Raw genomic sequence first — 57,108 nt, 5'->3', positions numbered from 1 at the left:
GTGCACGAACAGTTCGAGGGTGTTGACGGCCTCGTCGAGGGCGGGCAGCAGGCCGTAGACGCCGCCGGGCTCGCGTACGAGGCCGACCAGCTCGGGGAAGGGGTGGCGGGCCTTGAGCCCGTTCTGGACGGAGGCCGTGTAGCCGGCCAGTGCCTTGATCGCGATGCCGCCCATGGCGTCGGGCCGGCGCTCGCGCAGCGCGAGGTGGGCGGCCAGGTCGTAGGTGGTCCAGCCCGTGCAGAGGGTCGGCGCGTCGGGGCCGAGCCTGTCGAGCAGGTCGCAGAGCGCGGAACGTTCGCCACGAGCGTGAGTCACGTGCTCAACCTTACCGCTGGGAATAACAGCATGATCGGGAGTGATACTGACATACGTAGAAAAGTCCAATTGGAGAGGAAACCCACCGAGTGGCGAATAAGGTCACCTCGGCCGTGATGCGCCAAGGGCTCGGCGTCCTTGGAGTGGCCATTCGCACGGAGAAGGCGGTGTTCACGCTGGCGGTCCTCGCCAGCGCGGTCTACGGCGGCATGACCGTCGCCTCCGCCTGGGCGCTGGGATGGGCGACGCAGAACGTGGTGCTGCCCACGTTCGCCCAGGGCGGTGTCACCACGGCCGCCCTGTGGACCGGCGCCCTGCTGATCCTCGGCACCGCGCTGCTCAAGGCGCTCGGCGTGGCCGGGCGGCGCATCCTCGCCGGCGTCATGCAGTACCGCATGCAGGCCCGCTCCCGCCGCGACGTCACCAAGCAGTACCTGCGCCTGCCCCTGTCCTGGCACCACCAGCACCCGACCGGCCAGCTCCTGTCGAACGCCAGCGCCGACGCCGAGGCCGCCTGGGCCCCGCTCGCGCCGCTGCCGATGGCCGTGGGCGTGATCGTCATGCTGGTCACCGCGGCCGTCGCCATGCTGTTCACCGACCTGGTGCTCGCCCTCGTGGGCTTCCTCATCTTCCCGGCCATCGCCGTGCTCAACCTTGTCTACCAGCGCCGGCTCAGCCCCCTGGCCACCCGCGCGCAGCAGCTGCGCGCCGAGGTCAGCGAGATCGCGCACGAGAGCTTCGACGGCGCGCTCGTCGTCAAGACCCTCGGCCGCGAGGACCTGGAGACCGAGCGGTTCCAGCGGCGCGCCCACGAGCTGCGCGACGCCAACATCGCCGTCGGCCGGGTGCGCGGCCTGTTCGACCCGATGCTGGAGGCGCTGCCCACGCTCGGCGTGCTCGCCGTGCTGGCCGTCGGCGCGGCCCGCCTGTCCGGCGGCGCGATCGACGCCGGCGGGCTCGTGCAGGTGGCCTACCTGTTCACGCTGCTCGCCTTCCCCATCAGGGCGCTGGGCTGGGTGCTGGCCGAGCTACCGCGCAGCGTCGTCGGCTGGCAGCGGGTGCAGGCCGTGCTGGACGCGACCGGCTCCATGGAGTACGGCTCCACCCCCACGACCTCCACGGGGCCGGCGAAGCTGGCGGTCGAGGGCGTCTCCTACGCCTACGGCGAGGCCGAGGTGCTGCACGACGTCACCTTCGAGGTGCCCGCCGGCCGCACCGTCGCCCTCGTCGGGCCCACCGGCTCCGGCAAGTCCACGCTCGTCCAGCTCCTCGCCCGCCTGGTCGACCCGAACTCGGGGCGGGTGCTGCTCGACGACGTGGACCTGCGCGAGCTGCCCTACGGCGGCGTCGCGGCCTCGGTGGCGCTGGTGCCGCAGCAGACGTTCCTGTTCGACGACACCGTGCGCGGCAACGTCGCGCTCGGCGCCGACACCACCGACGAGGACGTGCGGGCCGCCCTGCGCCTGGCCCAGGCGGACGGCTTCGTCGGCCGCCTGCCCGACGGCCTCGACACGCGCGTCGGCGAGCGCGGCGCCTCCCTGTCGGGCGGCCAGCGCCAGCGCATCGCGCTGGCCCGCGCGCTCGTGCGCCGCCCCCGCCTGCTCGTGCTCGACGACGCCACCTCCAGCGTGGACCCCCAGGTCGAGGCCAAGATCCTGTACGGCCTGCGCGACGCCGCCGAAGCCTCCACCGTCGTGGTCGTCGCCTACCGTATGGCCACGATCGCCCTGGCCGACGAGGTCGTCTACCTGGACAAGGGCCGCGTCGTCGACCACGGGCCGCACGAGGAGCTGATCGAGCGCTGCGCCGGCTACCGCAACCTGGTGACCGCGTACGAGCGCGAGGAGGCGGAACGCGCGGCCATCGAGCTGGAGGAGGCCGTGGACGAGGCGGTCGAGGAAGCCGCGGAAGAGGCTGTGGAAGAGGTGCAGGCATGACGGCGCAGACCAGCGCGCAGAGCACAGCGCAGAGCATTCGGCGCGACTCGGAGCGCTCGGCGCTGGCCACGGTCCGGCAGGGCCTGGCGCTGACGCCCGAGTTCCGCAAGGGCCTGGCGGGCACGCTGGCGCTGGCGATCGTGGCCACCATCGGCAAGATCATCGTGCCGATCGCGGTCCAGCAGACGATCGACACCGGGCTCAAGAGCGGGACGCCCGACATCCCGTACATCACGCGTGCCGTCCTGGTCTGCGCGGCGGCGGTCGTCCTGACCGCCCTGGCCGGCTACGTCATGAACGTCCGCCTCTACAAGGCCACCGAGTCCTCGCTGGCCACCCTGCGCGTGCGCGGCTTCCGCCACGTCCACGACCTGTCGGTGCTCACCCAGAACACCGAGCGGCGCGGCGCCCTGGTCTCCCGCGTCACCAACGACATCGACCAGATCAGCAACTTCATGCAATGGGGCGGGCTGATGATCATCGTGGCGCTCGGCCAGCTCCTCGTGGCCACCGTCCTGATGTTCGTCTACTCCTGGCAGCTCACCCTGCTGGTCTGGGCCTGCTTCATCCCGCTGATGATCGCCCTGCCGCGCTTCCAGCGGCTGCTGTCGCGGGCGTACACGGTGGTGCGCGAGCGCACCGGCGACATGCTGGCCGCCGTCAGCGAGTCCGTCGTCGGCGCCACCGTCATCAGGGCGTACGCCTCCGAGCGGCGCACCGCCGAGCGCATCGACCAGGCCGTCAACGCCAACAGGAAGGCCCAGACGAGGGCGCAGACCATCGTCGGCTTCGTCTTCCCGCTGACCGAGATCGTGGCCGCCCTCGCCATCGCCGGCATCGTGCTGCTCGGCGTGCGGCTCGGCCTGTCGGGCGACATCACGCAGGGGCGGCTGGTGGCGTTCCTGTTCCTCGTCACGCTGTTCGTCTCGCCGCTGCAGACCGCCACCGAGGTGCTCAACGAGGCCCAGAACGCGGTGGCCGGCTGGCGGCGCATCCTCGGCGTCCTCGACACGCCGCCCGACGTCGCCGACCCCGGCGAGAAGGGCGTGGAGCTGCCCCGCGGCCCCATCGAGGTCGCCTTCGAGAACGTGCACTTCTCCTACCCGGGAGGCGCGCCCGTGCTGCGGGAGGTCACCGTGGACATCCCGCCGCGCTCCCGCGTCGCCGTCGTGGGGGAGACCGGCTCGGGCAAGACCACGTTCGCCAAGCTCCTGACCAGGCTCATGGACCCCGGCTCAGGGCGCGTCACCGTGGACGGCCACGACCTGCGCGACGTGCGCTTCTCCTCGCTGCGCGAGCGCATCGTCATGGTGCCGCAGGACGGCTTCCTGTTCGACGGCACCCTCGCCGACAACATCCGCTACGGCAAGCCGTCGGCCACCCGCGAGGAGATCGAGCTGGCCATGACCGAGCTGGGCCTGGCCGACTGGCTGGAGGGCCTGCCCGCCGGCCTCGACACGCCGGTCGGCCAGCGCGGCGAGTCCCTGTCGGCCGGCGAGCGGCAGCTCGTCGCCCTTGCCCGCGCCTACCTCGCCGACCCCGACCTGCTCCTGCTGGACGAGGCCACCTCGGCGGTGGACCCCGCCACTGAGGTGCGGCTGGCCCGCGCCCTCGAAGGCGTCACCCGGGGCCGCACGGCCGTCTCGATCGCGCACCGCCTGTCCACCGCCGAGAACGCCGACGAGGTGCTCGTCTTCGACGCGGGCCGGCTGGTGCAGCGCGGGCCGCACGCGGAGCTCGTCCAGGAGCCAGGCGTGTACGCCGACCTGCACGCCTCCTGGGTCTCCGCGGCGCGCTCCTGATGTAGCTCCGGCTCACTCCCGGACGGCGGCGAACGTCACGGTCGTGCCCGCGGGCCCGGACACGATCGTGATGTGCTCGCACACCATGCTGGTCAGCCACAACCCCCGCCCGCGGAAGTCGAACCCCGCGGGCGGCCGCATGTCGCCCATCCACCCGGCGGGCAGCCCCGGCCCTTCGTCGCTGACCTCGCACCACAGCAGCTCGCCGTGCGACCACAGCCGCAGCCGCCCGTGCCCGCCGCCGTGCAGGACCGCGTTCGTGGTGATCTCGTTGACCGCCAGCACGAAGTCCTCCAGCCGCCTCCCGGTGAGCCCTTCGTACCTGGCGTGCTCGGCGACCGCCCTGCGCAGGAACGTGATCCGGCCCCGGGCGAAGGCCGCGCAGAGCACCTGCCTACGCATCGCCCACCCGTCGCACGGCGATGAACTCGTCCGCCCCGATCAGCCGCAGCACCCGCGCCATGGAGTCGCGGCACACCACGGAGGTGGCGCCGCGCGGCCTGGCCATCGCCGTGACGGTCAAAAGCTGCGCCGAGCCCGCGTCGATGAAGTCCAGCTCCGACGCGTCGATGACGACCTCGCCGGGCTCCTTCTCCAGCCGCGCCAGCAGCGAGGCGAACGCGGGCCGGTTGGTGAGGTCGATGTCGCCCCACACCCGCAGCCCGGCGGGCTCGCTCGTCCCCGCGAAACGCAGCAGCGCCTGCTCCGGCGAGATCGGGTGCACGGAGGAGGCCCGGTCGAGGGCGTCGCGCGCGAAGAGCCCGCGGTCGTACTGGCACACGGCGGCCAGCCACCGCTCGCCGAACAGCTCGTTGGTCGCCGCCTCGAACGCCACCTGCTCCCCGGTGGCGCCCGCTCCCCAGGAGGCGTCGATCAGCGCGTACACGCCGTGCTGCCCGTGCTTGCGCGCCCGGGCGTGGGCGTCGGCCAGGCTCGCGTACACGCGCTCCAGGTCGAGCCGGCCGCCGGTGAAGTGCGTGCCGGCGCAGTCGAGGATCTCGACCTGCCCGGCGGACTCGGCGTCGGCCAGCCCGGGCACGAGCGGCGCCAGCCACCCGCGCGTCCGCTCCGGGCTGTCGGCATGTGTGATGATCACCACCTTGGTACGGCGGCGCAGGCCGTTCGCCGTGAACAGCCCGGTGGTCGTCCTCCGCTCCCGCTCGCCGTCGAACGGCAGGCACACATGATCACCGAGATCGGGATCGAGGACGGAGCTCGCGACGTGCACCACGATGGCCCTCCCCAAGCACGCGTCGGGACGAAATTACCTCGATCCCGGCCATCACGTAACGCATTCTCGGCAAAACCCACGGTGACGCGACGCAGACCGGTGTACCTTTTCGGCGGGGCCGCCCGCGGGAGGGGTTATGAAGAGCATGGGCGTGGATGTGCTGGAGATGTCGCGACGCCGACACGGGGAGCTCGTGGTGGTCAGCCTCGCGGGCGAGGTGGACCTGGACAACGTCTCCCAGGTCCGCCAGTGCCTCAATGAGGCGGCGGCCACGCCGGAGCCCCGGCTGGTGGTCGACCTGAGCGCGCTGACGTTCATCGACACCACGGGCCTGGGCGTGCTGGTGCGGATGCTGGCCTCGCTGCGCGACAGGAACGGGACGATGGCCCTGGTGGCGCCCGACGGGCAGGTGCTGCGGCGCCTGCGGCGGACGAACCTGGCACCGCTGTTCCCCATCTACGACACGCTGTCGCAAGCCCTGGCCTGACTGCTCGCCTGACCGGACGTGCCGGAGGGCATGGCGGCGGGTGGGGCTGGTTGAATGGGTGCATGCCGCTCGACCCCAAGATCGCCGCCAGGCTGAAGCGCAACCCCGACGGGCTGGTCCCCGCGATCGCCCAGCAGTACGACACCGGCGAGGTGCTCATGCTGGCCTGGATGAACGACGAGGCGCTGCACCGCACCCTCACCACCGGCCGGGCCACCTACTGGTCGCGCAGCCGACAGGAGTTCTGGGTGAAGGGCGACACCTCCGGCCACGTCCAGCACGTCAAGGCGGTGGCGCTCGACTGCGACGGCGACACGATCCTCGTGAAGGTGGACCAGGAGGGCGGCGCGTGCCACACGGGCGACCGCACCTGCTTCGACGCCGACCCGCTCGAGATCGCGCTCGGCTGAGGGCGTCGTGGAGAGCGAGAGACCTGACTCCGGCCGCCGGGAGCTGTGGGCCTGGGTGGTGGCGACCGCGCTCGGCTGCCTGCTCGTGCTGGTCGCCGCCGGGCAGACGTGGGCGCGCGTGCTCCAGAACGACGGGGTGGCGGCGCCCACGGGAGGAGACCTCAGCCCCGCGCTGACCCCCGTGGCGCTGGCCGGGCTGGCCGGGATCGTCGCGGTGCTCGCCACCAAGGGCCTGGGGCGCCGGCTCGTCGGCGCGCTGCTGGCCCTGTGCGGCGCCGGCGCCGCCGCGGCCACGTGGACGGCGCTCAGCGGCGACGACGTGACCGATTGGCTGCGCGAGCAGAACGTGCTGCACGGCGCCACCGACCTCCCCTGGGAGAGCGCGCCCCTGTGGCCGGCCGTGGCCGCCGCCGGCGCGGTGCTGATGGTCGCGGGCGGGATCCTGGCCGTCGTGCGCGGCGGTCGCTGGGCCGGCATGTCGGCCCGGTACAGCAGGCAAGCGGGCGCGCCCGCGAAGGAGACCGCGCAGGTCAAGGACGACAAAGCGCTCTGGGACGCGCTCGACAGGGGCGACGATCCCACCGATTCCCGCTGAATCCCGGCTCTGTCGAATCCTCCACTGTTCTGAACCATTGTCTGCTTGGCAAACGTTTCCTCAATAAGCTGCCGTTGCAACTCGCCACGAACATTGAGGAGCCAGCTCATGACCTACGGGGATCAGGGCGCGAACGGCGGCTACGGGCAGCAGCCGCCGAGCGGGGGAGGCTACGGGCAACAGCCTCCCCATTACGGGGGCGGTTACGGGCAGCAGCCATCGAGCGGGGGAGGCTACGGCCAGCAGCCCCCCAGCCACGGCGGCTACGGCCAGCAGCAGCCGGGCTATGGCGGCTACGGGGAGCAGCAGCAGCCCGGCTACGGCGGCTACGGGGAGCAGCCCAACAGCCAGCAGAACCTCGGCTACGGCCAGCTTCCGCCGAGCGGCGGCTACGGCTACCAGCAGCAGCCGCCTCCCGGCTACTACGGCCCGCCGCAGCAGCCGCGCTCCACGAACGGCATGGCGGTCGCCTCGCTCGTGCTGGGCATCATCGGGCTGATCTTCTGCGGCCTCACCAGCATCCCGGGCGTGATCCTCGGGCACATCGCGCTCAACCGGATCAAGAAGACCGGCGAGGAGGGCTCGGGCATGGCGGTGGGCGGCCTGGTCACCTCGTACATCACGGTCGTGATCTGGGTGCTGTGCTGGCTCTTCTTCGGCGGGTTCTTCCTGTGGATGCTGGGCCTGAGCGCCGCGGCCACGTCCTCGTCCGATTTCTGACCCTCGGGTAACGTGCCGAAACCGTAGCCGGACCGTGACGAGCCGCTTGCGGTCCGATTACGAATTGTCCGCAAAATGGACGTTCGTCCACGTAGACGGTGCATTGTCGCTAGGCTGCCGCGCGCAACTCGAACTCAAAGTGACGAATAAGGGGTCATGAGCATGAGTTACGGCAACCAGGGCGACGGCGGTTACGGCGGCCAGCCGCCCGGCGGCGGTTACGGTCAGCAGCCGCCGAGCGGCGGCGGTTACGGTGGCGGTTACGGGCAGCAGCCCCCGAGCGGCGGTGGCTACGGCCAGCAGCCGCCCAGCGGCGGTGGTTACGGCGGTGGTTACGGGCAGCAGCCCCCGAGCGGCGGTGGCTACGGCCAGCAGCCGCCCAGCGGCGGCGGTTACGGTGACGGCTACGGCCAGCCGCCCGGCGGCGGTTACGGCCAGCCCCCCGGTGGCGGCTACGGCGGCCAGGGCGGCCCGGGCGGCAACCCGCCGGACAACCAGCTCGTCCCGGCCATCCTGACCGCCATTTTCTGCTGCCTCCCCCTCGGCATCGTGGCGATCATGAAGTCGTCGCAGGTCAACCAGCGGTGGCAGGTCGGCGACTTCGCGGGCGCGCACCAGGCCGCCGAGGAGGCCAAGACGTGGTGGAAGCGCACCCTGATCGCCGGCATCATCCTGTCGGTGCTGAGCGTCATCGGCGTGATCGTGTACTTCCTGCTGATCGCCGCCGCCGTGAGCGCGTCGTACTCCTGATGAGGGCCGGGCGGGGAAGGTGAATACTGAGCACATGACATTCGCGGCGACCGAGCAGTCCGGGAAGCGACGCCTGAAGGCCCTGCTGCCGCCGCTCGGTGTCGCCGCGCTCACCGGTGCGGTGTTCACGGTCGTCGGGATGGTCGATCCCAACGAGCCGGGTCACTACCCGACCTGCCCGTTCCTGTGGCTCACCGGCCTGTACTGCCCGGGTTGCGGCACGCTGCGCACCATCCACGCGCTGGCCCACCTCGACCCGGTGGCCGCCCTCGGCCTCAATCCCCTCGCAGTCGCCATGATCCCGTTCCTGGTGTTCTGGTGGGGCCGATGGGTGGTGCGCGCGGTGCAGGGCCGGCCCAGACGCACGACGCTGGCGCATCCGGCGTGGCTCTGGGCGTTCCTCGCGATCGTGATGGTCTACTGGGTCGTCCGTAATCTCCCATTCGGGGCGTTCCTAGCCCCATAGGCGGCGCCCACATGGGGACCGGTGGTGAGGTGACCCCGTAGGGGCCGATACCATCGCAGGACAAGGCAGAGAGCGGACGCGACGCGAACTCTCCGCCACCCCCAGACGCCGACCGGAGGGACCTCAAGCGCGTGAGTGAGCGGACGGAAGGGCCGAGTGTCCTCGACGACATCCTCGACGGGGTGCGCGCCGACCTCGCCGCACGTCAGCAGGCCGTGTCCATCGACGAGCTCAAGCAGCGAGCCGAGCGGGCCCAGGCGCCCCGCGACGCGATGGCCGCGCTGGGAGGCGACCGCATCTCGGTGATCGCCGAGGTCAAGCGCTCCAGCCCGTCGAAGGGCGCGCTCGCCGCGATCGCCGACCCCGCGGCGCTGGCGGCCGACTACGAGGCGGGCGGCGCCCACGTGATCAGCGTGCTGACCGAGCGGCGCAAGTTCGGCGGCAGCCTCGACGACCTGGCCGCGGTGCGCGCCAGGGTCGACATCCCGATCCTGCGCAAAGACTTCATCCTCACTTCCTACCAGCTCTGGGAGGCCCGCGCCTACGGCGCCGACCTGGCCCTGCTCATGGTCGTCTGCCTGGAGCAGGAGGCCCTGGTGTCGCTCATCGAGCGGGCCGAGTCCATCGGGCTCACCCCGCTGGTCGAGGTGCACACCGAAGAGGAGCTGGAACGGGCGGTCGCCGCCGGCGCCCGGGTCATCGGGGTCAACGCGCGCAATCTGAAGACACTCGAGGTCGACCGCGACGTCTTCGCGAAGATCGCGCCGAAGATCCCCGATAATGTCATCAAGATTGCCGAGTCGGGCGTGCGCGGCCCGCATGACCTGCTCGCCTACGCCCGGGGTGGCGCCGACGCCGTCCTGGTGGGCGAGAGCCTGGTCACCGGCAAAGACCCGCGCAAGGCAGTGGAGGCGTTGGTGACCGCCGGCGCTCATCCGTCGACGCGCCCCGACCACTCAGCAGAGGGATAGCAGTGGCAAACGAAGGCAGCATCCTGACCGCCGCCGACCTGGCCGGCAACGGCGCCGGCGACGACCCCGACGTGCACGGCAAGTTCGGCATCTTCGGCGGCCGGTACGTCCCGGAGGCGCTCATCCCGGCCCTCGACGAGGTGGCGGCCACCTACGAGAAGGCCAAGAACGACGCGGAGTTCCTGCGCGAGTTCGATCACCTGCTGCGCACCTACGCGGGCCGGCCCACCACGCTGACCGACGTGCCGCGCTTCAGCGAGCAGGCCGGCGGCGCCCGCGTGATCCTCAAGCGCGAAGACCTCACCCACACCGGCGCCCACAAGATCAACAACGTGCTGGGCCAGGCGCTGCTCACCAAGCGGCTCGGCAAGAAGCGCGTCATCGCCGAGACCGGCGCCGGCCAGCACGGCGTGGCCACCGCCACCGCCGCGGCCCTGCTCGGCCTCGAGTGCGTCATCTACATGGGCGCCGTCGACTGCGAGCGCCAGGCACTCAACGTCGCCAGGATGAAGCTGCTCGGCGCCACCGTCGTGCCCGTCTCCAACGGCTCCCGCACGCTGAAGGACGCCATCAACGAGGCGTTCCGCGACTGGGTGACCAACGTCGACACCACCCACTACCTGTTCGGCACCGTGGCCGGCCCGCACCCGTTCCCCGAGATCGTGCGCGACTTCGCGCGCATCATCGGCGTCGAGGCGCGCCGCCAGATGCTGGAGCTGACCGGGAAGCTGCCCGACGCGGTGTGCGCCGCCGTCGGCGGCGGCAGCAACGCGATCGGCATCTTCCACGCCTTCATCGGCGACCGCGACGTCCAGCTGCACGGCTACGAGGCCGCCGGGCACGGCCTGGAGAGCGGCGAGCACGCGCTCACCCTCACCGCCGGCTCCGTGGGCGTGCTGCACGGCTCGCGCACCTACGTCCTCCAGGACGACGAGGGCCAGACCATCGAGTCGCACTCGATCTCCGCCGGGCTCGACTACCCCGGCGTCGGCCCCGAGCACGCCTGGCTGAAGGACTCCGGCCGCGCCACCTACCACGGCGTCACCGACGACCAGGCGATGGCCGCGTTCTCGCTGCTGGCCAGGACCGAAGGCATCATCCCCGCCATCGAGTCCTCCCACGCCCTGGCGGGCGCGCTGGAGCTGGGCCGCGAGCTCGGCCCCGAGGCGACCATCCTGGTCAACCTCTCCGGCCGCGGCGACAAGGACATGGGCACCGCGATGAAGTACTTCAACCTGTAAGACTCCCTTCGCCCGCGCCGGGCGCGAGTCCTCCCCGGCGCGGGGGATTCAGGGGCGGGCCCGCCGCAGGGCATCATGGGAGGACTCGACCTTCGAAACGGACAGACATGACGACTCTTCAGACGGTTTTCGCCAAGGCGAAGGCGGACAACCGGGCCGCGCTCGTCGGCTACCTGCCCGCGGGCTTCCCCTCCAAGGGCGGCGACGTCGCCGCCGCCGCGGCCCTGGTGGAGGCCGGCTGCGACGTCATCGAGATCGGCCTGCCCTACTCCGACCCGCTCATGGACGGCCCGACCATCCAAGACGCGGTGCACCGTTCGCTGACCAACGGCACGCGCATCGCCGACGTGCTGCGCACCGTCGAGGGGGTGGCCGCCACCGGCGCCGCCACGCTCGTCATGACCTACTGGAACCCGATCGACAAGTACGGCGCCGACCGCTTCGCGCGTGACCTGGCCAACGCCGGCGGCGTGGGCACGATCACGCCCGACCTGACGCCGGAGGAGTCCGAGCCGTGGCGGGCCGCGTCCGCGGCGGCCGGCATCGACACGGTGTTCCTGGTCGCGCCCAGCTCGACCGAGCCGCGCATCAAGGCCGTCGTCGACTGCTGCACCGGCTTCGTCTACGCCGCCTCCCTCATGGGCGTCACCGGCGCCAGGGAGACCGTGAACGTCGCCGCCGAGGGCCTGGTCCAGCGCACCAAGGCGCACACCGACCTGCCCGTCTGCGTGGGCCTCGGGGTCGGCACGGGCGCGCAGGCGGCCGAGGTGGCGGCCTACGCCGACGGCGTGATCGTGGGGTCGGCGTTCATCCGCCGCATCCTCGACGCGCCCGACGAGGCGGCCGGGCGCGAGTCCATCGGGGTGCTGGCCCGTGACATGGCCAGGGGCGTGCGGCGCTGAGCCCTGTCGTGACCTGAAAGCGCGGTTCCCTGAACGGGGGCCGCGCTTTACCGTCTAAGTCAGACGGTCCCGAAAGGACGGGTCATGCGTCCCTTGTTACTCGCGGCAGCCCTCACCCTCGCGGCCCCGGCCATGGCCGCCCTGGCAGCACCGCCCGAGCCCGTGCCGGCGCCCGCCTCGCCCGCGCCCGCGCCCGCCTCGCCCGCTTCCGCTTCGCCCACGCCCTCGCAGGCGCCCACCTACGAGCTGCCGTCGCCGGAGCCGCCGGTGACCGGCGCGCCGCCGCCGAGCCCCACCGCGCAGAACGTGCCGCCCACCCCCGCCGAGGTGGCCGAGCCGATCGTGATCGCGTCGGCGGCCCTGCGCGTCGAGCTGGACCCCGCCTTCCCGCGCGTCCTGCGCTACACCGACCGGGCGAGCGGCGCCACGCTCGGCGGCGGCGCGGCCGTGCCCGCCGTCGTGATCAACGGGCAGACCAGGCCCGCCGAGGTACGGCTGACCGGCAACGACGGCGCGACCGCCCGTTACCGCCTCGACCTCGGTGACGGGGTCGCGCTGCGGGCCAGCGTCGGGGTCAGGGGCAGGGTGACGACGTTCGCGATCGACGAGGTGACCGACACCGAGGCGTTCAGGGTCGGCACCATCGACCTGCCCGGCCACGACCTGGTGTCGGTGTCGAGCGCGCAGCCGGGCGCGGCCACCGCGTTCACCCGGCTGGACCCCGACTCCACCCGCACCGCCGACGTCTTCGCCCAGGTCACCGCGGCCACGCCGGCGGAGACGGCGCCGGTCGGGGCGACGTACGCGATCGTGCACACCGACCGGCTGGCCGCCGCCGTCGAGACGAACGCGACCTACGACCGCCCGTCCGGCCCCACCGACCGCGACGCGGCCCGCCTGTGGCACCAGGCCAGGAAGGACGCCGGCGGCACGGTCCGGGTGGGCGTCTGGAGCGGCCAGTGGACGCACCGCGCGAGCGGCTCCCCGTTCACCGAGGAACGCCCGTGGGCGAAGGTCGTGGTCACCCCCGACGCGAACGGCGACGGCACGCTCGACTGGCAGGACGGCGCGATCGCGTTCCGCGGCATCGCGGTCAAAGCGCTCGGCTCGGAGCGGACCAAGGACCGGGTGGTCACGCACATCCCGTTCAACTTCTCCAGCCAGGCCACGCACCCGTTCCTGCGCACGCTGGACGACGTCAAGCGGGTCTCGCTGGCCACCGACGGGCTCGGGCAGCTCGCGCTGCTCAAGGGCTACCAGTCGGAGGGGCACGATTCCGCGCACCCCGACTACGGCGGCAACCACAACCGCCGCGCGGGTGGCCTCAAGGACCTGAACACGCTGCTCAGGGCGGGCAGGGCGTGGAACGCCACATTCGGCGCGCACGTCAACGCCACCGAGGCCTACCCCGAGGCGAGGAGCTTCGACGAGCGGCTGGCCAACAAGGACGCCAAGGGCTGGAACTGGCTCGACCAGGCGTACCTGATCGACCAGCGCGGCGACCTGACCAGGGGCACGCTGGCCGCACGGCTGGCCCGGCTGCGCGCGGAGACGGACCCGAACCTCGCGCTGCTGTACGTGGACGTGTTCCGGCCGTTCGGCTGGGTCGCCGACCGCACGCAGGCCGAGCTGCGCGCGCAGGGCTGGCAGGTGGCCACCGAGTGGTCGGACAAGCTGGAACGCTCGTCGCTGTGGTCGCACTGGGCCAACGACCTCGGCTACGGCGGTGCCACCAACAAGGGCCTGAACTCGCAGATCATCCGGTTCGCGCGCAACCACGAGAAGGACGTCTGGAACGCCCACCCCATCCTGGGCAACGCCCGCATCGTCGAGTTCGAGGGCTGGACGGCGGAGAACGACTTCACGGCCTTCCTGCGCAACGTCTGGGAGAACAACCTGCCGGCCAAGTTCCTCCAGCAGCAGCGGATCATGGACTGGAACGCCGACGAGATCGTGTTCACCGGCGGCGTGCGCGGCACCTACCGCGACGGCAGGCGCGAGCTGTTCGCCGGCGGGCGCAAGGTGCTCGACGGCGGCACGTACCTGCTGCCGTGGCACGGCAAGTACTACCACTACAACCCGGCGGGCGGTGAGAGCACCTGGGAGGCCGACCGGCCGATGAGCGTGTACGAGCTCACCGACCAGGGCCGCGTCCCCGCCGGCACCGTCACCCCGTCCGGCGGGCGGATCACGCTGAAGGCGAAGGCGGGCGTGCCGTACGTGCTCTATCCCGGCAGAGCGCCGAGGCAGGCCGATCCCGGGTGGGGGCAGGGGAGCGGCGTGCGCGACCCCGGGTTCAACGACGACCGCCTCCGCGGCTGGAGCGTCAGCGGGCCTGTGCGCGTGGAGCGCGACGCGCTGGGCCGCCGGGTCGCCCTGCTGGGCGCGGGCGCGCAGGCGCGCCTTGAGCAGCCGCTGAACGGGCTGCGGCCGGGACGGACGTACACGGCGTCGGCGTTCGTCGAGGTGGAGCCGGGCAGGACCCGCGCGACCACGCTGGCGGCGGGCGGCGCGGCCGTGACCGTGCTGCGCTCCACGGCCAAGAACTACATCGCCTCCGACGAGAAGCACGACACCTATTTCCAGCGGGTGAAGGTGACGTTCAGGGCGTCGTCCCCGTCCGCCGTGCTGCGCATCACCGCCGCGCCCGCCGAAGGGGACGTGCGGGTGGACGACGTCCGCGTGTTCGAGCGCGAGCCCGCCGGTGACGTGGAGACGTTCGAGTCGGTGGAGCCCGGATGGGGGCCGTTCGTGAAGGGGGACGCGGGCGGGTCGTTCGACGCGCGCACCCACCTGTCCGAGCGGCACGAGCCGTACACGCAGGCCGGCTGGAACGGCAAGACGGTCGACGACGTGCTGCACGGCGACTGGTCGCTGAAGGCGCACGAGGAGCGGCAGGGCCTGATCTACCGTACGGTGCCGCAGACCGTGCCGTTCGAGCCCGGGCACGCCTACGAGGTCTCCTTCGCCTACCAGAACGCGCTGGACGGCACCTACCAGTGGGTCACCGGCTACGACAAGGGCGGCGCCGCCGTGGAGACGCGCCGCACGCCGATCCCCGCTCAGCGGACGACCGCCCGGTTCACGGAGCGGGTGGTGGCCGGGTGCGGCGACGTGTGGGTGGGGCTGCGCTCGCTGCGGCCCGAGCTGGCCGGGGCGGACTTCGTCCTCGACGACTTCGCCGTCACCGACCTCGGGCCCGCGCCGGACGCGCAGGCGTGCGGCACGCTGGAGGTGACGCCCCCGGCGGTGCTGGAGCAGGGGGTCGCGGGCGAGGTCACGACCACGTTCACCAACCTTGAGGACGTCGCGCTCCAGGACGTGGCGGTGCGGCTGACCGTGCCCGAGGGGTGGACGGCCGAGGGCGACGGCACGGGGACGGTGCGGCCCGGCGGGAGGCTCGCCACGACGTGGCGGGTCACGGCGCCCGCCGGCGCGGCGTACGGCACGTACGAGCTGGCCGCCACCGCCACGTACACGGTGGGCGGGGCCCCCAGGACGCTGACCGCCACCGCCTCCGTGCGCACGCTGCCGTCGCCGTCCACCGGCGACGCCTACGCGAGCGACCTGGAGTGGGTGAGCGCGGACAACGGCTGGGGGCCGGTGGAGCGCGACCGGTCCAACGGTGACACCGGCGCGGGCGACGGCGGGCCGATCGTGATCGGCGGGCGGACGTTCGCAAAGGGGCTCGGCACGCACGCGCCCGCCAAAGTGCGTTTCTACCTCGGAGGGCGGTGTACGTCGTTCACGGCCTTCGTCGGCGTTGACGACGTGCAGGCCACGCGCGGGTCGGTGCAGTTCAGCGTGACGGCCGATGGGGTGGAGAAGGCGCGCAGCCCCGTGCTGCGGGCCGCCGACGCGGCGTACGAGCTGAGCGCCGGCCTCACCGGCGCCCGGTACGCGGACCTGGTGGTGGGCGACGGGGGCGACGGCATCGGCAACGACCACGCCGACTGGGGGGAGGCCCGGTTCAGCTGCTCCTGAGCTCCGCGTACAGCGGGGACCAGCGGTTGTAGACCCCGCTGGGCACCAGGTAGACGTTCATGGCGACCTGCATGAGCAGGAGGAAGACGACGTACTGGGCGGTGTTGACGCCCGGCACCGCGTCCATCGGCAGGGCGTAGGCGATGACGATCCGCACCACGGCGTCCGCGAGCAGGCCGGCGCCCCAGATGACGCTCGCCACCCGCCAGATGCGCCGGAAGGCGGGCAGCCGCGCCCACAGCACGTCCCACGACTCGCGGTTGGGGCCGATCCGGCCCTCCAGGATGAACCGGGTGAACACGAACGCCAGCGGCCGCTCGCCGCGCGCGCTGATGAGGAACCACAGGCCGGCCACCCCCGTGAACCAGCCGTCCTTGGCCAGCAGCAGCCGCGGGTCGTGGACGAGGACGGACACGGCGGCGCTGGCCAGCATCATGACCGTCATGTAGAGGCCCAGGCGGTCCGGCCTGCGGCGGCGGACGAGGTCGGAGACCACGCTCACGCCGGGGACGAACGAGCTGATCACGAACGCCAGGTGCGGCTCGACGCCGCTCGCGCGCAGGACGTAGTAGAGCACCACGGTCAGGCCGACGTCCACGGCCAGTGTCAGCAGCCCTCGCAGCCGCGTGCTCATGCGCGGGTCGCCCGGGCGAACAGGGCCGCCAGCTCGTCGGCGTACTCGGCCAGGTCGGCCTCCGGATCGGCCTCCAGCAGGAACGGCAGCCCGTCCAGCGAGCGCTGGATCGTCATCGCCATCACGCGCGTGCTGAACGGCCCGAACTCGCCGCTCTCCTGCCCCCACGCCAGCAGGCGCTCCAGGTGGGACAGCGACGACAGGTCGGTGGCCGCGTCCCGCGCCGCCGTGCCGCCCTCCGGGCGGAAGTTGAGGAAGATCTCCGTGGCCGCCCGCATCTCGGTGCGGTGCCCGCCGAGGTACTCCACCAGCGAGCGGATGTACGTCTCCAGCGCGGCGGAGGCGGTCGGGCGCGCGCTGACGCGCTCGTGCATGAACCTGCTCAGATCACCGTAGATCGTGGCGATGGTCTGGCCGATCAGCTCGTCCTTGCCGTCGAAGTGGTACGAGATCAGCCGGGTGCTGCTGAGCCCGGCGCGCTCGGCGATCCGGGCAAAGGAGGTGTGGTGGTAGCCGAGCTCGGCGATGGTCTCGATCGTCGCGGCGACGATCTGCGACCGCCTGGCGGAGCTGGTGACCGACTCGCCCTGTTTTACTGGCATGAGTAATTTTTTACTCAGTCGAGTAAATGCGGCAACCCTCCCAGCTCAATCGCGGAAAACTCGCTTAGCTGACGCTTATCCGCGACGTGATGCGATGGAAGCCGGGTACTGTGCGCATTCCGGCGCAGAGACAGAGGAGAACACTTGTGGCCGCGTCACTACCGCTACCTTGGGCGAGATCGGCGATACCCTGGGTGACGACCGTCGCCCGGCTGGTTCTGGGCGGCGTGCTGATCGCGGCGGGTGCGCTCAAGATCGGTAATCCGGCCGACTCCGTCGTGGCGGTCAAGGCCTACCAGTTGCTGCCCGAATCGATCGCCGTCGCGGTGGGCTACGCCCTGCCGATCGTGGAGATCGTGGTCGGCGTGCTGCTGGTCGTCGGTCTGCTGACCAGAGTGGCCGCGGTGATCGCCGCGCTGCTCATGTTCGCGTTCGTGTTCGGCATCGGCTGGGCCTGGGCGAACGGCCTGCGGATCGACTGCGGCTGCTTCGGCGGCGGCGGCCAGCTCGGGGTCGGGCAGGAGCCGGCCTACCTGCTCGACATCCTGCGCGACTTCGGCCTCGTGCTGCTCGGCGCGTGGGCCGTGCGCTTCCCGCCGGGCCGCTTCGCGCTCGACGGAGCCCTCGGTCTCGGGGGCGACACTCATGACGATGACGAGGGGGACCACTGATGAGCAAGGGCGAGCGGACGAAGACGAAGTCGCAGTCGGCGCGCGACAAGATCAAGGCGCAGCAGGCCGCTCAGCGCGCGCGTGACAAGCGCCGCAAGACCGTGACGTACGTGACCGCGGGCGCCGTCGCGGTGGCCGCGGTCGGGCTCGGCTGGTGGTACGCCGCCAGCATCTCCCGCTCCGAGGAGGCCACCGGCGCCCTCGCCCCCGTCACCGTGCAGCCCGACGGCACCGCCGTGATGGCCCAGAGCGGCGTCACCGCGCCCGTGGTCGACATCTACGAGGACTTCCAGTGCCCGGCCTGCAAGGAGCTGGAGCGCGTCAGCGGCCAGACCTTCAAGAACCTCGCCGCCGAGGGCAAGGCCAAGGTCGTCTACCACCCGATCACGATCTTCTCCCAGGAGCCCACCAAGTCCAACTCCGTCCGCGCCGGCAATGCCGCCCGCTGCGTCGCCGACGGCAAGCAGTGGCTCGCCTTCCACGACCTGCTCTTCAAGAACCAGCCCTCCGAGACCGAGGAGGGGTTCAAGGTCGACCAGCTCAAGCAGTGGGGCAAGGACGCCGGGGTCAGCTCGCCCGACTTCGACCAGTGCGTGATCTCCAACAAGAACGCCGAGGCGCACCTCGCGTACAGCAAGAAGATCAGCGACGAACAGAAGCTCGATCACACGCCGACAGTGAAATTGAACGGCACAGAAATAGACAATCAGGTACTGTTCAGTCCGTCGCAACTGCGTGATGAGATTACCGGGGCGGCTAAGTAGGCTCGCTTCCGCTACCCTCACCTGACATGCCCCTTGCCTCGATTCCCAGCCCTTCCCAAGGGGTCTGGTATCTCGGAATCATCCCGATCCGGGCTTATGCGCTATGCATCGTGCTCGGCGTCATCGTCGCCGTCTGGCTGAGCGAGCGCCGCTGGCGCGCACGCGGCGGCCAGCGGGGGACGATCATCGACATCGCGGTCCCCGCGGTAATCTTCGGCCTGATCGGCGGCCGCCTCTACCACGTCATCACCGACTGGCAGACCTACTTCGGCAGCCGCGCGATCAAGGAGCCGATCCAGGCCCTGTTCATCTGGGAGGGCGGCCTCGGCATCTGGGGCGCGATCGCGCTCGGCGGCGTCGGCGTCTGGTGGGCCGCGCGCAGGCGCGGCCTGTCCATGACGGCGCTCGCCGACACGATCGCCCCCGGCATCGCCTTCGCGCAGGCCATCGGCCGCTGGGGCAACTGGTTCAACCAGGAGCTGTACGGCTCGCCGACCACGCTGCCGTGGGGCCTGGAGATCGACGTCGACCACGGCGGCGAGCCCGGCGTCCTCTACCACCCGACGTTCCTGTACGAGTCGCTGTGGGACGTCGCGCTCGGCTTCGTGCTCATCTTCCTGGGCCGCCGCCTCGCGCTGCACCACGGGCGGCTGTTCGCCCTCTACGTCGCCGGTTACACGCTGGGCCGCTTCTGGATCGAGGGGCTGCGCATCGACCCGGTCGGCGGCGTGGACCACGCGGTGACGCTCCTCGGGCTGCGCCTCAACCAATGGACGTCCATCGTGCTGTTCGTGGGCGCGCTGGTGTACTTCTGGGCCACCAGGAACAAGACGGGCGAGGAGATCGTCGTCCCGCCGTCCGCCGACCCCGACCCCGCCCACTCCACCGGCCAGGCCGACCCCGGCCCGGACGAGCCCTCCGCCACCTCCGAGAAGGGGGCGGCCGAGGAGCCCGGGGAGACCGGGGAGCCTGGGGCCGATCCGGCGGGCTCCGGCACGGACACGAAGACGGAGACCGAGGCGGATACCGAGGCGGATACTGAGGCGCGGACTACGGCGGATACTGCGGCGGATACCAGGGCGGAGACTGCGGCGGAGACGAAGGCGGGGGCCACGGACGACACGCCCGCCGCGCCCGCCGGGGATGACACCGGCGACACCGGCGGTGAGGCTCGCGATGACGACGGTGAGCGGGCCGAGGAGCCCGGCGCCGAGCCTGACGCCGAGCCCGTGACGAAGGAGAAGAACTCGCGATGAGCGGTCGCGCGGAGATCCACCACGAACATCGCGACGTCACCGGAGGCTGGTTGCGGCCCTCGGTGTTCGGCGCGATGGACGGCCTGGTGTCGAACTTCGCGCTCATCGCCGGTGTCGCGGGCGGCACCACCAACACCAGGGTGATCGCGCTCGGCGGCGTCGCCGGCCTCGCCGCCGGGGCGCTGTCCATGGCGGGCGGCGAATACGTCTCCGTGGCCAGCCAGCGCGAGCTGGCCCAGGCCGAGATCGCCGTCGAACGCCGCGAGCTGGCCCGCCACCCCGACGACGAGCAGGCGGAGCTGGCCCAGACCTTCGTCGACAAGGGCGTGACCCCCGACCTGGCCGCCGAGGTGGCCCGCCAGATCTCCGCCCACCCGGAGCGGGCCCTGGAGGTCCACTCACGCAACGAGCTGGGCGTCGTGCCGGGGGAGCTGCCGTCGCCGATGGTGGCCGCGGTCTCGTCGTTCCTGTCGTTCGCGGTGGGGGCGGTGCTGCCGCTGCTGCCGTACCTGTTCGGGGCCCAGGGGCTGGGCGTCCCGGCGGCCGTCTCGTGCGTGGCGCTGTTCGCGGCCGGGGCGCTGGTCTCCGCCGTGACCGCCCGCACCTGGTGGTACTCAGGGCTACGCCAGCTCCTGGTGGGGGCCGTGGCGGCGGGCGTCACGTTCGGCGTCGGCAACCTCATCGGCGCGGCGGGGCTGTGATGGCACGTCGAAGAGGCCCGTCGGGCTCCGGCGGGCGGTCGAGCGGCGACCGTCCCGGCCGCACCCGCGGCACCCACTCCACCCCGCCGGGCGACCTGCACCCGTCGGCGCCTGACGGCGGCGGCTTCTTCGGGGCTGGGCCTGACGGCGGCTTCCCCGCGCCAGGGCCTGACGGCGCGGGCTTTCCCGGGGCGGGCAGCGGCGGCTCGCGTGGCTCGCACGCGTCCGGCAGCTCGCATGCGTCCGGCGGCTCGCATGCGTCCGGCACCGATGCCTGGCCGACCGGCGAGCGCGGCCATCGGCACGCGGGCGGCACCGACGGCGCCGGCTGGCCCGCCGGGGGAGGCCGGCAGGCTTCGGCTGGGGAGCCCGGCTGGCCGGCGGGTGATGGTCGATCGGCGGGCACCGATGGGCACGGCTGGCGCTCTACCGGCACCGACGCCGGCGGCTGGCCCGGGGCTCACGCCGGGGGCAGCCGGGCGGCAAGCGGCACCGACGCCGGTGGCTGGCCTGTCTCCGGGCACCACGGCGGAGGCCAAGCAGCAGGCGGCACTGACCACGGCGGCTGGCCTGTGGCCGGGAGCAGCCAGCCCGTGGGCGGCACCGACCACGGCGGCTGGCCAGTGGGCGGCGCGCACGGCGGAGGTTCGGTCGCGGGCGGCGCGCACGGCGGAGGTTCGGCTGCGGGTGGCGCACACGGCGGTGGGCGGTCTGGAGGCGAGCCGGAGGGTGGCAGGCGCTCGGCGGGGACTCGCGGTGGCCGCAGAGCCCGTTCGCGTGGCACGCGCGCTGCGGAGCCGGTCAGCGACGACCGCCAGGCGGCAGGCACGGACGGCGGCTGGCCGGGCGCGGGCACGGACAGCACCGGCTGGCGGTCGGCTGTGGGGACGGACAGCACCGGCTGGCCGTCGGCCGCGGGGACGGACAGCAGCGGCCGGTCCGCGGCCGACGCCGACAGCGGCCGGCGTTCGCGCGCTCGTGCGGACGGCCGGGGCCGGGGCGCTGCTCATGCTGAGAGCGGTGGCAGCGCTGCCGTTCATGACGACGGTGGCGAGGAATGGCTGGCGGGAGAGGCCGACGGAACCTGGCCGCCCAGAGACCTCCCGCACATCCGGCCCAAGCGGAATGCCCCGGAAGACGCAGCCGCCGAGGGCTTCGCGACCGATGGGCGTGGAAGAGGCAGGGGCTCCCGAAGGGCCGACGGAGGCGCGAGGGGCGAGGAAGCGGAAAGAGGCGACGGATCCGGCAGAGGCGACGGGCCCGGTAGAGCCGAGGGATCCGGTAGAAGCGACGGATCCGGTAGAGGCGAGGGATCCGGTAGAGGCGACGAGGCGTCGTCCTCGGCGGCGGGGGCGTCGTCGCGGAAGCGGCGTCGTACCCCTCGCTCGGACTGGCAGCTCCCCCTGCTCACCGACTGGGGATTCCGCCCGCAGCAGCAGCGGCTGATGGTCATCATCGCCACGGTCGTGGCCGTGCTGGCCGGCGGCACCGGCCTGGTGGTGGCCATCACGAACCTGGGCACGTACGCACCCGAGAGACAGCCCAGCGCCGCCGTGCTCGGCCCCGACGCGGCCGTGCCGCAGGTGTTCCACGGGTGGGGCTCGCCCAAGCTGTTCGACCCGCTGGCGGAGCGGACCAAGGACGCGAAGGCGCTGACCGAGAAGGAGGTGTTCAGCCAGAGCGAGCTGGCCGTCTCCAAGAAGCTCAAGCTCAAGCTCGTCGCCAAGCAGCTCGACGCCGACTGCTCGGCCGCGCTGTGGGGTGGCACCCTCCTCGAACGGGTCTCGGACGCCGCATGCACCCAGGCAGCCCGGGGGCTTTACGCCAGCTCCGACGGCCGGTACGTCGGCCAGTACACGCTACTCAACCTCAAGGACGGCAAGTCGGCCGCCGAACTGGTCGAGTCGTTGAAGACCCTTTACCGTGGTGGCTGGGCACGTCCCCTGACCTCCACCAAGGCGTCCTTCCCCGGCGGCGGCTACTCGGAGGCAGGCGGCTACGCACTGGGCCACTACGTCGGGCTGGTGTGGATCGGCAAGCTGGACGGCGCCGAACCCACCACGAAGGACGACTTCGTCTCCCTCACACTGGCTTTGCGAGGGGCGGAAAAGGCCGTCTACCGCCGCGTCGTCGCGATCACAGGATCGGCAGGCTGACGATGGCACACCCCAGCCCCGGACCAATCCCCTCCGACGACCCCACCCCGACACGGCACACGCCGCCTGGAGGCCCTGCTCCGGCCCGGCCCGGCACGGGATCGACCTCTTCCGGCGATCCCGCCCAGGCACGCCACACGCCGACCGGCGACCCCGCGTCGCCACGGCACACGCCGGTCGACGATTCCACCCTGGAACGGCATACACCGATCACCGACCTCGCCCCGGAACTGCAAATGCTGGCCGGCGGAGCTGCCTCGGGGCGGCACACGCCGGTCGGCGATCCTGGCTCGGCGCGGCGCACATCGGCCGACGACCGCACCCGCGCACAACGCACCCCGGCACAACGCACATCGTCCGACGCGTGGGATGAGGAGCGGGACGGGCGTCCGAGGCGTCGCCTCCTCGTCATCGCCGCCGTCATCATCGTCGCGGCGGCCGTCGGCGTGGGCGGGTGGTTGTGGCTGGGGCGTGAGCAGCCCCGCCCCGCCACGTTCCACGCCGAGCCCACCTCCGCCTTCTACGCCGCCATCGACACCCGCCAGAACGACGCCTCCCCGCTCACCCTCCAGGAGGTCTTCACCCCGGCCACCAAGACCCTCGGCAAGCTGAGCCTGACGGCGACCCGCCAGTACACCGACTGCGACGAGGCGCTCTGGGGCGTCACGACCACGGGCTGCACGCAGGCGCTCCAGGCCACCTACCAGGGCGGGTCCATGGCGGGGCAGTTCGTCATCTTCAACCTGGCCGACGGGCGTGCGGCCGACGCGCTGGTGGCGGCGCTGCGCAAGGACGGGTTCGTCCGGCAGGACGTCGCGTTCGAGGCGGCCGGCAGCCGCGCCCAGGCGCGCGCCATGGGGCATTACGTCACGGTGAGCTGGGTCGGCGCCACCGCCCCCGCCGAGGACCAGGCCATGACCTCTGTGCAAGACCAGGTCACGGCCCTCGTCGCCCTCGACGGCCTGGGCCGCGTGGTCCAGGGCCGCATCGTCGCCGCCACCTGACCCCACCCCGCTCCGGGGCACTGAGAGGGGCGCGTGCGTTGTCGCTGGTGCGGGCGATGTGAACGCGCCGGTGCGTAGGTGGTCGTGTGAAGACGGCCACGAGTCCGAGCCGCGGTTCTGGTGTGGCGCTCCATGGACGATCGCGCACGGGCCCCGTAGCAGTGCGGCCCCTGTCAGGCGCAAGGATGCGGTGGGTCCTGGGGTGGGGTCTGGTCAGCGCGTGGGTGTGGCGGCTCTATGAGGATAAGGCTGGCTGGGCCGGGTGGAGAGGGCTGGCGGTGGGATGGCTGGATCAGGAAGCCGTACCGGTGAGGGCTCTGACCGTGGTGGTGATCGCGTCTCTGAGGGCGGTCAGGCGGTGGAGGGGGGCCTCCAGGGGGGTGAGATCGTCGGACCAGTCGGCGGCTTCGCGGATCAGGGTGCGGGCCTCGTTCTTGGTGAGCGTCGTGCCCTGGGCTCTGGCCAGCGCGATGAGGGCCTCGCGCCACGTGTTGGCGAGCTTGCCGTGGCCGTTGTCCAGGATCCTGCGCAGGATCGTGTCCACCTCGCCCTCGGGCTGAGGCAGGCGCACGACGTTCAGGACGCCCTCGCGGGCCTCCGTGAGCGTGTAGACGGACGACAGCGCCGCGGGCAGGCGCGGGGTGAGGCCCGGGCCGACGACGCGGAGGTGGGTGGCACGGGAGGCCAGCAGGAGGCGGGGGAGCGCGGCCTCCAGACCGGCGGGGACGGCCACGGCCACGCGGGCGGGGGAGGCGGCGTACGGCTTGGCGAGCCAGGTCGAGAGCTTGACCCGGGGCTGGGTCAGCGCCTTGGGCCACTCACCGACCAGAAGCTCGGCCTCGAACCCCGCCAGCGGGTCCGATTCGCCCCCACGCCCTGCGGAGGTGGCCGCCCGCGCTGCCGGCGCATCGGGACGGCCCGCCTGCGCGTTCGCAACACCCGCCGGTTCGTTCGCGTTGGCTGCCTGCGCGTCCGCTTCGGCTGCCTGCCCGCTTGGACCGGCTGTCCGCGCACCCGGGGCTTCGGCGTGCGGGCTTCCAGCGTCTTCGTGCGCCCGAGCGGCCGTTGCACGCCGATCCGGGGTCGCTGCGCGTGGTGTGGTCGGGGACGCCGGTGAGGTGGGGCCGCCCTTGGGGGTGCCCGAGGTGCTTTCCACCGCCTGCGGCCCCTGTGTGTAGATGGCCGTGGAGGTCGGGCGGCTCAAGCGGGATTGGACGGCCGGGCGGGTCTTGGTGGTGGGGCGGAGGAGGTAGAGGTCGGCGGCGGAGCCGATGGCTTCTGCCCCGAAGTATCGGTTGAAGTCGGGGTAGATGGCCTCGTAGGCGAGGTTGAGGTCCGACAGCTCCTGCTGCACCTTGAACGCCAGCAGCGGCGTGCGTTCGCTGGCCCCGTACGCCAGCAGCACCCGCCCTCCGTCCTTCAGGCCCTCGACGGCGCGGGCGACGAACAGGCCGATGCCTTCCGGTGTGTACGGCGGGTCGGTGAGGGCGAGGTCGTGGTCCTTGGCGGAGGCGGGCAGGCCGAGGCGGAGGTCGGCCCAGCGGGTGCGGACGCCGAGCCGCTGCTCGTCGATGTAGGCGAGGATGCGCTCGTCGACGTCGACGACGGTGACGTCGGTCTCGGGGTGGACGAGCTTGACGGCGAGGGAGGTGAGGTCGTGGTCGCCGACGCACAGCAGGCGCGTGCCGGGCAGCCAGAAGCGGGCCCCGAGCAGGAGGGCGCGGCGCAGCACGGTGTCGGGGGTGGCGGAGACGTGGTCGAGGACGTGGCGGGCGCGCGGCGCCTTGGCGATGAGGGTGGTGAGCCGGTCGAGGGCGGGGCGGTAGTGGGGCAGGAGGTGGGCGACCGGGTCTTCGGGGGGCGGGGCGACGGCGATGAGGTGCTGGTAGGCGGGGGTGTCGGTGAGCGGCACGCGGAAGCGGTCGCCGTCGTGCTCCAGCACCAGCTCGCGCAGCAGGGCCTCGATGGTGCGCCGCGACGTGGCCGTATCCCTGACCACGTCGGGCAGGGACCACCACTGGCCGTCGCACAGGAGGCCGAGGGCGTGCCTGAGCCGCCTGCTGTCGGCCCCGGCCTCGGTGAGCAGGCGTTCGACCCCGTCACGCTCCATGGGCAAACCCTATCGGCTCGCGGGCACTCGCTCCTCCTGGCGGAAAGTCGTCGCCGGGATCGGGAATTTCGGCGGCCAGGCTCAGGGTTTGGGATAGCGAGTTCGGATGCCGAGATGGGGCACGAAGTTCGTAATGCGGACGCGGCGGGCACCAATCCGGCAGGGTGAGGTAACCTCTACCCACGATATGCAGCAGGGCCAACGTCGTCCCTCGCCTGTGAAGCAGTTCTCGACAGACGAAGACGACGGGAGGGATTCAATGCCTGCTGCCCACCTCGGGTTCCCCGAGCCCCAGGGCCTGTACCACCCCGCCAACGAGCACGATGCCTGCGGTGTCGCCATGGTCGCCGACGTCGCCGGGCGTCGTGATCACGGCATCGTGGTCAAGGCGCTGACGGCGCTGTGCAATCTTGATCATCGGGGGGCCAAGGGTAGCGAGCCGGACACCGGCGACGGAGCCGGGATCCTGACGCAGATCCCCGATGGGTTCTACCGGGCGGTCGTGCCGTTCACGCTGCCCGACGCCGGTGCGTACGCCGCCGGCATCGCCTTCCTGCCCTTCGACGAGCAGGCCAGGGCCACGGCCGTGCGCCTGATCGAGGAGATCGCGGCCGAGGAGGGCCTGACCGTGCTCGGCTGGCGCGAGCTGCCGGTCGACCGGGAGCTGCCGGGGCCGAGCGCCCGGGCGGTCATGCCGCACTTCGCCCAGCTGTTCGTGTCCGACCCTGAGGGGCGCACGGGCCTGGAGCTGGACCGGCTGGCGTTCTGCCTGCGCAAGCGGGCCGAGCACGAGGCCGACGTGTACTTCCCCTCGCTGTCGTCCCGGACGGTCGTCTACAAGGGCATGCTCACGCCCGACCAGGTCGAGCCGTTCTTCCCCGACCTGAGCGACGAGCGTTACGAGAGCGCGATCGCGCTGGTGCACTCGCGGTTCTCCACCAACACGTTCCCGAGCTGGCCGCTGGCCCACCCCTACCGCTACATCGCGCACAACGGCGAGATCAACACGGTCAAGGGCAACCGGAACTGGATGCGGGCCCGCGAGGCGATGCTGGCCTCCGCCAACATCCCGGGCGATATTTCGCGACTTTTCCCCATCTGCGACCCGGACGGCAGCGACACCGCCAGTTTCGACGAGGCCCTTGAGCTGCTCCACATGGGCGGCCGCAGCCTCCCGCACGCCGTCCTGATGATGATCCCCGAGGCGTGGGAGAACCACACCGAGATGGACCCGGCGCGCCGGGCCTTCTACGAGTTCCACTCCACGCTGATGGAGGCCTGGGACGGCCCCGCCTCGATCACGTTCACCGACGGCACGCTCGCCGGCGCCGTGCTCGACCGCAACGGCCTGCGCCCCGGCCGGTTCTGGGTGACCGCCGACGGCCTGGTCGTGCTGGCCTCCGAGGCCGGCGTGCTGGACATCGCGCCCGAGGACGTCGTCCGCAAGGGCCGCCTGCAGCCGGGCCGCATGTTCCTCATCGACACCGCCCGTGGCAAGATCATCGAGGACGACGAGATCAAGGCCGAGCTCGCCGCCGAGCTGCCGTACAGCGAGTGGCTGCACGCCGGGCTCGTCCGCTTCGAGGAGCTGCCCGCCCGCTCGCGCGAGATCCCCACGCACGAGGCGCTGGTCAAGCGGCAGCAGACCTTCGGCTACACCGAGGAAGAGCTGCGCGTCATCCTGTCGCCGATGGCCAAGACCGGCCAGGAGCCGATCGGCTCGATGGGCACCGACACGCCCGTCGCCGTGCTGAGCGAGAAGCCGCGGCTGCTGTTCGACTACTTCACGCAGCTGTTCGCGCAGGTCACGAACCCGCCGCTGGACGCCATCCGCGAGGAGCTGGTCACCTCCCTGGCCAGCACCCTGGGGCCCGAGGGCAACCTGCTGGACCCGGGGCCGAGCTCCTGCCGCCAGCTCGTGCTGCCGTACCCGGTGATCGACAACGACGAGCTCGCCAAGATCATCCACATCAACGACGAGCACGACCTGCCGGGCTTCCACCCGTACGTCATCAGCGGCCTGTACGAGGTCGGCGGCGGCGGCGAGGCGCTGCTGCGCCGGCTGGAGGAGATCAGGGCCGAGGCGTCCAAGGCGATCGCCGACGGCGCGCGCATCATCGTGCTGTCCGACCGCGGCTCCTCCGACGCGCTCGCGCCGATCCCGTCGCTGCTGCTGACCGGCGCGGTGCACCACCACCTGATCCAGGAGAAGACCCGCACCAAGATCGGCCTGGTCATCGAGACCGGGGAGGCGCGCGAGTGCCACCACATGGCGCTGCTCATCGGCTACGGCGCCGCCGCGATCAACCCGTACCTCGCGATCGAGACGATCGAGGACCTGGTCGACGCCGGCGCGCTGCAGATGGACAAGCACAAGGCGGTCCGCAACCTGATCAAGGCGTACGGCAAGGGCGTCATCAAGGTCATGTCCAAGATGGGCGTGTCCACCGTCGCCTCCTACACCGGTGCGCAGATCTTCGAGGCGCTCGGCCTGAGCCAGGAGGTCATCGACTCCTGCTTCACCGGCACCACCTCCCGTCTCGGCGGCGTCGGCTTCGACGTGCTGGCCGAGGAGGTCGCGCAGCGGCACCGCCACGCGTACCCGCGCGTGGAGAACCCCCACCGCAGGCTCCAGGTCGGCGGCGAGTACCAGTGGCGGCGCGAGGGCGAGCCGCACCTGTTCAACCCCGAGACCGTCTTCAAGCTGCAGCACGCCACCAGGACCCGCCGCTACGAGATCTTCAAGGAGTACACGAACCTCGTGGACTCCCAGGCGGAGCGGCTGATGACCCTGCGCGGCCTGTTCAGGCTGCGCAAGGGCAACCCGATCCCCATCGAGGAGGTCGAGCCGGTCGAGAGCATCGTCAAGCGGTTCTCCACCGGCGCGATGTCGTACGGCTCCATCTCCATGGAGGCGCACGAGACGCTCGCCATCGCGATGAACCGGCTGGGCGGCAAGTCCAACACCGGTGAGGGCGGCGAGGACCCCGAGCGCCTGTACGACCCGGAGCGCCGCTCCGCGATCAAGCAGGTGGCCTCCGGCCGGTTCGGCGTCACTTCCGAGTACCTGGTCAACGCCGACGACCTGCAGATCAAGATGGCGCAGGGCGCCAAGCCCGGCGAGGGCGGCCAGCTGCCCGGCCACAAGGTCTACCCGTGGGTGGCCAAGACCCGGCACTCCACGCCCGGCGTCGGCCTCATCTCGCCGCCGCCGCACCACGACATCTACTCGATCGAGGACCTGGCCCAGCTCATCCACGACCTGAAGAACTCCAACCCGGAGGCCAGGGTCCACGTGAAGCTGGTCGCCGAGGTCGGGGTCGGCACGGTCGCGGCGGGCGTGTCGAAGGCGCACGCCGACGTGGTGCTCATCTCCGGGCACGACGGCGGCACCGGCGCGTCCCCGCTGACGAGCCTCAAGCACGCGGGCGCCCCGTGGGAGCTCGGCCTGGCCGAGACCCAGCAGACGCTGCTGCTGAACGACCTGCGCGACCGCATCGTGGTGCAGGTGGACGGCCAGCTCAAGACCGGCCGCGACGTCGTCATCGCCGCGCTGCTGGGCGCCGAGGAGTACGGCTTCGCCACCGCCCCGCTGGTCGTGTCCGGCTGCGTGATGATGCGCGTCTGCCACCTCGACACCTGCCCGGTGGGTGTCGCCACGCAGAACCCCGAGCTGCGCAAGCGGTTCACCGGCAAGCCCGAGTTCGTGGTCAACTTCTTCGAGTTCATCGCCGAGGAGATCCGCGAGTACCTCGCCGAGCTGGGCTTCCGCTCGCTCGACGAGGCGATCGGGCACGTCGAGATGCTCGACACGACGGCGGCCGAAGACCACTGGAAGGCCAGCGGTCTCGACCTGTCGCCGATCCTGCACCGGCCGGAGCTGCCCGCGGGCACCCCGCTGCGCCGCACCGTCGAGCAGGACCACGGGCTGCAGCACGCGCTCGACAACACCCTCATCCAGCTCGCCGAGGGCGCCATCAACGACGGCACCCCGGTCACGCTGGAGCTGCCCATCCGCAACGTGAACCGCACGGTCGGCACCATGCTCGGCTACCAGGTCACCAAGCGGTACGGCGGCAAGGGCCTGCCCGACAACACCATCGACATCTCCTTCACCGGCTCGGCGGGCAACTCGTTCGGCGCGTTCGTGCCGCGCGGCATCACGCTGCGGCTGACCGGCGACGCCAACGACTACCTGGGCAAGGGCCTGTCCGGCGGGCGCATCACCGTCCGGCCGCACGACGAGGCCCCGCTCGACGGCCACATCATCGCCGGCAACGTCGCCCTCTACGGCGCCACGTCCGGCGAGGTGTTCGTCCGGGGCGTCGTGGGCGAGCGGTTCTGCGTGCGCAACTCCGGCGCCACCGCGGTCGTCGAAGGCGTGGGCGACCACGGCTGCGAGTACATGACCGGCGGCAAGGCCGTGGTGCTCGGCCCGACCGGGCGCAACTTCGCGGCCGGCATGTCGGGCGGCGTGGCGTACCTGCTGGACCTGAACCCCGAGCGGGTCAACCGCGAGATGGTCGCCATCGAGGCGCTCACCGAGCAGGACGCCGAGTTCCTGAAGGAGACCGTCGAGAAGCACTTCGCGGAGACCGGCTCGCCGGTCGCCAAGGCGCTGCTCGCCGACTGGGACGCGGCGCTCACCAGGTTCGGCAAGATCATGCCGACCGACTACAAGAGGGTGCTGGAGGCCGCCGAGGCCGCCCGCATCGAAGGCCGGGACATCGACGAGGCCGTCATGGCGGCCGCGGTCAAGGGTTAAGGGAGGCGTAACCGTATGGCTGACCCGAAGGGTTTCCTCACGCATGACCGGGAGCTGCCGGCGCGCCGCCCCGTGGACGTCCGCATCAGCGACTGGCGCGAGGTCTATCAGGACTTCTCGCAGGAGAAGCTGACCAAGCAGGCGGCCCGCTGCATGGACTGCGGCATCCCGTTCTGCCACAACGGCTGCCCGCTGGGCAACCTCATCCCCGAGTGGAACGACCTCGTCTACCGCACCGACTGGCGCGAGGCGATCGAGCGGCTGCACGCCACCAACAACTTCCCGGAGTTCACCGGCAGGCTCTGCCCGGCTCCGTGCGAGGCGGCGTGCGTGCTCGGCATCAACTCCGACCCGGTCGCCATCAAGCGGGTCGAGGTCGAGATCATCGACCGCGCGTTCGCCGAGGGCTGGGTCACCCCGCAGCCCCCGGCCGTCAAGACGGGCAAGAAGGTCGCCGTCGTCGGCTCGGGCCCCGCCGGGCTCGCCGCCGCCCAGCAGCTCACCCGCGCCGGACACGACGTGGTCGTGTTCGAGCGGGCCGACCGCATCGGCGGGCTGCTGCGCTACGGCATCCCCGAGTTCAAGATGGAGAAGCGGCACATCGAGCGCCGCCTGGAGCAGATGCGGGCCGAGGGCACCGAGTTCCGCACCGGCGTGAACGTCGGCGTCGACATCACCGCCGCCGAGCTGCGCGAGCAGTTCGACGCCGTGGTGCTGTCCGGCGGCGCCACCCAGTGGCGCGACCTGCCGGTGGCCGGGCGCGAGCTCAAGGGCATCTACCAGGCGATGGAGTACCTGCCGCTGTCCAACAAGGTCCAGGAGGGCGACTACGAGACCTCGCCCATCTCGGCCGAGGGCAAGCACGTCGTCGTCATCGGCGGCGGCGACACCGGCGCCGACTGCATCGGCACCGCGATCCGGCAGGGCGCCAAGTCCGTCACCCAGCTCGAGATCATGCCGCAGCCGCCCAGGTCCAGGCCCGGCAGCCAGCCGTGGCCGACCTTCCCCATCCTGTTCAAGATGGAGAGCGCCCACGAGGAGCTGGAGGAGGGCGGCGGGCAGCGCGTCTACGCCGTCTCCACCACCGAGTTCGTCGGCGACGCCGACGGCAACGTCCGGGCGCTGCGCCTGGTCGAGGTCGAGGGGCCGCAGAACGGCTTCAAGCCGATCCCCGGCACCGAGCGGGAGATCCCGGCCGAGCTCGTCACCCTCTCCATGGGCTTCCTCGGGCCGGAGAAGGGCGCCCTGCTGCAGGACCTGGCGGAGGTCGCCGGCGACGGCTTCTACGACGCCAGGGGGAACGTGGCGCGTGACAAGACGTACATGTCCAAGGTGGACGGCGTCTTCGTGGCGGGCGACATGGGGCGCGGGCAGTCGCTGATCGTGTGGGCGATCGCCGAGGGCCGCGCCGCCGCCAGCGGCGTCGACCGCTTCCTCACCGGCGACACGGCTCTGCCTTACCCGATCCTTCCGACCGCACGTCCGCTCGTCTGACGTCTTTCCGGCGCGGCCCGGCTTGTCCGGGCCGCTGTCGTTTCCAGGCCATGCGTTACGGCAGAGCCGACGTCACCGCCACCCGCCGCACGTGGCTGAGGGCCTCCAGGAAGACGCCCGCTGACCCCGCACGTGGCCGGCCGCCGTTACGCGCGCATCCTTGACCATCCGCGTGGTCAGCCCCTGGCCGTTCGCGTGGTCGGGTTCTTGAGCCGGCCGTGCGGGGTCAGGACGCGCAGGACCGTGCGATGGCGTCCAGCGCCCGCTGCGACTCCGGGTCCGCCGCCCGGTAGATGACCAGCCGTTGCCCCGGTGCCTGCAGCGGCGCCAGCACCTCGTACTCGACCGTCAGCGGCCCTTCGACGGCGTGCCGCAGCCGCTTGCGCCCCCTGGCGTTGACGCGGACGTCGCGCATCGCCCACAGCCGGGCGAACTCCTCGTTGCCCGACGTCAGCTCCTCCACCAGGTCCGACAGGCCCTTGTCGTCGGGGTGGGCCGCCCAGGAGGCCCGCAGGTCGGCGATGCCCTCGCGGATGGTGCGCTCCCTGTCGCGGAAGAAGTCCTTCAGGCCGGGGTGGAGCATGCACAGCCACAGGCTGTTGCGCTGGCGGGGCGGCAGCGTGGCGAAATCGAGCATCAGCCCGGCCATCTCGGGGTTCCAGGCGATGATGTCGAAGCGGTGGTTGAGGACCATGGCGGGCAGTGGCGACAGGTCCAGCACGAGCCGCGACAGCGGCCCCGCCTCGTCGTCGGCGGGCCCCTCGCGCTCGGGCCTGCTGGTCGGCCGCTGCCGGGCCAGGTCGAACAGGTAGAGCCGTTCGTCCTCGCTCAGCCGCAGCGCCCCCGCCAGCGCCTCCAGCACCTCGGGCGAGGGCCGCAGCCCGCGCCCCTGCTCCAGCCGGATCACGTAGTCGACGCTGACCCCGGCCAGCTCGGCGACCTCTTCCCGGCGCAGCCCGGGCGTGCGGCGGTGGGCGCGGCGCGCCGGCAGCTCGACGTCGCCCGGGCGCAGCCGCTCGCGGCGCGTGCGCAGGAAGGCCGCGAGCTCGCGGGTCTGGTCCACGGTGCTCATCGCCTCGATCCTACGGCGCCTGCCTGGTACGGCCGATCCCAGGAAGGCTCTTCCCTTACCCATGGCTCGCGGGCCGAGCAGGCTTGGACGCATGACGACTTTTGACACCTACCGCCTGCTGGGCCGTTCCGGGCTGCGGGTCTCGCCGCTGGCCCTGGGCACGATGACGTTCGGGACGGACTGGGGCTGGGGCTCGGACAAGGACGAGTCCCGCCGGGTGTTCGACGCGTACGTGGAACGCGGCGGCAACTTCGTCGACACCGCCAGCCAGTACACGGAGGGCACCGCCGAGACGCTGGTCGGCGAGTTCGCGGCCGGGCGGCGCGAGCAGCTCGTGCTGGCCACGAAGTACAGCATGGCCAGGCGCCCGGGCGACCCGAACTCGGGCGGCAACCACCGCAAGAGCATGGTCCAGTCGGTCGAGGCGAGCCTGCGCCGCCTGCGCACGGACCACATCGACCTGCTCTACCTGCACGCCTGGGACTTCACCACCCCCGTGGAGGAGATCCTGCGCGCGATGGACGACCTCGTCAGGATGGGCAAGGTCCTGTACGTCGGCATCTCCGACACGCCCGCCTGGCAGGTGTCGCGCATGCAGGCCATCGCCGACCTGCGCGGATGGTCGCCGCTGATCGCCCTGCAGATCGAGTACAGCCTGATCGAGCGGACGGGGGAGCGCGACCTCATCCCGATGGGCCGCGAGCTGGGCCTCGGCGTCATCCCGTGGTCGCCGCTCGGCAGCGGCGTGCTGACCGGCAAGTACACGCGGGCCGACCTGACCCACGAGGTCTCCGCCGACCCGTCCGGCACCCGCAAGAACGTGGCGGCGGCCAACGGCTCCCTCACGGAGCGCTCGCTCGGCATCGCCGAGGTCGTCAAGCGGGTCGCGGACGAGCTCGGCGCCACCCCGTCGCAGGTCGCGATCGCGTGGACGTTGCTGGAGCCCGGCGTGACGGCGCCCATCGTCGGGGCCCGCACGCTCGCCCAGCTGGAGGACAACCTGGGCGCGCTCGACGTGCGCTTCAGCGACGCCCAGCGGGCCACGCTCGCCGAGGCCAGCGCGGTGGACCTGGGCTTCCCGCACGAGTTCCTGCGGCGGCCGATGTCGCGGGGCGTCATCTCGGGCGGCGTCACGCTGGAGCTGACCCGCTGACCCGCTGACCCGCTGACCCGCCTGACCCGCCTGCCCGCCGCACCGAACGCCCGTCCCCTGGTGGGGGCGGGCGTTCGGTCTTGCCGGGAATTGCATACCGTGCAGACCTTGCAGTCCGTGCAAGTGTTGCATAGAGTGCAAGGCATGGAGAGTCCGCAGCAGCGGCGCGACCGCCGCCGGGCCGAGAAGCAGCAGGCCATCCGGCGGGCGGCGGTGCGCATCGCGCTCGATCAAGGGGTCGAGGCCGCGACCGTGGAGGCGATCAGCGCGGCGGCCGACATCTCGCCACGCACGTTCTTCAACTACTTCGCCTCCAAGGAGGAAGCGCTCACCCCCGAGCCGCCGTGGCGGCCCGAGGAGTTCGTCGGCCTGCTCACCGGCAGGCCCGGCGACGAGCCGGTCTTCGAGTCGCTGAAGGCGGTGGCGCGCGAGCTGGTGGTGCGCATCCGTCCGGCGATGGAGGACCTGGAGCCTTTCATGGAGCTGCGCCGCCGCCACCCCGAGCTGGCCGCCAAGGCCAGGGCCGTCGACGAGACGAAGGTCCTGGAGAGCCTGCTCGGCGCGGTGCGCAGCCGGCCGGGCGTCTCCGGCCCCATGCACGCCAGGCTGCTCGTCATCGCCACGTTCGGCGCGACGATCTCGGCCGTGCAGGAGTCGGTGCTGAGCGGCGAGCCGGCCGAGGAGCTGCTCGAAGAGGCGCTCACGCTGCTGGAGCGCGGACTCTGACCCCATAGGAAGTGCGGCGACCGGGGTGGCACCCCCGATCGCCGCCGATTTCTCCTGCCCTCGCGAAAGGAAGCAAGGAGCCCACCCATGGTATCGACCATCACCCAGAAGGACGCGCCACCGCGCTCACTGTGGGTGAGCATGGCCTCACTCATGCTCACCATGTTCCTGGCCGCCATCGACCAGACGGTCGTGGCGACCGCCATGCCCACCATCGTGGGCGAGCTGCACGGCATCGAGAGCCTGTCGTGGCTGGTCACCGCGTTCGCGCTGACGTCCGGCATGGCCACGCCCCTGTACGGCAAGCTCAGCGACATGTACGGCCGCAGGAACCTCTACCTGTGGGCCATCGCCCTGTTCGTCCTCGGCTCGGCCCTGTGCGGCCTGGCCCAGACGATGGGCCAGCTCATCGCCTTCCGCGCCTTCCAGGGCCTCGGCGCCGGCGGGCTGCTCGTCCTCACCATGATCATCTCCGCGGACCTGGCCGGCCCCAGGGAACGCGCCAAGTACCAGGGCCTGTTCGGCGCCGTCTTCGGCGTGGCCTCCATCGCCGGGCCCATCATCGGCGGCTACCTCACCGAGCACGTGTCCTGGCGCTGGATCTTCTACATCAACCTGCCCCTGGGCGCGCTCGCGCTGGCCGTGGCGTTCAGCGTGCTCAAGCTGCCGCGCCGCACCTCCCCGCACCGCGTGGACTGGCTCGGCGCCGGCCTCATCTCGGCGCTGCTGACCAGCCTTACCCTCCTCGCCTCCTGGGGCGGCACCACCTACGCGTGGACCTCACCCGTCATCCTCGGGCTGGCCGCCGCCTCCGTGCTGCTGGCCGGGCTGTTCATCCTGGTGGAACGGAAGGCCGCCGAGCCCGTGCTGCCCCTGCGGCTCTTCCGCGACCGGTCGTTCGCCCTCCCCGTGGCCGCCACCGTGCTGATCGCCACCGCCATCCTCGGCATGGCCACGTTCCTGCCCATGTACCTGCAACTCGCCTCCGGCGCCAGCGCGACCGACTCGGGGCTGCTGCTCCTCCCGCTGATGGGCGGCATGATCACGGCCTCCACGCTGACCGGACGGGTCGTCACCCGGCTCGGCCGCTACAAGTGGGTGATGGTGGTCGGCTCGCTGGTCGCCGCGGCCGGCGGGTTCCTGTTCTCCACCATGGGGCTCGGGACGAGCGCGTTCGTGTCCGGCGCGTACATGGTGCTGGCCGGGCTCGGGCTCGGCATGGTCGGGCAGAACCTCATCCTCGCCGTGCAGACCACCGCCCCCGAGGCCGACAGGGGCGCGGCCACCTCGGCCGTCACCTTCGCCAGGAACGTCGGCGGCGCCCTCGGCGTCGCCATCCTCGGCGCGATCTTCGGCGGACGGGTGGCGGGCGGCCAGACGGCGGTCACCCCCGAGGCCATCCAGGCGCTGCCCGAAGCGGCCCGGCACGCCGCCCAGCTCGCCTTCTCGGACGCGATCACGGGGGTGTTCGCCTGGCTCGGCCCCATCCTGATCGGCGGCGCCCTCCTCCTGGCCTGCCTGAAGGACGTCCGCCTGACACCCACACCCCAGGCCCGCGGCTGACGCACCGCGGCTGACGCGCCGCGCCTGACGCGCCGCGCCTGACGCACCCCGGCCTGGGTTGCCGCGGCGGCCTGGCCCGTCGATGAGGAGTGGACCTCCGAAAGGGGGTCCACTTCGTCATCTATCGACCGAAATTTCATGACTAAGTTGCATCACCGGATTACTGTCGGGAAGATTCAGGTTCTGCGGCAAGTCGGCGGATGGGGGAAGAATGCGGCGGGTCGCCTCGGGCTTGACGGCGCTGGCCGCCGTGGTCGCACTCGGCGCCTGCACGCCGTCCAACCCTCGCGAGCACGTCACGCCACGGGCCGACTTCCTCGTCTTCTACGACTACGGCAAGCAGGGCCAGGCCGAGGCCGCCGTGGAGCGCGCCGGCGGCACCACGGTCTCCGCCGACACCAAGCTCGGCTACCTCATGGCGGCCGGCTCGGGCGCCGGTTTCGAGGAGGTGGTGGGCTCGGACCCGTCGATCGTCGGCATCTCCCCGGACCGCCGCATCGGCTACGCCACCACCCGCCCCGCCACGGCCCGCACCACCGAAGCCACCCGTACCGGCGGAAGCACCCGTACGGACGAAGCCGCCCGGACGGGCGAAGCCGCCCGGACGGGCGGCGGATTCCCGGACGAGAGGGCGTTCACCAAGACCAAGGGGGAGCCGCTCGCCAGCCGCCAGTGGGACATGCGCATGATCGGCGCCGACCGCGCCCACGCCAAGGCGCCCGGCACCCGGCAGGTCCTCGTCGGCGTGATCGACACCGGCGTGGACGGCAAGCACCCCGACATCGCCCCCAACTTCAACCGCGAGCTCAGCCGCAACTTCGTCACCGACAAGCCCAAGGACGAGTACGGCGAGACACTGGACGGCCCGTGCGAGGCGGCCGGCTGCAAGGACCCGGTGGACGTGGACGACGACGGCCACGGCACCCACGTGGCCAGCACGATCGCCTCCCCGCTGAACGGCCTGGGCATCGCCGGCGTCGCCCCGGGCGTGCAGATCGTGAACCTCAGGGCGGGCCAGGACTCCGGCTTCTTCTTCCTCAAGCCCAGCCTCGACGCCCTCACCTACGCCGGCGACATCGGCGTGGACGTCGTGAACATGAGCTACTTCGTCGACCCGTGGCTGTTCAACTGCGTGAACAACAAGTCCGACACCAAGAAGCAGCAGCTGGAGCAGCAGGCCATCATCACCGGCATGCAGCGCGCCCTCGACTACGCCCGGCAGCGCGGCGTCACGCTGATCTCCGCCCTCGGCAACGGCTCCACGGACCTCGGCCATCCCACGGTCGACAAGCAGAGCCCCGGCTACCCGAAGGGTGACGAGAAGGACCGGCAGATCGACAACTCGTGCATCAACGTGCCGGCCGAGTCGAACGGCGTCATCTCCGTCTCGGCCGTCGGGCCGTCCGGGCGCAAGGCGATCTACAGCGACTACGGCGACGAGCAGACCGACCTGGCGGCGCCCGGCGGCGACACGCTGGACGGGGAGGGCACCCAGGCCACCCGCTCGATCCTGGCCGCCGCGCCCGAGCACGTGCTGCGCGCCGCCGGCCGGATCGACGCCAAGGGCGAGCCGAAGGGCGCCGACGTCATCAAGGACTGCACGGGCGGCACCTGCGCCTACTACCAGTACCTCGAAGGCACCTCGATGGCCTCGCCGCACGCGACGGGCGTCGCCGCGATCCTCGTCAGCCGCTTCGGCAAGCCCGGCAAGGGCGGGGTCGACCTCGCCCCGGACACCGTCGAGCAGCTCCTCTACAAGACCGCCACGCAGAAGGCGTGCCCGACGCCCCGCGAGTACGTCTACAAGATCTTCGGCCAGACCGAGACGCACGCGTGCGAGGGCAGCCCGTCCGACAACGGGTTCTACGGCCACGGCATCGTGGACGCCTGGAAGGCCGCTACCGTCGAACCATGATGTATCGCCTCCTCGCGGACGCCGTGATGGTGGCGCACTTCGCCTTTCTGGCCTATCTGGCCGTGGGCGGGTTCCTGGCGTGGCGCTGGAGGCGTACCATCTGGGCGCACCTCGCCGTCGCCGCCTGGGGCCTGGTCTCGGTCGTGACCGGCGTCGAGTGCCCCCTCACCCTCGCCGAGGACTGGGCGCGCCGCCGCGCGGGCCTGGAGGGGTTACCCGCCAGCGGCTTCATCGACCACTACATCGAGGGCGTGATCTACCCGGAGGAGTACACGAACTTGGCGCGACTTGGGGTCGCCGTTCTCGTTCTGTTCTCTTACGTCGGGTACGTTCTCCGTCGTCAGTGACTGCCAAGTGGTCTGTACCAATTAAGGTAGGACTCGTGACTCGTCGCGCGAAAATCGTCTGCACCCTAGGCCCCGCCACTTCCTCCAAAGAACGCCTCCGCGAGCTGATCGCCGCGGGCATGGACGTGGCACGGTTCAACCTCAGCCATGGCAACCATGACATGCACAGAGAGGTTTACGACCGGGTCAAGGAGGTGGCGGCCGACCTCGGCCGCGGCGTAGGCGTGCTCGCCGACCTGCAGGGCCCCAAGATCCGTGTCGGCACGTTCGAGGAAGGCCCCGTCAGGCTGGGCTTCGGCGACGTCTTCACCATCACCACCGAAGACGTGCCGGGCGACCGCGAGCAGGTCTCCACCACCTACAAGGGGCTGCCGAACGACGTCCGCCCCGGTGACACGATCCTCGTCGACGACGGCCGCCTCGTGCTGGAGGCCACGCGCGTCGACGGCGAGCGCATCACCACCCGGGTCGTCATCGGCGGCATGATCTCCGACAACAAGGGCCTCAACCTCCCGGGCGTCAACGTCAGCGCCCCCGCACTCACCGACAAGGACGAAGCCGACCTGCGCTGGGCGCTGCGCACCGGCTTCGACATGATCGCCCTGTCGTTCGTCCGCCGCCCGTCCGACGCCGACGTGGTGCGCAACATCATGGAGCAGGAGGCCGTCCGCCTCCCGCTGCTCGCCAAGATCGAGAAGCCGCAGGCGGTCGACCGCCTGCCCGACATCGTCGAGGCCTTCGACGGCATCATGGTCGCCCGCGGCGACCTCGGCGTCGAGCTGCCGCTGGAGCAGGTCCCGATCGTGCAGCGGCGCATCATCGAGCTGTGCCGCGAGAAGGCCCGCCCGGTCATCGTCGCCACGCAGATGCTCGACTCCATGATGAACGCGCCGCGGCCCACCCGCGCCGAGGCGTCCGACGTGGCCTACGCCGTCATGGACGGCGCCGACGCGGTCATGCTGTCGGGCGAGACGTCGGTCGGCAACTACCCGATCGAGGCCGTCTCCACGATGGACCGCATCGCCTGCGCCGCGGAGAAGTCGTCCCTGCACGCCACCCACACGCTGGAGCGCATGCCCGAGACCACGGGCGGCGCCATCGCCCGCGCCGCCGCCGAGGTGGGGGCGATCGTGGGGGCCAAGGCGCTGGTGGCGTTCACGATGTCGGGGGAGACGGCGCGCCGCCTGGCCCGCTACCGCTCGCCGATCCCGCTGCTCGCCTTCACCAGCGCGCCGCACGTGCGGGGGCAGCTGTCGCTGACGTGGGGGGTGGAGACGTTCCACGTGCCGTTCGTGCACCACACCGACGACATGGTGCGGCAGGTGGAGGCGTCGCTGCTGTCGCTGGGGCGGCTGGAGAAGGGTGACAAGGTGGTCATCGTGGCCGGCTCGCCTCCCGGCACGCCGGGTTCCACCAACGCCCTGCGCGTCCACACGATCGGCTCCGCGGTCTCGCACGCGCACTGATCTTTTTCTTTCTTTACGCGCTGCCGTGGTCTGCCACCCGCCGCACTCCGGCGGGTGGCCCTCCATGTAACGGCCGCTGACCCTTCACCAGCGGGCCGCCGTTACGCGAGCCCAACTGGGCCATCCGCGTGGTCCGAGCAACGGCCGTGTGCGGGCTGGCTGGAATGGCGATGGGGCAGCGTAGGTGGTGCGCTGCCCCATTTGCGTGCTTCTGGGTCGTTCAGTCGTTGGCGTGCAGGGCCGCGTTGAGCTCGATGCCGCCGCCCTTGCGAGGCAGGGCCTCCACGGCGCCCGACTGGGAGTTGCGGCGCAGCAGGATGCCGTCGGAGCCCGACAGCTCGGCCGCCTTGACGACCGTGCCGTCCGGGAGCGTGACCCGGGTGCCCGCCGTGACGTACAGGCCCGCCTCCACCACGCAGTCGTCGCCCAGCGAGATGCCCAGGCCCGAGTTGGCGCCCAGCAGGCAACGCTCGCCGATCGAGATGACCTGCTTGCCGCCGCCCGACAGCGTCCCCATGATGGAGGCGCCGCCGCCCACGTCGGAGCCGTCGCCGACGACCACGCCCGCCGAGACGCGGCCCTCGATCATGGAGCTGCCGAGCGTGCCGGCGTTGAAGTTCACGAAGCCCTCGTGCATGACGGTGGTGCCGCTGGCCAGGTGCGCGCCCAGCCGCACCCGGTCGGCGTCGGCGATCCGCACGCCCGACGGCAGCACGTAGTCGACCATGCGCGGGAACTTGTCCACCCCGTACACCGTCACCGCGCCCCTGGCCCGCAGCCGCAGCCGCGTCCGCTCGAAGTCCGGCACCGGGCAGGGGCCGAAGTTCGTCCACACCACGTTGGCCAGCAGGCCGAAGATGCCGTCGAGGTTGACGCCGTGCGGCTGGACCAGCCGGGACGAGAGCAGGTGGAGGCGCAGGTAGACGTCGTGCGCGTCCACCGGAGCCTCGGAGAGCTTGGCGATGCCGGTGCGCACGGCCACCACCTCCACGCCCCGCGCCGCGTCGGGGCCGGCCAGCTCGGCCAGCTCGCCCGCCTCTTCGGCGGAGAGCCGCTGGGTGCCCTCATGGGGCGCCTCGCCCAGCTCGGGGGCGGGGAACCAGGTGTCGAGTACGGTGCCGTCGGCGGCGATGGTGGCGAGGCCGACGCCGAACGCGCCGGTCGAGGTGGGATCGATAGCAGTCACGGCCCCAAAAATACCGTTTCCCAGGTCGGCCCGCAGTGCACGGTCCCCGGCCTGCGCGGCGCCCGCCACCGCGGAAGGCGGTGGCGGGGCTACGGAGGGCGGGGGTCAGCTCAGAGCGCCCAGATCGGCCGAGAGCCAGTGCTCGGGCCGCATCCGGAACGTCACCAGCACATGCAGATCGGAGCCCTGGACGTAGCCCGAGACGGCGTCCGGCGGCAGGTAGCGGGACGAGATGCGGGTCAGGTCGTCGAGCGTCGTCGGCCCCGAGCGCACCACCGGGCCCTCCACCGACACGTACCGGTAGGTCGGGCTGGTCCGCTGCGCCAGGATCGAGAACCGGCCCGCCTTCGCGATCAGCTTGGCCTTGTGCGAGTCGCCGTCCGTCAGGAACCGGATCTCGCCGCCGGGGCTGTAGTCGTACCAGACCGGCACCACCAGCGGCGCCCGGCCGTCGCCCGCCTCCACCGCCAGGCTCGCGATGTGCGACTCCGCCAGGAACGCCTCCCGCTCCGCCACGCTCAACGGCATCCCGCCCCACCCCCCGTATTCATCGATCTTGAAACGGCTATTCCCGGTGGGAGCGATCCCGAAAAGTCCCGACCGCCCCCGAGCGGCGACCCGCGACCTCCGTCGCCGTGTGGACGAACTCGGCCAGAGCGCGTGACCGGGTGCCCTCCGGCCAGGCCAGCACCACGGTCGTCGGTGGCGCGTCCAGGACCGGCACGCAGGCCAGGTCCCGCCGCATCTGGTCACGTACGGACTCCGGAGCGACCACGACGAGCCGTCCGAGCGCGACGAGCTGCATGAGCATCGCCGGGTCGCTCACCTCGGGGTGGGCTCCCGGCCAGCGGGGCGTGGGGTCGGCGTCGAGGTCGGACAGGTGGAGGTGGGTGCGACCGGCCAGGGGATGGGCGGCCGTCATGATCGCCACGCTGTCCTCGACGCGCAACGGCTCGCTGTCGAACCCCGTCAGGTCCTCGTACGGGCTGTGCAGGAACGCCACGTCGGCCGTCCCGTCGCGGACGAGCCGGGCCCGCTCCGCCACCCCGCACAGCGCCAGCTCCACCCCGATCGCGTCGGGCCGCTCCCGGTAGGCGGCCAGGACGTCCGGCAGGAGGCCGCCGTCGCCGCCGGGTTTCAGCGCGACCACCAGCCGCGGCTCGGCCAGCCCCGCCCGCCGGGTGCGGGCCGTGGCGGCGGCCACCGCGTCGAGCACCTTCGCGGCCTCCCTGGCCAGCACCTCACCGGCCGGGGTGAGCGACACCCCGCGGCTGCTCCGCTCGAACAGGCACACCCCGAGCCGCCGTTCCAGCTTCTGGATCGCTCTCGACAGCGGTGGCTGCGCCATGCCGAGCCGCGCCGCCGCCCGTCCGAAGTGCAGCTCCTCCGCGACGGCCGCGAAGTAGGCGAGCTCGCGTGTCTCCATACCTTCAGGGTATTGCCCGCTACCCATCCGGTGTTGGCCCGCGAACCGATACCGGTGGTGTGCTTCCCGACATGACCGAAACCACCACTGCCCTGGTGACCGGGGCGAACAAGGGCATCGGGTACGCGATCGCGGCCGGGCTGGCGGCCCGCGGCATGACCGTCCTGCTCGGCTCCCGCGACCGTACCCGAGGCGAACAGGCCGCCGCCCGCCTGCGCGCCCAGCTCACCGCCAACGAGGCGCAGGCCGTCGAGCCGGACGTGCGCGTCGTCGTCCTCGACGTCACCGACCCCGCCACGATCGAGGCCGTCGCCGGCTCCCTGGACCGGCTGGACGTGCTCGTCAACAACGCCGGCATCTCCGGCCCCATCGACCTGACGCCGGCCCGCACCCCCGCCGAGGCGATGCGTGAGGTGTTCGAGACGAACGTCATCGGCGTCCTCATGGTCACCAACGCCCTGCTGCCCCTGCTCAGACGCTCACCCGCCCCCCGCATCGTGAACGTCTCCAGCGGCGTCGGCTCCCTGCGCCACCACACCGACCCCGCCCACTACATGTCAGCCCTGGCGCCGTCGGCGACGTATCCGCCGTCCAAGGCCGCGCTCAACGCCCTGACCGTCCAGTACGCCAAGGAGCTGCGCGGCGACGGCTTCCTCGTGAACGCCGCCGCCCCCGGCCCCTGCGCCACCGACTTCACCAAGGGCCTGCCGTTCGCCATCACCCGCACGGCGGCGGACGGGGCGGCCGTCGTCATCCGCCTCGCCACGCTGGGGCCGGACGGGCCGACCGGCGGCTTCTTCGACGAGGACGGGCCCGTGCCGTGGTGACGCGAATTTCGGCCCGGCATTTCGGCCGGCCGTGACGGCATGCGCTATCGTGCATGCGAAGAGTGAAGCATCCGGGTACGACAAAACCGCCGGGCTCAAGAGCCGGGCGGTCGTGCCGGTGCCATGGTGAGTGCCCCGGGTGGGATTCGAACCCACACTGAATGGATTTTGAGGCCATCGACTCTGCCGATTGGTCTACCGGGGCGGCGTATGTCCGGGCTGTGATCTCGTAGCGTAGCGCTCCGAGCCGCACCGGCGTGGATCTAATCTACCGGACGTCTGTACTCTTCTGCTCGTGAGTACGCAGCGGCGAGTAGTGATCGCGGAAGACGAGGCCCTGATCCGCCTCGACCTCAAGGAGATGCTCCAGGAGGACGGCTACGTCGTCGTGGGCGAGGCCGGTGACGGCGAGCAGGCGATCCGGCTGGCCGCCGAGCTGCGGCCCGACCTCGTCATCCTCGACGTGAAGATGCCGGTGCTCGACGGCATCTCGGCGGCCGAGCGGATCGTGTCCGAGCGCATCGCCCCCTGCCTCATCCTGACCGCGTTCTCCCAGCGCGACCTGGTCGAGCGGGCCAGGGACGCGGGGGCGATGGCCTACCTGGTCAAGCCGTTCACCAAGGCCGACCTGGTGCCGGCGATCGAGATGGCGGTCAGCAGGCACGAGGAGATGGTGGCGCTGGCGGCCGAGGTGTCGAGCCTGTCGGAGCGGCTGGAGACCAGGAAGCTGGTCGAGCGGGCCAAGGGCCAGCTGATGACGCAGCACGGCTGGACGGAGCCGCAGGCGTTCAGGTGGATCCAGAAGGCGTCGATGGACCGGCGGCTGAGCATGCGCGAGGTTGCTCAGATCGTTATAGACGACGCCGCGGAGCGATCCTGAAAAAGCGCTATATCAGGTGATTCGGCCCGGCGGGTTGTGGTGCGGTCACGAGTGGGCATCCAACCGGCTTCGGCCGCTTACGCGAAGAGCGTCCCGACGCGTAACTGATGGGCGGACGGAAGGTCCGCTCCTCTCGATCGGAGACGCTCTTCATGATCCGCATTCTTCGCGCGCCGCTCGCCGCCACCGCGGCACTCCTGGCGCTGGCGGCGTGCTCGTCCGGCGGCACCACCGCCGGCACCGTCACCTCGGGCTCGGCCGGCGCGCAGCCGCCCTCGGCGGGCGCGTCCCAGGGGGACGGCGCGCTGACGATCGGCACGGTGCTGCCGCAGACGGGGTCGCTCGCGTATCTGGGGCCGCCCATGTTCGGGGGCGTCGATCTGGCGCTCAAGGAGATCAACGAGGCCGGCGGCGTGCTGGGCAAGCCGGTCACGAAGTACGACACCGACTCGGGTGACAACACCACCAACATCGCCTCCCAGGCCGTCGACAAGCTGCTGACCCAGAAGGTGGACGCGATCGTCGGCGCGGCCTCGTCCTCGGTGTCGGAGTCGATCATCGACAAGATCACGCGGGCGGGCGTGGTGCAGTTCTCGCCGGCCAACACCTCCGACAAGTTCACCACCATCGAGGACGACGGCCTGTACTTCCGTACGGCGCCGCCGGACAAGCTGCAGGGCCGCGTCCTCGGCGACGTGGTGGTCTCCGACGGCAACGACACCGTCGGCATCCTCGCCATGCAGGACTCCTACGGCACCGGCCTGGCCGACCAGGTGCAGAAGACGGTGACCGACGGGGGCGCCGACGTGGTCGAGCGGGTGGACTACGACCCGAAGGCGGCCGACTTCTCCGCCGACGTGGCCAAGATCAAGGCCAAGAACCCGAAGGCGATCGTGCTCATCGGCTTCGAGGAGACGGCGAAGGTCGTTCAGGAGCTGGTCAAGCAGGGGCTGACCAGCGACACGTACAAGTGGTACATGGTGGACGGCAACATGTCGAACACCAACTACCTCAAGATGCCCAAGGGCACGATGGACGGCGTCAAGGGCAGCCTGCCGGGGGCGGAGGCGCCCGAGGCGTTCCAGAAGCGGCTGCTGAAGGTCAACCCGAAGATCACCGAGTACACGTACGCGGCGGAGTCGTACGACGCCGTGACGCTCATCGCGCTGGCCGCGGAGGCGGCCAAGTCCGACACCGGCCCCGCCCTCGCGGGCAAGCTCGTGGAGACCAGTAAGGGCGGCACGAAGTGCACCGGGTTCAAGGAATGCGTGGACCTGCTGAAGGCCGGCACCGACATCGACTACGACGGCGTCAGCGGGCCGGTCGACTTCAACGACGTGGGTGACCCGTCGGTCGCCACGATCGGCGTCTACCGGTACGGGGCGGACAACACGTTCAACGCCGCCAAGGCCATCGAATATCGCCGGGGGAACATCGCGGGCTGAAGCCCCTGACCACCGATGGCATTTCTCACCCTGGCCCGGATTTCGGGCCAGGGCACTCTCGTTTACGGATGCAGCCGTAACTCTCCTGAAACAGACCATTACTCTGAGTATTTAGGACATTACAATCCAGCATAAAAGTCAGGTAAGAACTCCCCATCGCTGCGTCGGACAGGCATGCTGAGCTCGGAAAACCCGGCGAAGGTGATCGTCTCTTCGCCGAGATAGGGGGAGTTTCTTCTATGAACCGCATTGCTCCGATGGGGCGCCTGCTGGCCGTCGCCGCCGCGGCGAGCCTGGCTCTGACGGCCTGCGGCGGCGGTGGTGACACGGCCGAGCAGTCCGCCTCCACCGCGCCGTCCGCTGAGACGTCCACGGCGGCCTCCTCGGCGCCCGCGGCGAAGGGCGACGGCACGCTGACCCTCGGCACGGTCCTGCCTCAGACGGGCTCGCTGGCCTTCCTCGGGCCGCCCGAGTTCGCCGGCGTGGACCAGGCCGTCAAGGAGATCAACGAGGCGGGCGGCGTGCTGGGCAAGCCGGTCACCAAGGTGCACACCGACTCCGGCGACACCACCACCAACATCGCCTCCCAGTCGGTCGACAAGCTGCTGACCCAGAAGGCCGACGCCATCATCGGCGCCGCGTCCTCGTCGGTGTCCGAGTCGATCATCGACAAGATCACGGGTGCGGGCGTCGTGCAGTTCTCGCCGGCCAACACCTCCGACAAGTTCACCACGATCAAGGACAACGGCCTCTACTTCCGTACGGCGCCGCCGGACAAGCTGCAGGGCCGCGTCCTCGGCGACCTCATCGCCGCCGACGGCAACGACACCGTCGGCATCCTCGCCATGCAGGACTCCTACGGCTCCGGCCTGGCCGACCAGATCACCAAGACCGCCGAAGGCGCCGGCGCCAGCGTCGTCGAGCGCGTCGACTACGACCCGAAGGCGGCTGACTTCTCCGCCGACGTCGCCAAGATCAAGGCCGCCAACCCCAAGGCGATCGTGCTGATCGGCTTCGAGGAGGGCGCCAAGGTCGTGGCCGAGCTGGTCAAGCAGGGGCTCACCGCCGACAAGGTGAAGTGGTACATGGTGGACGGCAACATGTCCAACACCAACTACCTCAAGATGCCCAAGGGCACCCTCAAGGGCGTCAAGGGCACCATCCCCGGCGCAGAGGCCCCCGAGGAGTTCAGGGACAAGCTCAAGAAGCTCGACTCGAAGCTCGACGACTTCACCTACGCCGCCGAGTCGTACGACGCCGCCAACCTGATCGCCCTGGCCGCCGAGGCCGCCAAGGACGACAGCGGCGCGTCCATCGCGGGCAAGCTGGCCGAGGTCAGCAAGGGCGGCGACAAGTGCAAGAGCTTCAAGGAGTGTGTCGAGCTGCTCAAGGCCGGTAAGGACATCGACTACGACGGCGTGAGCGGCCCGGTCGAGTTCGACGCCGCCGGCGACCCGTCGGTGGCGACCATCGGCGTCTACCAGTACGGCGACGACAACAAGTACGCCAGCAAGGCCCTGGAGTACCGCACCGGCAAGATCGAGGGCTGACCCCGCCGTCGTGACGCCCCCCTTCCCCAGCACCCCCGCCCACGCCCTGGGGAAGGGCCACGGCGCCCACCCCGGCCACCTGCGTTCCGCGCCCGGCGCCTGACGCGTAGCGCTCAACGCGCACGCGGCGGCGAGCCTGGCGAGCGGACGGTGGCCGGCGTGGCGGGCGGACGGTGGCGAGCGTGGCGGGCGGACGGTGGCGACCGTGGCGGACGATGGCGAGCGTGGCGCGGTGCACGCCCGACCCGCCACGCCCCTGGCGCTGGTGCGGCGAGAAGGCATGCGGCGGAGCCCGGCGCAACGCGAACGGCGCGGTGGCGGGCCTGGCGGGCGGCGTGACGCACGGGGCGGAGCCCGGCCGGGCACTCCTGGCGCCGGTGCGGCGTGGCGAAAGGCGGTGGGGGCCGGTCAGGGGGTGCCGCAGGCGCGGTGGGCGTAGGTGATGAGGCGGTCCTGGAGGGGTTTGGGTGGGGTGACGATCACGACGCGTTCCGTGCCCCCGTCCACCGACGCCCGTACCGGAAACAGGAACGCTTTCTTGGCCTCCGCGAACGCGTGCCCCGTGCAGGCCCCCGGCGTGAGCTGGAGCGGCACCTCCAGGCGTTGCGCGCCGGCCGAGAGGGTGCCCAGGGGGCGGGCGGAGGGGGTGGCGATGTAGTGGGTGGTGCCGCCGACGTCGGTGATGGTGACGGTGCCGGGGCCGCGACGGGTGATCACGAGGGTGCCGCGCATGACGAGGTCGGACTTGGGGCCGGATTCGGTCCAGGTGGGGCCGAAGGTGATGTCGGCGCTCTGTTTGATGAGGTGTTCGGAGCATTCGTCGCGCAGCAGTCTGGCGAGGAGCGGGTCGGGGTGGGGGACCTGGAAGATCACCTTGCGGGGCGGTTCGGATGAGGACGCGGGCCGTACGTGGGCCACGACCGTAGCGGGGCGCACTTCGGGCAGGCCCTGGGGCAGGCACTTGGCGGCGCCGTACGTGACCGGCAGGTCGGTGCGTTCGGTCTTCCTGATGACGGCGTCGGTGCGCCGCGGCGGCAGCGTTTCGAACGACGGCGCGACAAGCTGGACATCAGCGAAATAAACGGGTGTTTCACTAGTATTTCGGACAGCTATCTGAAGCGCGTGCACCGGCTCGTCCGAACGATATTGCGCCAGTGAGACCGACACCCCGGGCGGCGGTGCCGTGGACGGCGGGGAGGAGGGGGCGGGGGAGCCGCAACCGGACCCGCAAGCGGCGGCGATCACGGCCGTGACGAGCAGAGGCGTTTTACGCTTCACCCGTCGCACATTAAGCGTCCGTGCGCAGCTCTCGTAAGTTGAGGAGTGATTACGACTCCGCATCCAAGTGCCGACAGTTCCTCAGGGGACCTGGTTCGAGTGTGCAGCAATTTTGTACGTTTCCGTCATTCGATCGGGAACGCTCGGCGGTGCTGAGGATCCCGGCCTGGAATCGGAGGAGACACTTCATGATCCGCATTGCTCCCGTGGGGCGGGCGCTGGCTGTCGTGGCTGCCACCAGCCTCGCCCTGACAGCCTGCGGTGGTGGCGGCGGTGACACCGCCACTCAGGCTTCCCAGAGTGCCGCGCCGGCTTCATCCGCGCCCGCGGCGAAGGGCGATGGCACGCTCACTCTCGGCACGCTGCTGCCCCAGACCGGTTCGCTGGCGTTCCTCGGCCCGCCGGAGTTCGCGGGCGTTGACCTCGCGCTCAAGGAGATCAACGAGGCCGGCGGCGTGCTCGGCAAGCCGGTGCAGAAGTACGACACCGACTCGGGCGACACGACCACCAACATCGCCTCGCAGTCGGTGGACAAGCTGCTGGCGCAGAAGGCCGACGCCATCATCGGCGCGGCGTCCTCGTCGGTGTCGGAGTCGGTGATCGACAAGATCACGGGCGCCGGCGTGGTGCACTTCTCCCCGGCCAACACCTCCGACAAGTTCACCACGATGGAGGACAAGGGCCTGTACTTCCGTACGGCGCCGCCGGACAAGCTGCAGGGCCGCGTCCTGGGTGACCTGATCATCTCCGACGGCAACGACACCGTCGGCATCATGGCCATGCAGGACTCCTACGGCACCGGCCTGGCCGACCAGGTCCAGAAGACGGTGACCGACGGCGGTGCGGAAGTGGTCGAGCGGGTCGACTACGACCCGAAGGCGGCCGACTTCTCCGCCGACGTGGCCAAGATCAAGGCCAAGAACCCCAAGGGCATCGTCCTGATCGGCTTCGAGGAGACCGCCAAGGTCATCCAGGAGCTGGTGAAGCAGGGCATGCCGGCCAGCAAGTACAAGTGGTACATGGTCGACGGCAACATGTCGAACACCAACTACGTCAAGATGCCCAAGGGCACCCTCAAGGGCGTCAAGGGCACCTACCCCGGCGCCGCCGCCCCCGACGAGTTCCGCGACAAGCTGAAGGGCGTCAACCCCAAGCTCGAGGACTACACCTACGCCCCCGAGTCGTACGACGCCGCGAACCTGATCGCGCTGGCCGCCGAGGCCGCCAAGAGCGACGCGGGCGTGGACATCGCCGCCAAGCTGGCCGAGGTCAGCAAGGGCGGCACGAAGTGCAAGAGCTTCAAGGAGTGCGTGGACCTGCTGAAGGCGGGCACGGACATCGACTACGACGGCGTCAGCGGTCCGGTGGAGTTCAACGAGGCCGGTGACCCGGCCGTCGCCACCATCGGCATCTACCAGTACGCCGACGACAACAAGTACCCGGTGAAGGCGCTGGAGTACCGCAGCGGCAACATCTCCGGCTGATCGAGCGTCACTGAAGGGCCCGGCCACGGCGGCCGGGCCCTTTCGCGTTCAGCGGCAGCCCGCCACGATCCGGTCGGCGGCGGCGCGGTACTGCCTGAGCAGCGCCACCTGCCGCTGCCTGGGCACGTCGCTCTTCGACAGGGCGGCGGTGGTCTGCTTGACGGTCTCGGCGGCCGGGCGCAGCGCATCGGGCAGCCGGGGGCCGAACTCCCTCGTGATGCCGTTGGCCTCGGCCAGGCGGCCGATGACGGCGTCCTCGAAGTTCTGGCGGTCCTCCTGGCCGCGGGGCTCCAGGATGAGGTCCGCGTACCCGATGGCCGAGACCACGCGGTCGCAGGGACGGTCGGTGGGGTCGCCGCCGGTGCTGTACTTCTGCGCGGAGGAGGCCCCCTCCTGGCAGCCGACGAACAGCACGAGCAGGACGGGCAGGATGAGCGCGATCGTCGCCGAACGTTTCACCCTCCCTATGAAAACGGAGAAGGGGCCCCCGGGGGAGCCCCTTCTTCGCCTTCCTGGAACGGGTTACGCCTTGGCCAGCGTGCCGAGGTACAGCTCGATGACCTTGGGGTCGTTGGCGAGCTGCCTGCCGGTGCCGGTGTAGGCGTTGCGGCCCTGGTCGAGCACGTAACCGCGGTGGCAGATCTGCAGGCAGCGCCGCGCGTTCTGCTCCACCATGATCACGGTCACGCCGGCCTTGTTGATCTGCTGCGCCTGGATGAAGACGAGGTCCTGCAGCTTGGGCGACAGGCCCGCCGACGGCTCGTCGAGCAGCAGCACGGACGGCTCGGTCATGAGGGCCCTGGCCATCGCCACCATCTGCCGCTCACCGCCGGACAGGGAGCCGGCGCGCTGCTTGCGCCGCTCCTTGAGGGCGGGGAACAGCTCGGCCACGAACTCGAAGCGCTCCTTGAACTTCCCCGGCACCTGGAAGGCGCCCATCTCGAGGTTCTCCTCGATGGTGAGGCTGGGGAAGACGTTGTTGGTCTGCGGCACGTAACCGACGCCGCGGGCCACCAGGGAGTGCGCCTTCATGTTCGTGATGTCCTCGCCCTTGAGCAGGACCGTTCCGCTGCGGATGGTGACCAGGCCGAACATGGCCTTGAGCAGGGTCGACTTCCCGGCGCCGTTGGGGCCGATGATGCCGATCAGCTCGCCTTCCTTCACGTACAGGTCCGAGCCGTTGAGGATGTTCACGCCCGGGAGGTAGCCCGCGATCAGCTCGTCGCAGCGCAGCACCGCGTCCTTGGCGCCCTCCAGGTGGGCGCTGCGGTCGGTGACGGCGGCCTTCGACTGGACGGGCGCTTCGTCGGCGCTCACTTCTGCCTCTCCTCTGCGGTCTCGGGCTCGGGGGCGGACCCGGGGGCGGGGGTGGTGCCCTCGGTCTCGTGGATCTCCGCCTCCAGGGCCGCCTCAGCCTCCTGGAGCTGGGCCTCCAGCTCGCTCTCGGACAGCGGCGCGTCGTGGTGTGCGCCCAGGTACGCGTCGATCACGCGCTCGTCGGACATGATCGTCGATGGCGGGCCCTCGGCGATGACCGCGCCCTGCGCCATGACGATCACCCAGTCGCTGATGTCGCGGACCATGTCCATGTCGTGCTCGACGAACAGCACGGTCATGCCCTGCTCGCGCAGGTCCTTCACGTGGCCGAGCAGCGACTGCGTGAGGGCCGGGTTCACGCCGGCCATCGGCTCGTCGAGCATGACCAGCTCGGGGCCGACCATGAGCGCGCGGGCCATCTCCAGCAGCTTGCGCTGGCCGCCGGACAGCGACCCGGCGAAGTCGTCGCGCTTGGCGTCGAGCTTGAAGCGCACCAGCAGCTCCTCGGCCCGCTGGGTGATCTCCTCCTCCTGGTCGCGCCAGAAGCTCGGGATCAGGGCCCGCCAGAAGTTCTCGCCCTTCTGCTGCTGGGCGCCCAGGCGCATGTTCTCCAGCACGGTCAGGCGCGAGAGCGCCTTGGTGAGCTGGAACGTGCGCACCATGCCGGCCCGGGCCACCTTGTGGGCGGGCACGCCGTTCATGGGCCGCCCGTTGAACGTCCACGTGCCGGAGTCGGCCGTGTCGAACCCGGTGAGCTGGTTGAAGAACGTGGTCTTGCCGGCCCCGTTGGGGCCGATGAGCGCGGTGATGGAGCCGCGCTGGACCTCGACGTGGTTCACCTCGACGGCGGTGAGGCCGCCGAAGCGGCGCACCACGTTGTCCACCACGAGGATCGGGTCGGGCTTGGGCACGCCGGGATCGCGCGCCAGGTCCTTGAAGGCGTTCAGGGCGGCCGCCTTGCGGTCGGCGATCCCGCCTCCGGTGGTCGCAGTCGTCTCAGCGTCGTGCATCGATCGCTATCTCCCTCTTGTCACCCAAAATGCCCTGCGGCCGGAAGATGAGCAACAGGATCAGACCGAGGCCGACCAGGATCCAGCGCATGGCACCGACCTGGTTGGTGTCCAGGAACGTGATGAGCCCGGCGCCGACCGCCTCGGTCATCACGTTGTAGAACAGGACCAGCAGCACCCAGAAGATCATCGAGCCGAGTACGGGGCCGAGCACGCGTGCGGCGCCGCCGAGGATGAGCATCGTGTACATGTAGAACGTGGTCTCGGTGCCGAACACGTCGGGCTGCACCGAGGCGTAGCCGAGACCGTAGATGAAGCCGCCGAAGCAGCCGATGACGCCGCCGAGCACGAGCGCCTGCATCTTGTACGAGAACACGCTCTTGCCCAGGCTGCGCACCGCGTCCTCGTCCTCGCGGATGGCCTTGAGCACGCGGCCCCACGGGCTCTTCATCAGCAGGTACACGACGAAGCTGAACAGCGCGATCAGGATCCAGCCCACGGTCAGCACCCACATGGTGCGGTGGCCGAACAGCAGCGGCACGGGGCCGAGGTTGAAGCCGTACTCCCCTTCGGGGTACGGGTTGAGCGCGTAGAAGCCGTCGGAGAAGCCGCGCTGGCCGTCGGAGCCGCCGAAGACGCTCTTGAACTGCACCGAGCGGAAGATGAGGCGGACGATCTCGGCCGCGGCGATGGTGACGATGGCCAGGTAGTCGGCGCGCAGCTTCAGTGTCGGTATGCCCAGCAGGATCGCCAGGATGACGGCGGCGATCAGGCCGACGAAGATGCCGACCCAGAACGGCAGGCCCATGACGGTGACCGTGACGGCCAGCCCGTAGCCGGCCACGCCCATGAACGCGGCCTGGCCGAAGTTGAGCAGGCCGGTGTAGCCGAAGTGCACGTTGAGGCCGATGGCGCCGATGGCGTACAGCACCGTCTCGACGCCCACGGCCGCCTTGATGGTGGTGCTGATGATCGTGATCCAGTCCATTCTGATCCTCCCCCGATCAGCCGATCCGCTCGCGGCGGCCGAGAATGCCCTGCGGCCGGACGAGGAGCACGATGATGAGTACGGCGAGCGCGCCCACGCTCTTCAGCTCCGGCGGCACCCACAGGGTCGAGACCTGGATGAACAGGCCGACCACGAGCGAGCCCACCAGGGCGCCGAAGGCGGTGCCGAGCCCGCCCAGCGTCACGCCGGCGAAGATGAGCAGCAGGATGTCCTGGCCCATCGTGTACTTCAGGTTCTGGGAGAGGCCGAGCATGATGCCGGCCAGCGCCGCGATGGCGCCGCCGAAGGTCCAGATGATCCTGATGACGCGGTCGACGTTGATGCCGGACGAGGCCGCGAGCGCCGGGTTGTCGGCCACGGCGCGGGCCGCCTTGCCGGTGCGGGTGCGCAGCAGGGCGAAGCCGACGACGATCAGGACGACCAGCTCGATGCCCATGGCGACGAAGTTCTTCGGCGCGGCCGAGATGGGGCCGATCTCGATGCCGGGCTGGGCGGTGTACTGGGCGAACGCCTCGGTCTGGCCGCCGAAGAAGATCAGGAACACGTACCGGAGGAAGAGCGCCACGCCGATCGAGATGATCATCATGGCGATCGTGCCGGTGCCGCGCCTGCGCAGCTGCCCCCAGAACAGGCGGTCCTGGAGGTAACCGAGGATTCCGGCGACGATGACGGCGATCACCGCGGCCGGGATGAGATGCAGGCCGAAGCCGATGTTGAAGGCGTAGGCGAGGATGGCGCCGAGCGTGACCAGCTCGCCGTGGGCGAAGTTGGTCAGGCCGGTGGTGCCGTAGATGAGCGACAGGCCGAGCGCGGCCAGGGCGATGATCAGGCCGAGGTTGAGGCCCTCGAACGTGAGCTGCGCGGCCTGCGTCCAGAACGGGCTGCTCTCGCCGCCCTCCTGCTGCTGCTGGTTCGCGGCGCCCTTGGCCTGAAGGGCGTACAGGACGGTGGAGCAGTTTCCCTCGTAGACCGTGGGCGTGCGGACGTTGTTGCCGCCGCGCACCTCGGCATTCTGGGGAAGGCTGCTGACATCCAGCGTGACCTTGTACTTACCCGGTTTGTCGACCTGAACGTCCCAGGTGCCTTCCGCGTTTGTCGTGACCTCCTTGACGGGTTGTCCGCCCTCTGTGGTCACAGCGATTTTGGCGCCGTTCACTGGCTGGCCTTGGAGTTTGAGTGTTCCCCTCAGTCCCTGGCATTCGGCGGGACCCGCGTGGGCGGGCCCGGCCAGCAGGAAGATGAGTCCACCCAGGAAGGCCGTGAACGCGATCACGGCTCTGCGCAATGGTGCTCCCTCAAAGTAGGTCAAGGCGGGGTTGTGCCCCTCCATCTCGACACGCGCGCATCGCAGGCACAACTGGGATGCAATGGCGGGAGCTTATTCCGGCCGCGCCCGGTTCAGTATCGTTCGTCACCAATTAGTGACATGTGCGTGTCACTCATGTGAGGAATCAACAAGCCTGGTCAGGGGCTAAATCGGCGGAGACGCCTGGCGCTTGAGGGAACGAATCGGTAACGATGAGGGTAAAACGTGGCGAGCCCGCGGAGGCGGCCTTTGGGGCCATGTAGGGATCCCCTCGACGGCTGCGAGAGCACCCTCGCAATCGTGGGGCCGAACACGTTTTCTACTGGGCCTCCCCGCGGGCTCTGTTGCGACCACGGTAGCGACCCGCGGGGGCCCTGCGCAAAGGGTCGGCGAAAGTGACGGACGTGACCGAACGGTCAACGGTCGCGCAACATGCACGTGAGGCGCGCGGTGCAGACGCGGCGGCCCTGCTCATCGGTGATTTCGATGTCGTACGTCGCCAAAGTGCGGCCTCCGTGCAACCGGGTCGCGACCCCCGTGACGTACCCGGAGGACGCCGAGCGGTGATGGGTGGCGTTCAGCTCGATGCCCACGGCGATGCGCTCGGGGCCGGCGTGCACGGCCGCGCCCACGGAGCCCAGCGTCTCGGCCAGCACCGCCGAGGCCCCGCCGTGCAGCAGCCCGTACGGCTGCGTGTTGCCCTCGACCGGCATGCGGCCCACCACCCGCTCGGGCGTGACCTCCAGGAACTCGATGCCCATCTTGTCGGCCAGCGTGCCTTCGTGCAGGTCGCCGAATATCGAGACGTCCAGAGGGTTGGTCTGCGTCAAAGTGCCGTCTCCACTCTTCCGAGCTCGGGTTTTCTGTCGGAGACGCAGACTAGGCTGCGTACGTGCCGAAGAGTGAAGTGACCCCCAGCCGCCCGTGCCTGCTGCTGCTCGACGGGCATTCCCTGGCCTATCGCGCGTTCTACGCGCTCAAGGACGCCAACCTGATGACCACCGACGGTCAGCACACCGAGGCGGTCTACGGGTTCACCTCGATGCTGACCAACATCCTGCGCGACGAGCAGCCCACGCACGTCGCGGTGGCCTTCGACCGGTCGGAGCCGACGTTCCGGCACGAGGAGTACGCCGAGTACAAGGCCAACAGGAGCGAGACCCCGGAAGACTTCCGCGGTCAGATGCAGCTCATCTACGAGCTGCTCGACACCATGCGCATCCCGCGCCTGTCCAAGGCGGGCTTCGAGGCCGACGACCTCATCGCCACCCTGGCCACCCGGGCGAGCGAGCAGGGCATGAACGTCCTGATCGTCACCGGCGACCGCGACGCGCTGCAGTTGGTCGACGAGCACGTCACCGTCCTGATGACCCGGCGCGGCATCAGCGACATGACCAGGTTCACCCCCGAGGCGGTCGAGGAGAAATATGGCCTCACGCCCGCCCAATACCCCGACTTCGCCGCCCTGCGCGGCGACCCCAGCGACAACCTCCTGAGCATCCCCAGCGTGGGGGAGAAGACCGCGGCCAAGTGGGTGCGCGAGTTCGGCTCCCTGACCGCGCTCGTCGACCGGGTCGACGAGGTCAAGGGCAAGGTGGGCGACAAGCTGCGCGAGCACGTCGCCCAGGTCCTGATGAACCGCCGGCTCACCGAGCTGCTGCGCGACGTGCCGCTGGAGGTCGAGATCACCGACCTCAAGCAGGGCACGTGGGAGCGCGAGGAGATCAACAAACTGTTCGACACCCTGCAGATCCGCGGCGAGCTGCGCGAGCGGGTGTTCAAGGTGCTCGGCACCGGCGAGCAGGAGCCCGAGCAGGGCTTCGAGGTCGAGACCGTGCTGCTCGGCCCCGACCGCGTGGCCGGCTGGCTGGCCGCGCTGCCCGAGGGCCGCGCCGGGCTCGCCTTCAAGGGCGCCTACGGCAGCGGCACCGGCCGCATCGACGCCATCGCCATCGCCTCGCCCGACGGCACCGCCGCGCACATCGACCCCGTCAAGCTCACCGAGAGCGACGAGGCGGCCCTGCGGGCCTGGCTGGGCGACGACACCAAGCCCAAAGCCGTGCACGACGCCAAGGGGCCCATCCTGGCCCTCTGGGCGCAGGGCATGGAGCTGCGCGGCCTGAGCTGCGACACCGCGCTGGCCGCCTACCTCGCCATGCCGGGCCAGCGCACCTTCGCCC

General features: G+C 70.9%; 49 protein-coding genes and 1 tRNA gene (1 of these 50 only partly in view). 32 read left to right on the top strand and 18 right to left on the bottom strand.

Annotated elements, in window-relative coordinates; all coding sequences use genetic code 11:
* Positions 1-315: the start of a TIGR03085 family metal-binding protein gene (locus HCN51_RS49310; protein WP_168019286.1), read on the bottom strand. Its footprint begins 315 nt before the window's first position; the window shows 315 of its 630 coding nt (coding positions 1-315); the start codon lies at positions 313-315; the stop codon falls past the left edge of the window.
* 116 nt (positions 316-431) lie between these two features.
* Between HCN51_RS49310 and HCN51_RS49305 the strand changes: the two genes are divergently transcribed.
* Both HCN51_RS49305 and HCN51_RS49300 read left to right on the top strand, forming a co-directional pair.
* Positions 432-2,252: an ABC transporter ATP-binding protein gene (locus tag HCN51_RS49305; protein WP_168019302.1), complete on the top strand. Its 1,821-nt coding sequence runs from the start codon at positions 432-434 to the stop codon at positions 2,250-2,252.
* A complete protein-coding gene (locus HCN51_RS49300; RefSeq protein ID WP_168019284.1) occupies positions 2,249-4,054 on the top strand; it encodes an ABC transporter ATP-binding protein in 1,806 nt (601 codons plus the stop codon). Before HCN51_RS49305 ends, HCN51_RS49300 begins: the two co-directional genes overlap by 4 nt.
* 12 nt (positions 4,055-4,066) lie before the next feature.
* Here HCN51_RS49300 and HCN51_RS49295 read toward each other — a convergent pair whose 3' ends face one another.
* Both HCN51_RS49295 and HCN51_RS49290 read right to left on the bottom strand, forming a co-directional pair.
* A complete protein-coding gene (locus HCN51_RS49295; RefSeq protein ID WP_080041020.1) occupies positions 4,067-4,456 on the bottom strand; it encodes an ATP-binding protein in 390 nt (129 codons plus the stop codon).
* Positions 4,449-5,285, bottom strand: a complete 837-nt coding sequence (locus tag HCN51_RS49290) for an MEDS domain-containing protein (RefSeq protein WP_168019282.1) — start codon at positions 5,283-5,285, stop codon at positions 4,449-4,451. Before HCN51_RS49290 ends, HCN51_RS49295 begins: the two co-directional genes overlap by 8 nt.
* 136 nt (positions 5,286-5,421) lie before the next feature.
* Between HCN51_RS49290 and HCN51_RS49285 the strand changes: the two genes are divergently transcribed.
* The 10 genes from HCN51_RS49285 (at position 5,422) to HCN51_RS49240 (ending at position 15,811) form a co-directional block, all read left to right on the top strand.
* Positions 5,422-5,772 carry an STAS domain-containing protein gene (locus HCN51_RS49285; protein ID WP_168019280.1) on the top strand — a complete coding sequence of 117 codons (351 nt, stop codon included), beginning with the start codon at positions 5,422-5,424 and terminating at the stop codon, positions 5,770-5,772.
* A 62-nt stretch (positions 5,773-5,834) separates the two neighbouring features.
* On the top strand, positions 5,835-6,182 hold the full coding sequence (gene hisI, locus HCN51_RS49280) for a phosphoribosyl-AMP cyclohydrolase (protein WP_168019278.1): 348 nt from the start codon (positions 5,835-5,837) through the stop codon (positions 6,180-6,182).
* A 7-nt stretch (positions 6,183-6,189) separates the two neighbouring features.
* Positions 6,190-6,777, top strand: a complete 588-nt coding sequence (locus HCN51_RS49275; protein WP_168019272.1) for a Trp biosynthesis-associated membrane protein — start codon at positions 6,190-6,192, stop codon at positions 6,775-6,777.
* A 108-nt stretch (positions 6,778-6,885) separates the two neighbouring features.
* Positions 6,886-7,497 carry a DUF4190 domain-containing protein gene (locus tag HCN51_RS49270; protein WP_168019270.1) on the top strand — a complete coding sequence of 204 codons (612 nt, stop codon included), beginning with the start codon at positions 6,886-6,888 and terminating at the stop codon, positions 7,495-7,497.
* A gap of 162 nt (positions 7,498-7,659) precedes the next feature.
* Entirely contained in the window at positions 7,660-8,247 is a 588-nt protein-coding gene (locus tag HCN51_RS49265) for a CD225/dispanin family protein (protein ID WP_168019300.1), read from the top strand.
* Between the two features lie 34 nt (positions 8,248-8,281).
* Positions 8,282-8,713, top strand: coding sequence for a DUF2752 domain-containing protein (locus tag HCN51_RS49260; protein WP_168019268.1), 432 nt, complete (start codon positions 8,282-8,284; stop codon positions 8,711-8,713).
* Positions 8,714-8,844: 131 nt separating this feature from the next.
* Positions 8,845-9,684: an indole-3-glycerol phosphate synthase TrpC gene (gene trpC / locus HCN51_RS49255; protein ID WP_080041013.1), complete on the top strand. Its 840-nt coding sequence runs from the start codon at positions 8,845-8,847 to the stop codon at positions 9,682-9,684.
* A 38-nt stretch (positions 9,685-9,722) separates the two neighbouring features.
* Positions 9,723-10,925, top strand: a complete 1,203-nt coding sequence (gene trpB / locus HCN51_RS49250) for a tryptophan synthase subunit beta (RefSeq protein ID WP_206068802.1) — start codon at positions 9,723-9,725, stop codon at positions 10,923-10,925.
* Between the two features lie 107 nt (positions 10,926-11,032).
* Entirely contained in the window at positions 11,033-11,827 is a 795-nt protein-coding gene (trpA, locus tag HCN51_RS49245) for a tryptophan synthase subunit alpha (protein ID WP_080041012.1), read from the top strand.
* 84 nt (positions 11,828-11,911) lie between these two features.
* Positions 11,912-15,811: an endo-alpha-N-acetylgalactosaminidase family protein gene (locus HCN51_RS49240; RefSeq protein WP_206068798.1), complete on the top strand. Its 3,900-nt coding sequence runs from the start codon at positions 11,912-11,914 to the stop codon at positions 15,809-15,811.
* Here HCN51_RS49240 and HCN51_RS49235 read toward each other — a convergent pair.
* Together HCN51_RS49235 and HCN51_RS49230 are read right to left on the bottom strand one after the other, a co-directional pair.
* On the bottom strand, positions 15,798-16,445 hold the full coding sequence (locus HCN51_RS49235) for a VC0807 family protein (RefSeq protein WP_168019266.1): 648 nt from the start codon (positions 16,443-16,445) through the stop codon (positions 15,798-15,800). The genes HCN51_RS49240 and HCN51_RS49235 overlap by 14 nt on opposite strands.
* A complete protein-coding gene (locus HCN51_RS49230) occupies positions 16,442-17,047 on the bottom strand; it encodes a TetR/AcrR family transcriptional regulator (protein ID WP_168019264.1) in 606 nt (201 codons plus the stop codon). Before HCN51_RS49230 ends, HCN51_RS49235 begins: the two co-directional genes overlap by 4 nt.
* A gap of 194 nt (positions 17,048-17,241) precedes the next feature.
* On the opposite strand from HCN51_RS49230, the gene HCN51_RS49225 reads away from it, so the two are divergent.
* The 6 genes from HCN51_RS49225 (at position 17,242) to HCN51_RS49200 (ending at position 23,599) form a co-directional block, all read left to right on the top strand.
* On the top strand, positions 17,242-17,718 hold the full coding sequence (locus tag HCN51_RS49225; RefSeq protein WP_080041009.1) for a MauE/DoxX family redox-associated membrane protein: 477 nt from the start codon (positions 17,242-17,244) through the stop codon (positions 17,716-17,718).
* Complete coding sequence (locus HCN51_RS49220; protein ID WP_168019260.1) at positions 17,718-18,482, top strand: DsbA family protein; 765 nt, start codon at positions 17,718-17,720, stop codon at positions 18,480-18,482. Before HCN51_RS49225 ends, HCN51_RS49220 begins: the two co-directional genes overlap by 1 nt.
* Positions 18,483-18,508: 26 nt before the next feature.
* Positions 18,509-19,738: a prolipoprotein diacylglyceryl transferase gene (lgt, locus tag HCN51_RS49215; RefSeq protein WP_168019258.1), complete on the top strand. Its 1,230-nt coding sequence runs from the start codon at positions 18,509-18,511 to the stop codon at positions 19,736-19,738.
* Positions 19,735-20,439, top strand: coding sequence for a VIT1/CCC1 transporter family protein (locus HCN51_RS49210; RefSeq protein ID WP_168019256.1), 705 nt, complete (start codon positions 19,735-19,737; stop codon positions 20,437-20,439). Before lgt ends, HCN51_RS49210 begins: the two co-directional genes overlap by 4 nt.
* A 1,445-nt stretch (positions 20,440-21,884) precedes the next feature.
* Positions 21,885-22,595, top strand: a complete 711-nt coding sequence (locus HCN51_RS49205; RefSeq protein WP_168019254.1) for a hypothetical protein — start codon at positions 21,885-21,887, stop codon at positions 22,593-22,595.
* Positions 22,596-22,831: 236 nt separating this feature from the next.
* Positions 22,832-23,599, top strand: a complete 768-nt coding sequence (locus tag HCN51_RS49200) for a hypothetical protein (RefSeq protein ID WP_168019252.1) — start codon at positions 22,832-22,834, stop codon at positions 23,597-23,599.
* Between the two features lie 292 nt (positions 23,600-23,891).
* Here the strand turns inward: HCN51_RS49200 and HCN51_RS60680 are convergent, their stop codons facing one another.
* Positions 23,892-25,709 (bottom strand): bis-aminopropyl spermidine synthase family protein, encoded by a 1,818-nt coding sequence (locus HCN51_RS60680; RefSeq protein ID WP_240974049.1) that lies wholly within the window; start codon positions 25,707-25,709, stop codon positions 23,892-23,894.
* Positions 25,710-25,968: 259 nt separating this feature from the next.
* On the opposite strand from HCN51_RS60680, the gene gltB reads away from it, so the two are divergent.
* Complete coding sequence (gene gltB / locus HCN51_RS49190) at positions 25,969-30,474, top strand: glutamate synthase large subunit (RefSeq protein WP_206068796.1); 4,506 nt, start codon at positions 25,969-25,971, stop codon at positions 30,472-30,474.
* 15 nt (positions 30,475-30,489) lie between these two features.
* Complete coding sequence (locus HCN51_RS49185) at positions 30,490-31,968, top strand: glutamate synthase subunit beta (protein ID WP_168019250.1); 1,479 nt, start codon at positions 30,490-30,492, stop codon at positions 31,966-31,968.
* 226 nt (positions 31,969-32,194) lie between these two features.
* Here the strand turns inward: HCN51_RS49185 and HCN51_RS49180 are convergent, their stop codons facing one another.
* Positions 32,195-33,040, bottom strand: a complete 846-nt coding sequence (locus tag HCN51_RS49180) for a helix-turn-helix domain-containing protein (protein WP_168019248.1) — start codon at positions 33,038-33,040, stop codon at positions 32,195-32,197.
* Positions 33,041-33,131: 91 nt separating this feature from the next.
* Here HCN51_RS49180 and HCN51_RS49175 point away from each other — a divergent pair, with 91 nt between their 5' ends.
* From HCN51_RS49175 to pyk, 6 genes are all read left to right on the top strand, one after another.
* A complete protein-coding gene (locus tag HCN51_RS49175; RefSeq protein ID WP_168019246.1) occupies positions 33,132-34,193 on the top strand; it encodes an aldo/keto reductase in 1,062 nt (353 codons plus the stop codon).
* Positions 34,194-34,337: 144 nt separating this feature from the next.
* The gene (locus HCN51_RS49170) at positions 34,338-34,919 is read left to right on the top strand and encodes a TetR/AcrR family transcriptional regulator (RefSeq protein WP_168019244.1); all 582 of its coding nucleotides are present in this window, start codon (positions 34,338-34,340) and stop codon (positions 34,917-34,919) included.
* Between the two features lie 87 nt (positions 34,920-35,006).
* Positions 35,007-36,482: an MDR family MFS transporter gene (locus HCN51_RS49165; RefSeq protein ID WP_168019242.1), complete on the top strand. Its 1,476-nt coding sequence runs from the start codon at positions 35,007-35,009 to the stop codon at positions 36,480-36,482.
* 211 nt (positions 36,483-36,693) lie between these two features.
* Entirely contained in the window at positions 36,694-38,397 is a 1,704-nt protein-coding gene (locus tag HCN51_RS49160) for a S8 family peptidase (protein WP_168019240.1), read from the top strand.
* Positions 38,394-38,744, top strand: a complete 351-nt coding sequence (locus HCN51_RS49155) for a DUF2784 domain-containing protein (protein WP_168019238.1) — start codon at positions 38,394-38,396, stop codon at positions 38,742-38,744. Before HCN51_RS49160 ends, HCN51_RS49155 begins: the two co-directional genes overlap by 4 nt.
* 35 nt (positions 38,745-38,779) lie before the next feature.
* Positions 38,780-40,210, top strand: coding sequence for a pyruvate kinase (gene pyk / locus HCN51_RS49150; RefSeq protein WP_080040996.1), 1,431 nt, complete (start codon positions 38,780-38,782; stop codon positions 40,208-40,210).
* Positions 40,211-40,430: 220 nt separating this feature from the next.
* Here pyk and dapD read toward each other — a convergent pair whose 3' ends face one another.
* The 3 genes from dapD to HCN51_RS49135 form a co-directional block, all read right to left on the bottom strand.
* On the bottom strand, positions 40,431-41,396 hold the full coding sequence (dapD, locus tag HCN51_RS49145) for a 2,3,4,5-tetrahydropyridine-2,6-dicarboxylate N-succinyltransferase (protein WP_080040995.1): 966 nt from the start codon (positions 41,394-41,396) through the stop codon (positions 40,431-40,433).
* A gap of 105 nt (positions 41,397-41,501) precedes the next feature.
* Positions 41,502-41,924, bottom strand: a complete 423-nt coding sequence (locus HCN51_RS49140) for a pyridoxamine 5'-phosphate oxidase family protein (RefSeq protein WP_080040994.1) — start codon at positions 41,922-41,924, stop codon at positions 41,502-41,504.
* Positions 41,925-41,961: 37 nt separating this feature from the next.
* Positions 41,962-42,822, bottom strand: a complete 861-nt coding sequence (locus HCN51_RS49135; RefSeq protein ID WP_168019236.1) for a LysR family transcriptional regulator — start codon at positions 42,820-42,822, stop codon at positions 41,962-41,964.
* 71 nt (positions 42,823-42,893) lie between these two features.
* Here HCN51_RS49135 and HCN51_RS49130 point away from each other — a divergent pair, with 71 nt between their 5' ends.
* Complete coding sequence (locus tag HCN51_RS49130; protein ID WP_168019234.1) at positions 42,894-43,649, top strand: SDR family oxidoreductase; 756 nt, start codon at positions 42,894-42,896, stop codon at positions 43,647-43,649.
* 131 nt (positions 43,650-43,780) lie between these two features.
* On the opposite strand, the gene HCN51_RS49125 is transcribed toward HCN51_RS49130, so the two are convergent.
* Positions 43,781-43,854, bottom strand: a tRNA-Leu gene (locus HCN51_RS49125).
* 90 nt (positions 43,855-43,944) lie between these two features.
* Here HCN51_RS49125 and HCN51_RS49120 point away from each other — a divergent pair.
* From HCN51_RS49120 to HCN51_RS49110, 3 genes are all read left to right on the top strand, one after another.
* The gene (locus HCN51_RS49120) at positions 43,945-44,529 is read left to right on the top strand and encodes an ANTAR domain-containing response regulator (protein ID WP_230466397.1); all 585 of its coding nucleotides are present in this window, start codon (positions 43,945-43,947) and stop codon (positions 44,527-44,529) included.
* A gap of 152 nt (positions 44,530-44,681) precedes the next feature.
* On the top strand, positions 44,682-45,974 hold the full coding sequence (locus HCN51_RS49115) for an ABC transporter substrate-binding protein (RefSeq protein WP_168019232.1): 1,293 nt from the start codon (positions 44,682-44,684) through the stop codon (positions 45,972-45,974).
* A 239-nt stretch (positions 45,975-46,213) separates the two neighbouring features.
* Positions 46,214-47,524 (top strand): ABC transporter substrate-binding protein, encoded by a 1,311-nt coding sequence (locus tag HCN51_RS49110; RefSeq protein ID WP_168019230.1) that lies wholly within the window; start codon positions 46,214-46,216, stop codon positions 47,522-47,524.
* Between the two features lie 408 nt (positions 47,525-47,932).
* Here the strand turns inward: HCN51_RS49110 and HCN51_RS49105 are convergent, their stop codons facing one another.
* Positions 47,933-48,802 carry a hypothetical protein gene (locus HCN51_RS49105; protein WP_168019228.1) on the bottom strand — a complete coding sequence of 290 codons (870 nt, stop codon included), beginning with the start codon at positions 48,800-48,802 and terminating at the stop codon, positions 47,933-47,935.
* Between the two features lie 188 nt (positions 48,803-48,990).
* Here HCN51_RS49105 and HCN51_RS49100 point away from each other — a divergent pair, with 188 nt between their 5' ends.
* Positions 48,991-50,286: an ABC transporter substrate-binding protein gene (locus tag HCN51_RS49100; protein ID WP_080040987.1), complete on the top strand. Its 1,296-nt coding sequence runs from the start codon at positions 48,991-48,993 to the stop codon at positions 50,284-50,286.
* Between the two features lie 48 nt (positions 50,287-50,334).
* Here HCN51_RS49100 and HCN51_RS49095 read toward each other — a convergent pair whose 3' ends face one another.
* The 6 genes from HCN51_RS49095 to HCN51_RS49070 all read right to left on the bottom strand — a co-directional run bounded on the left by HCN51_RS49095 (position 50,335) and on the right by HCN51_RS49070 (position 55,689).
* On the bottom strand, positions 50,335-50,745 hold the full coding sequence (locus HCN51_RS49095) for a hypothetical protein (RefSeq protein WP_080040986.1): 411 nt from the start codon (positions 50,743-50,745) through the stop codon (positions 50,335-50,337).
* A 63-nt stretch (positions 50,746-50,808) separates the two neighbouring features.
* A complete protein-coding gene (locus tag HCN51_RS49090) occupies positions 50,809-51,603 on the bottom strand; it encodes an ABC transporter ATP-binding protein (protein WP_080040985.1) in 795 nt (264 codons plus the stop codon).
* A complete protein-coding gene (locus HCN51_RS49085; protein ID WP_230466396.1) occupies positions 51,600-52,613 on the bottom strand; it encodes an ABC transporter ATP-binding protein in 1,014 nt (337 codons plus the stop codon). Before HCN51_RS49085 ends, HCN51_RS49090 begins: the two co-directional genes overlap by 4 nt.
* Positions 52,600-53,601 (bottom strand): branched-chain amino acid ABC transporter permease, encoded by a 1,002-nt coding sequence (locus tag HCN51_RS49080; protein WP_168019226.1) that lies wholly within the window; start codon positions 53,599-53,601, stop codon positions 52,600-52,602. Before HCN51_RS49080 ends, HCN51_RS49085 begins: the two co-directional genes overlap by 14 nt.
* 16 nt (positions 53,602-53,617) lie before the next feature.
* Positions 53,618-54,757: a branched-chain amino acid ABC transporter permease gene (locus tag HCN51_RS49075; protein WP_230466395.1), complete on the bottom strand. Its 1,140-nt coding sequence runs from the start codon at positions 54,755-54,757 to the stop codon at positions 53,618-53,620.
* 587 nt (positions 54,758-55,344) lie between these two features.
* Positions 55,345-55,689: a PaaI family thioesterase gene (locus HCN51_RS49070; protein WP_168019292.1), complete on the bottom strand. Its 345-nt coding sequence runs from the start codon at positions 55,687-55,689 to the stop codon at positions 55,345-55,347.
* A gap of 131 nt (positions 55,690-55,820) precedes the next feature.
* Here HCN51_RS49070 and HCN51_RS49065 point away from each other — a divergent pair.
* Positions 55,821-57,108, top strand: a 1,288-nt coding sequence (locus tag HCN51_RS49065; RefSeq protein ID WP_346434076.1) for a 5'-3' exonuclease H3TH domain-containing protein, incomplete at its 3' end; no start/stop codon positions are given.

The organism is Nonomuraea composti (assembly GCF_012034275.1).
GTDB lineage: Bacteria > Actinomycetota > Actinomycetes > Streptosporangiales > Streptosporangiaceae > Nonomuraea > Nonomuraea composti.
Note: the sequence above shows the minus strand (reverse complement) of the source record. Positions and strands in the feature narration are given on the sequence as shown.

What these genes read in the sequence shown, in the direction of transcription:
- HCN51_RS49305 (WP_168019302.1), top strand. Translation starts at nt 432, where the DNA reads ATGCGCCAAGGGCTCGGCGTCCTTGGAGTGGCCATTCGCACGGAGAAG.
- HCN51_RS49300 (WP_168019284.1), top strand. Translation starts at nt 2,249, where the DNA reads ATGACGGCGCAGACCAGCGCGCAGAGCACAGCGCAGAGCATTCGGCGC.
- HCN51_RS49295 (WP_080041020.1), bottom strand. Translation starts at nt 4,456, where the DNA reads ATGCGTAGGCAGGTGCTCTGCGCGGCCTTCGCCCGGGGCCGGATCACG.
- HCN51_RS49285 (WP_168019280.1), top strand. Translation starts at nt 5,422, where the DNA reads ATGAAGAGCATGGGCGTGGATGTGCTGGAGATGTCGCGACGCCGACAC.
- hisI (WP_168019278.1), top strand. Translation starts at nt 5,835, where the DNA reads ATGCCGCTCGACCCCAAGATCGCCGCCAGGCTGAAGCGCAACCCCGAC.
- HCN51_RS49270 (WP_168019270.1), top strand. Translation starts at nt 6,886, where the DNA reads ATGACCTACGGGGATCAGGGCGCGAACGGCGGCTACGGGCAGCAGCCG.
- HCN51_RS49265 (WP_168019300.1), top strand. Translation starts at nt 7,660, where the DNA reads ATGAGTTACGGCAACCAGGGCGACGGCGGTTACGGCGGCCAGCCGCCC.
- HCN51_RS49260 (WP_168019268.1), top strand. Translation starts at nt 8,282, where the DNA reads ATGACATTCGCGGCGACCGAGCAGTCCGGGAAGCGACGCCTGAAGGCC.
- trpA (WP_080041012.1), top strand. Translation starts at nt 11,033, where the DNA reads ATGACGACTCTTCAGACGGTTTTCGCCAAGGCGAAGGCGGACAACCGG.
- HCN51_RS49240 (WP_206068798.1), top strand. Translation starts at nt 11,912, where the DNA reads ATGCGTCCCTTGTTACTCGCGGCAGCCCTCACCCTCGCGGCCCCGGCC.
- HCN51_RS49235 (WP_168019266.1), bottom strand. Translation starts at nt 16,445, where the DNA reads ATGAGCACGCGGCTGCGAGGGCTGCTGACACTGGCCGTGGACGTCGGC.
- HCN51_RS49230 (WP_168019264.1), bottom strand. Translation starts at nt 17,047, where the DNA reads ATGCCAGTAAAACAGGGCGAGTCGGTCACCAGCTCCGCCAGGCGGTCG.
- HCN51_RS49220 (WP_168019260.1), top strand. Translation starts at nt 17,718, where the DNA reads ATGAGCAAGGGCGAGCGGACGAAGACGAAGTCGCAGTCGGCGCGCGAC.
- lgt (WP_168019258.1), top strand. Translation starts at nt 18,509, where the DNA reads ATGCCCCTTGCCTCGATTCCCAGCCCTTCCCAAGGGGTCTGGTATCTC.
- HCN51_RS49210 (WP_168019256.1), top strand. Translation starts at nt 19,735, where the DNA reads ATGAGCGGTCGCGCGGAGATCCACCACGAACATCGCGACGTCACCGGA.
- HCN51_RS49205 (WP_168019254.1), top strand. Translation starts at nt 21,885, where the DNA reads ATGGTCATCATCGCCACGGTCGTGGCCGTGCTGGCCGGCGGCACCGGC.
- HCN51_RS49200 (WP_168019252.1), top strand. Translation starts at nt 22,832, where the DNA reads ATGCTGGCCGGCGGAGCTGCCTCGGGGCGGCACACGCCGGTCGGCGAT.
- HCN51_RS60680 (WP_240974049.1), bottom strand. Translation starts at nt 25,709, where the DNA reads ATGGAGCGTGACGGGGTCGAACGCCTGCTCACCGAGGCCGGGGCCGAC.
- gltB (WP_206068796.1), top strand. Translation starts at nt 25,969, where the DNA reads ATGCCTGCTGCCCACCTCGGGTTCCCCGAGCCCCAGGGCCTGTACCAC.
- HCN51_RS49185 (WP_168019250.1), top strand. Translation starts at nt 30,490, where the DNA reads ATGGCTGACCCGAAGGGTTTCCTCACGCATGACCGGGAGCTGCCGGCG.
- HCN51_RS49180 (WP_168019248.1), bottom strand. Translation starts at nt 33,040, where the DNA reads ATGAGCACCGTGGACCAGACCCGCGAGCTCGCGGCCTTCCTGCGCACG.
- HCN51_RS49175 (WP_168019246.1), top strand. Translation starts at nt 33,132, where the DNA reads ATGACGACTTTTGACACCTACCGCCTGCTGGGCCGTTCCGGGCTGCGG.
- HCN51_RS49170 (WP_168019244.1), top strand. Translation starts at nt 34,338, where the DNA reads ATGGAGAGTCCGCAGCAGCGGCGCGACCGCCGCCGGGCCGAGAAGCAG.
- HCN51_RS49165 (WP_168019242.1), top strand. Translation starts at nt 35,007, where the DNA reads ATGGTATCGACCATCACCCAGAAGGACGCGCCACCGCGCTCACTGTGG.
- HCN51_RS49160 (WP_168019240.1), top strand. Translation starts at nt 36,694, where the DNA reads ATGCGGCGGGTCGCCTCGGGCTTGACGGCGCTGGCCGCCGTGGTCGCA.
- HCN51_RS49155 (WP_168019238.1), top strand. Translation starts at nt 38,394, where the DNA reads ATGATGTATCGCCTCCTCGCGGACGCCGTGATGGTGGCGCACTTCGCC.
- HCN51_RS49140 (WP_080040994.1), bottom strand. Translation starts at nt 41,924, where the DNA reads ATGCCGTTGAGCGTGGCGGAGCGGGAGGCGTTCCTGGCGGAGTCGCAC.
- HCN51_RS49135 (WP_168019236.1), bottom strand. Translation starts at nt 42,822, where the DNA reads ATGGAGACACGCGAGCTCGCCTACTTCGCGGCCGTCGCGGAGGAGCTG.
- HCN51_RS49130 (WP_168019234.1), top strand. Translation starts at nt 42,894, where the DNA reads ATGACCGAAACCACCACTGCCCTGGTGACCGGGGCGAACAAGGGCATC.
- HCN51_RS49115 (WP_168019232.1), top strand. Translation starts at nt 44,682, where the DNA reads ATGATCCGCATTCTTCGCGCGCCGCTCGCCGCCACCGCGGCACTCCTG.
- HCN51_RS49110 (WP_168019230.1), top strand. Translation starts at nt 46,214, where the DNA reads ATGAACCGCATTGCTCCGATGGGGCGCCTGCTGGCCGTCGCCGCCGCG.
- HCN51_RS49100 (WP_080040987.1), top strand. Translation starts at nt 48,991, where the DNA reads ATGATCCGCATTGCTCCCGTGGGGCGGGCGCTGGCTGTCGTGGCTGCC.
- HCN51_RS49085 (WP_230466396.1), bottom strand. Translation starts at nt 52,613, where the DNA reads ATGCACGACGCTGAGACGACTGCGACCACCGGAGGCGGGATCGCCGAC.
- HCN51_RS49080 (WP_168019226.1), bottom strand. Translation starts at nt 53,601, where the DNA reads ATGGACTGGATCACGATCATCAGCACCACCATCAAGGCGGCCGTGGGC.
- HCN51_RS49070 (WP_168019292.1), bottom strand. Translation starts at nt 55,689, where the DNA reads ATGGGCATCGAGTTCCTGGAGGTCACGCCCGAGCGGGTGGTGGGCCGC.